General features: G+C 71.1%; 53 protein-coding genes (2 of these 53 running past the window's edge). 19 read left to right on the plus strand and 34 right to left on the minus strand.

From position 1 onward, the window contains the following. The 5 genes from DY262_RS19340 to DY262_RS19360 all read right to left on the minus strand — a co-directional run. Positions 1-665 carry the 5' portion of a DUF3025 domain-containing protein gene (locus DY262_RS19340; RefSeq protein ID WP_116960706.1) on the minus strand. 73 nt of this gene lie to the left of the window's left edge, so only the first 665 of its 738 coding nucleotides appear in the window; the start codon lies at positions 663-665; the stop codon falls past the left edge of the window. A gap of 14 nt (positions 666-679) precedes the next feature. Further along, a complete protein-coding gene (gene pyrC, locus DY262_RS19345; RefSeq protein ID WP_116960707.1) occupies positions 680-1726 on the minus strand; it encodes a dihydroorotase in 1047 nt (348 codons plus the stop codon). A gap of 45 nt (positions 1727-1771) precedes the next feature. Beyond that, a complete protein-coding gene (locus DY262_RS19350; RefSeq protein ID WP_116960708.1) occupies positions 1772-2683 on the minus strand; it encodes an amino acid ABC transporter substrate-binding protein in 912 nt (303 codons plus the stop codon). A gap of 149 nt (positions 2684-2832) precedes the next feature. After that, entirely contained in the window at positions 2833-3747 is a 915-nt protein-coding gene (locus tag DY262_RS19355) for a LysR substrate-binding domain-containing protein (protein ID WP_116960709.1), read from the minus strand. Positions 3748-3807: 60 nt separating this feature from the next. Beyond that, entirely contained in the window at positions 3808-5658 is a 1851-nt protein-coding gene (locus DY262_RS19360; protein ID WP_116960710.1) for an ABCB family ABC transporter ATP-binding protein/permease, read from the minus strand. Positions 5659-5695: 37 nt separating this feature from the next. On the opposite strand from DY262_RS19360, the gene DY262_RS19365 reads away from it, so the two are divergent. Beyond that, entirely contained in the window at positions 5696-6145 is a 450-nt protein-coding gene (locus DY262_RS19365; protein ID WP_116960711.1) for an acyl-CoA thioesterase, read from the plus strand. 16 nt (positions 6146-6161) lie between these two features. Here the strand turns inward: DY262_RS19365 and mepK are convergent, their stop codons facing one another. The 5 genes from mepK to DY262_RS19390 are packed head-to-tail and all read right to left on the minus strand — an operon-like array spanning position 6162 to position 10908. Continuing rightward, a complete protein-coding gene (mepK, locus tag DY262_RS19370) occupies positions 6162-6725 on the minus strand; it encodes a peptidoglycan L,D-endopeptidase MepK (protein ID WP_116960712.1) in 564 nt (187 codons plus the stop codon). Then, positions 6722-8302, minus strand: coding sequence for a L,D-transpeptidase family protein (locus DY262_RS19375; RefSeq protein ID WP_116960713.1), 1581 nt, complete (start codon positions 8300-8302; stop codon positions 6722-6724). Before DY262_RS19375 ends, mepK begins: the two co-directional genes overlap by 4 nt. Positions 8303-8345: 43 nt before the next feature. Continuing rightward, complete coding sequence (locus DY262_RS19380; RefSeq protein WP_116960714.1) at positions 8346-9137, minus strand: crotonase/enoyl-CoA hydratase family protein; 792 nt, start codon at positions 9135-9137, stop codon at positions 8346-8348. After that, complete coding sequence (locus DY262_RS19385) at positions 9134-9514, minus strand: AtuA-related protein (protein WP_116960715.1); 381 nt, start codon at positions 9512-9514, stop codon at positions 9134-9136. The genes DY262_RS19380 and DY262_RS19385 overlap by 4 nt, the downstream gene beginning before the upstream one ends. Then, on the minus strand, positions 9511-10908 hold the full coding sequence (locus DY262_RS19390; protein WP_116960716.1) for an acyclic terpene utilization AtuA family protein: 1398 nt from the start codon (positions 10906-10908) through the stop codon (positions 9511-9513). The genes DY262_RS19385 and DY262_RS19390 overlap by 4 nt, the downstream gene beginning before the upstream one ends. Positions 10909-11076: 168 nt before the next feature. Here DY262_RS19390 and DY262_RS19395 point away from each other — a divergent pair, with 168 nt between their 5' ends. The 7 genes from DY262_RS19395 to DY262_RS19425 all read left to right on the plus strand — a co-directional run bounded on the left by DY262_RS19395 (position 11077) and on the right by DY262_RS19425 (position 19131). Then, positions 11077-11952, plus strand: a complete 876-nt coding sequence (locus DY262_RS19395) for a branched-chain amino acid ABC transporter permease (RefSeq protein ID WP_116960717.1) — start codon at positions 11077-11079, stop codon at positions 11950-11952. A gap of 9 nt (positions 11953-11961) precedes the next feature. Further along, on the plus strand, positions 11962-13038 hold the full coding sequence (locus tag DY262_RS19400; RefSeq protein WP_116960718.1) for a branched-chain amino acid ABC transporter permease: 1077 nt from the start codon (positions 11962-11964) through the stop codon (positions 13036-13038). 112 nt (positions 13039-13150) lie between these two features. Beyond that, complete coding sequence (locus DY262_RS19405) at positions 13151-13981, plus strand: ABC transporter ATP-binding protein (RefSeq protein WP_116960719.1); 831 nt, start codon at positions 13151-13153, stop codon at positions 13979-13981. Beyond that, on the plus strand, positions 13978-14766 hold the full coding sequence (locus tag DY262_RS19410; protein WP_116960720.1) for an ABC transporter ATP-binding protein: 789 nt from the start codon (positions 13978-13980) through the stop codon (positions 14764-14766). Before DY262_RS19405 ends, DY262_RS19410 begins: the two co-directional genes overlap by 4 nt. Before the next feature lie 22 nt (positions 14767-14788). Continuing rightward, on the plus strand, positions 14789-16645 hold the full coding sequence (locus DY262_RS19415) for an AMP-dependent synthetase/ligase (protein ID WP_116960721.1): 1857 nt from the start codon (positions 14789-14791) through the stop codon (positions 16643-16645). A gap of 38 nt (positions 16646-16683) precedes the next feature. After that, on the plus strand, positions 16684-17847 hold the full coding sequence (locus DY262_RS19420; protein WP_116960722.1) for an ABC transporter substrate-binding protein: 1164 nt from the start codon (positions 16684-16686) through the stop codon (positions 17845-17847). A gap of 108 nt (positions 17848-17955) precedes the next feature. Beyond that, positions 17956-19131, plus strand: coding sequence for an ABC transporter substrate-binding protein (locus DY262_RS19425; RefSeq protein ID WP_116960723.1), 1176 nt, complete (start codon positions 17956-17958; stop codon positions 19129-19131). Between the two features lie 107 nt (positions 19132-19238). Here DY262_RS19425 and DY262_RS19430 read toward each other — a convergent pair whose 3' ends face one another. Further along, a complete protein-coding gene (locus tag DY262_RS19430) occupies positions 19239-20636 on the minus strand; it encodes a sensor histidine kinase (protein ID WP_116960724.1) in 1398 nt (465 codons plus the stop codon). A gap of 113 nt (positions 20637-20749) precedes the next feature. On the opposite strand from DY262_RS19430, the gene DY262_RS19435 reads away from it, so the two are divergent. Next, on the plus strand, positions 20750-21154 hold the full coding sequence (locus tag DY262_RS19435; protein ID WP_116960815.1) for a DUF2784 domain-containing protein: 405 nt from the start codon (positions 20750-20752) through the stop codon (positions 21152-21154). On the opposite strand, the gene DY262_RS19440 is transcribed toward DY262_RS19435, so the two are convergent. Then, positions 21135-22115 carry an amidohydrolase family protein gene (locus DY262_RS19440; protein ID WP_070397199.1) on the minus strand — a complete coding sequence of 327 codons (981 nt, stop codon included), beginning with the start codon at positions 22113-22115 and terminating at the stop codon, positions 21135-21137. The genes DY262_RS19435 and DY262_RS19440 overlap by 20 nt on opposite strands. Before the next feature lie 146 nt (positions 22116-22261). Here DY262_RS19440 and DY262_RS19445 point away from each other — a divergent pair, with 146 nt between their 5' ends. Continuing rightward, positions 22262-23239 (plus strand): Bug family tripartite tricarboxylate transporter substrate binding protein, encoded by a 978-nt coding sequence (locus DY262_RS19445; RefSeq protein ID WP_116960725.1) that lies wholly within the window; start codon positions 22262-22264, stop codon positions 23237-23239. Positions 23240-23251: 12 nt separating this feature from the next. On the opposite strand, the gene DY262_RS19450 is transcribed toward DY262_RS19445, so the two are convergent. Continuing rightward, the gene (locus DY262_RS19450) at positions 23252-23491 is read right to left on the minus strand and encodes a hypothetical protein (protein ID WP_116960726.1); all 240 of its coding nucleotides are present in this window, start codon (positions 23489-23491) and stop codon (positions 23252-23254) included. Between the two features lie 319 nt (positions 23492-23810). On the opposite strand from DY262_RS19450, the gene mgtA reads away from it, so the two are divergent. Then, complete coding sequence (mgtA, locus tag DY262_RS19455) at positions 23811-26369, plus strand: magnesium-translocating P-type ATPase (RefSeq protein WP_116960727.1); 2559 nt, start codon at positions 23811-23813, stop codon at positions 26367-26369. Positions 26370-26389: 20 nt separating this feature from the next. On the opposite strand, the gene DY262_RS19460 is transcribed toward mgtA, so the two are convergent. The 13 genes from DY262_RS19460 to DY262_RS19520 form a co-directional block, all read right to left on the minus strand. After that, positions 26390-27958 carry an aldehyde dehydrogenase family protein gene (locus DY262_RS19460; RefSeq protein ID WP_116960728.1) on the minus strand — a complete coding sequence of 523 codons (1569 nt, stop codon included), beginning with the start codon at positions 27956-27958 and terminating at the stop codon, positions 26390-26392. 44 nt (positions 27959-28002) lie between these two features. Then, positions 28003-28491: a thioesterase family protein gene (locus DY262_RS19465; RefSeq protein WP_116960729.1), complete on the minus strand. Its 489-nt coding sequence runs from the start codon at positions 28489-28491 to the stop codon at positions 28003-28005. A 26-nt stretch (positions 28492-28517) separates the two neighbouring features. Beyond that, a complete protein-coding gene (locus DY262_RS19470; RefSeq protein WP_116960730.1) occupies positions 28518-29666 on the minus strand; it encodes an acyl-CoA dehydrogenase family protein in 1149 nt (382 codons plus the stop codon). Further along, a complete protein-coding gene (locus tag DY262_RS19475; protein WP_116960731.1) occupies positions 29663-31591 on the minus strand; it encodes an ATP-binding protein in 1929 nt (642 codons plus the stop codon). Before DY262_RS19475 ends, DY262_RS19470 begins: the two co-directional genes overlap by 4 nt. After that, the gene (locus DY262_RS19480; protein WP_116960732.1) at positions 31588-32388 is read right to left on the minus strand and encodes an enoyl-CoA hydratase/isomerase family protein; all 801 of its coding nucleotides are present in this window, start codon (positions 32386-32388) and stop codon (positions 31588-31590) included. Before DY262_RS19480 ends, DY262_RS19475 begins: the two co-directional genes overlap by 4 nt. Then, on the minus strand, positions 32385-33557 hold the full coding sequence (locus tag DY262_RS19485; RefSeq protein ID WP_116960733.1) for an acyl-CoA dehydrogenase family protein: 1173 nt from the start codon (positions 33555-33557) through the stop codon (positions 32385-32387). The genes DY262_RS19480 and DY262_RS19485 overlap by 4 nt, the downstream gene beginning before the upstream one ends. Before the next feature lie 32 nt (positions 33558-33589). Continuing rightward, a complete protein-coding gene (locus tag DY262_RS19490) occupies positions 33590-35203 on the minus strand; it encodes an acyl-CoA carboxylase subunit beta (RefSeq protein ID WP_116960734.1) in 1614 nt (537 codons plus the stop codon). After that, positions 35200-36168, minus strand: a complete 969-nt coding sequence (locus DY262_RS19495) for an SDR family oxidoreductase (RefSeq protein ID WP_245981108.1) — start codon at positions 36166-36168, stop codon at positions 35200-35202. Before DY262_RS19495 ends, DY262_RS19490 begins: the two co-directional genes overlap by 4 nt. Continuing rightward, entirely contained in the window at positions 36165-36824 is a 660-nt protein-coding gene (locus DY262_RS19500; RefSeq protein WP_116960735.1) for a TetR/AcrR family transcriptional regulator, read from the minus strand. Before DY262_RS19500 ends, DY262_RS19495 begins: the two co-directional genes overlap by 4 nt. A 100-nt stretch (positions 36825-36924) precedes the next feature. Further along, complete coding sequence (egtD, locus tag DY262_RS19505; RefSeq protein ID WP_116960736.1) at positions 36925-37944, minus strand: L-histidine N(alpha)-methyltransferase; 1020 nt, start codon at positions 37942-37944, stop codon at positions 36925-36927. Between the two features lie 31 nt (positions 37945-37975). After that, positions 37976-39172: an ergothioneine biosynthesis protein EgtB gene (egtB, locus tag DY262_RS19510; RefSeq protein WP_116960737.1), complete on the minus strand. Its 1197-nt coding sequence runs from the start codon at positions 39170-39172 to the stop codon at positions 37976-37978. A 2-nt stretch (positions 39173-39174) separates the two neighbouring features. After that, positions 39175-39456, minus strand: a complete 282-nt coding sequence (locus tag DY262_RS19515) for a DUF427 domain-containing protein (protein ID WP_116960738.1) — start codon at positions 39454-39456, stop codon at positions 39175-39177. 138 nt (positions 39457-39594) lie between these two features. Beyond that, positions 39595-40767, minus strand: coding sequence for a flavin-containing monooxygenase (locus tag DY262_RS19520; protein WP_116960739.1), 1173 nt, complete (start codon positions 40765-40767; stop codon positions 39595-39597). 203 nt (positions 40768-40970) lie between these two features. Between DY262_RS19520 and DY262_RS19525 the strand changes: the two genes are divergently transcribed. After that, positions 40971-42032 carry an alpha/beta hydrolase family protein gene (locus DY262_RS19525; RefSeq protein WP_147326277.1) on the plus strand — a complete coding sequence of 354 codons (1062 nt, stop codon included), beginning with the start codon at positions 40971-40973 and terminating at the stop codon, positions 42030-42032. Between the two features lie 20 nt (positions 42033-42052). On the opposite strand, the gene DY262_RS19530 is transcribed toward DY262_RS19525, so the two are convergent. The 5 genes from DY262_RS19530 to DY262_RS19550 all read right to left on the minus strand — a co-directional run bounded on the left by DY262_RS19530 (position 42053) and on the right by DY262_RS19550 (position 45310). Continuing rightward, positions 42053-42598: a phosphatase PAP2 family protein gene (locus DY262_RS19530; protein WP_116960741.1), complete on the minus strand. Its 546-nt coding sequence runs from the start codon at positions 42596-42598 to the stop codon at positions 42053-42055. Between the two features lie 43 nt (positions 42599-42641). Then, positions 42642-43946, minus strand: coding sequence for an RNA polymerase sigma factor (locus tag DY262_RS19535; RefSeq protein WP_116960742.1), 1305 nt, complete (start codon positions 43944-43946; stop codon positions 42642-42644). A 13-nt stretch (positions 43947-43959) separates the two neighbouring features. Further along, entirely contained in the window at positions 43960-44388 is a 429-nt protein-coding gene (locus DY262_RS19540; protein ID WP_116960743.1) for a VOC family protein, read from the minus strand. A gap of 41 nt (positions 44389-44429) precedes the next feature. Next, positions 44430-44846, minus strand: a complete 417-nt coding sequence (locus DY262_RS19545) for a YciI family protein (RefSeq protein ID WP_116960744.1) — start codon at positions 44844-44846, stop codon at positions 44430-44432. 98 nt (positions 44847-44944) lie between these two features. Next, a complete protein-coding gene (locus tag DY262_RS19550; RefSeq protein ID WP_116960745.1) occupies positions 44945-45310 on the minus strand; it encodes a YciI family protein in 366 nt (121 codons plus the stop codon). 55 nt (positions 45311-45365) lie between these two features. On the opposite strand from DY262_RS19550, the gene DY262_RS19555 reads away from it, so the two are divergent. Then, a complete protein-coding gene (locus DY262_RS19555) occupies positions 45366-45650 on the plus strand; it encodes a cupin domain-containing protein (RefSeq protein ID WP_116960746.1) in 285 nt (94 codons plus the stop codon). Here the strand turns inward: DY262_RS19555 and DY262_RS19560 are convergent. Together DY262_RS19560 and DY262_RS19565 are read right to left on the minus strand one after the other, a co-directional pair. Continuing rightward, positions 45647-46849, minus strand: coding sequence for a tetratricopeptide repeat protein (locus DY262_RS19560; protein WP_116960747.1), 1203 nt, complete (start codon positions 46847-46849; stop codon positions 45647-45649). The two genes, DY262_RS19555 and DY262_RS19560, sit on opposite strands and share 4 nt — an antisense overlap. A 7-nt stretch (positions 46850-46856) precedes the next feature. Next, positions 46857-47621: an enoyl-CoA hydratase gene (locus tag DY262_RS19565; RefSeq protein ID WP_116960748.1), complete on the minus strand. Its 765-nt coding sequence runs from the start codon at positions 47619-47621 to the stop codon at positions 46857-46859. A gap of 106 nt (positions 47622-47727) precedes the next feature. Between DY262_RS19565 and DY262_RS19570 the strand changes: the two genes are divergently transcribed. Next, positions 47728-50007: a patatin-like phospholipase family protein gene (locus tag DY262_RS19570; protein ID WP_116960749.1), complete on the plus strand. Its 2280-nt coding sequence runs from the start codon at positions 47728-47730 to the stop codon at positions 50005-50007. Positions 50008-50040: 33 nt separating this feature from the next. Here the strand turns inward: DY262_RS19570 and DY262_RS19575 are convergent, their stop codons facing one another. Further along, complete coding sequence (locus DY262_RS19575; protein WP_116960750.1) at positions 50041-50847, minus strand: acyl-CoA thioesterase; 807 nt, start codon at positions 50845-50847, stop codon at positions 50041-50043. 192 nt (positions 50848-51039) lie between these two features. Here DY262_RS19575 and DY262_RS19580 point away from each other — a divergent pair, with 192 nt between their 5' ends. From DY262_RS19580 to DY262_RS19600, 5 genes are all read left to right on the plus strand, one after another. Further along, a complete protein-coding gene (locus DY262_RS19580; protein ID WP_116960751.1) occupies positions 51040-51825 on the plus strand; it encodes an ABC transporter ATP-binding protein in 786 nt (261 codons plus the stop codon). An 87-nt stretch (positions 51826-51912) separates the two neighbouring features. Next, entirely contained in the window at positions 51913-52617 is a 705-nt protein-coding gene (locus DY262_RS19585; RefSeq protein ID WP_116960752.1) for an ABC transporter ATP-binding protein, read from the plus strand. A 59-nt stretch (positions 52618-52676) separates the two neighbouring features. Further along, positions 52677-53888, plus strand: coding sequence for an ABC transporter substrate-binding protein (locus DY262_RS19590; protein WP_116960753.1), 1212 nt, complete (start codon positions 52677-52679; stop codon positions 53886-53888). A gap of 19 nt (positions 53889-53907) precedes the next feature. After that, positions 53908-54795, plus strand: a complete 888-nt coding sequence (locus tag DY262_RS19595; protein ID WP_116960754.1) for a branched-chain amino acid ABC transporter permease — start codon at positions 53908-53910, stop codon at positions 54793-54795. An 8-nt stretch (positions 54796-54803) separates the two neighbouring features. Next, positions 54804-55243: the 5' end (the start) of a branched-chain amino acid ABC transporter permease gene (locus DY262_RS19600; protein WP_116960817.1), read on the plus strand. It continues 541 nt past the right edge of the window; the window shows 440 of its 981 coding nt (coding positions 1-440); it begins with the start codon at positions 54804-54806; its stop codon lies beyond the right edge, outside the window.

The following is a 55243-nucleotide window of genomic DNA, read 5'->3' on the forward strand; positions in this document are numbered from 1 at the left end:
CCCGGCACGCCCAGCACGGGCAGCGGCGTGAAGGGTTTGGCGCGCAGCCGCGCGGCATCCAGTTGCGTGGCCAGCCAGGCGTCCCAGGCCGCCAGGTCATCGCCCAGCGACTCGGGCACGGGCAGCGCGAACACGTGCGCGGTGATGGATTTGTAGGGTTGGGCCAATTTTTCCAGCAGCGCGTGGCCGAAGGGCAGCAGCCGCGCGCACGCCCAAGCCCCCCGCTGCGCGACGAACAGCTCGGCCCAGTCGCGCGCCCGCAGCGCCCGCCACAGCGGCTCGGGGGCCCGCAGCAAGGCCGCGTTCTCGTCAAACAAGGTGATGGCGTCGCGCAGCGGCCCGCGCACCGCGCCCACGCCGTCGGCCGCGATGGCCTGCGCCTGCAGGCGGTTGAGCTGGCGCTTGCTGTCGGGGAAGCGGTGCCAGATCAGCCCATTGAACAGGTCGTGAAGGTTCTCGCGCGTGGGCACGCTGGCCGTGGCGGCGATGAAGGCCTCGTAGGCCTGGCCGTCGGGCAAGGCCGATTGGGACACGGCGCGCAGCGGCCCCGGCGCGTGCCGGTTCAGGGCCTCGGGCAAGGGCAGGCCCTGCGCCTGTGCGGCCTGCACCGCGCGGCCCGCCTCGGCCACGCCGGCGAACCACGGGGCCGACCAGTGAATGGCCATGCCGTCGCCAGCGCTCAGGCCAGCAGCCGCCAGCGCAGCGCCTCGCCCGCACGCAGGGGCTTGAGCTCGGCCTCGCCGAAGGCATAGGACTCGGGCGGCGTCCAGGTCTCGCGCCGCAGCGTGACCGTGCCGGTGTTGCGCGGCAGGCCATAGAAATCGGGACCGTGGAAGCTGGCGAAGCCCTCGAGCTTGTCCAGGGCGCCCGCGGCTTCGAAGGCTTCGGCGTACAGCTCCATGGCCGCGTGCGCCGTGTAGCAGCCCGCGCAGCCCACCGCGTGCTCCTTCAGGTGCGCGGGGTGCGGCGCGCTGTCGGTGCCCAGGAAGAAGCGGTCGCTGCCGCTGGTGGCGGCCTGCACCAGGGCCACGCGGTGCGTCTCGCGCTTGAGCACGGGCAGGCAGTAGTAGTGCGGGCGGATACCGCCCAGGAAGATGGCGTTGCGGTTGTAGAGCAGGTGGTGCGCGGTAATGGTGGCCGCCGTGTGCGGGCCCGCACCCGCCACGTACTGCGCGGCTTCCTTGGTGGTGATGTGCTCCATCACGATCTTCAGCACGGGGAAGTCGCGGCGCAGGGGAATCAGCACCTGGTCGATGAACACCGCCTCGCGGTCGAACAGGTCGATGTCGGCGGACGTGACCTCGCCATGCACCAGCAGCTTGAGGCCTTCGCGCTGCATGGCCTCCAGGGTCTTGTGGGTCTTGCGGATGTCGGTCACGCCCGCGTCGCTGTTGGTGGTGGCGCCGGCCGGGTACAGCTTGAGCGCCACGACGCCGGCCGCCCGGGCGCGCGCGATTTCCTCGGGCGGCAGGTTGTCGGTGAGGTAGAGCGTCATCAGCGGCTCGAAGGCCACGCCGGTGGGCACGGCCGCCAGGATGCGCTCGCGGTAGGCCTGCGCCTGCGCCGCCGTGGTCACCGGCGGCTTGAGGTTGGGCATGATGATCGCGCGGCCGAACTGGGCGGCGGTGTGGGGCACCACGGCCTGCAGGGCGGCGCCATCGCGCACGTGCAGGTGCCAGTCGTCGGGGCGGGTGAGGGTCAGGGAGTCGGGGGTGGCGGCGCTCATGGTCCCGCGATTGTCGCAGCCACCACGGGATGGTTTCGGCCGGCCTCAGGGCACCTGGTCGGTGGGGTACTTCCAGAAGTCGCGCAGCAGGTAGCTGATGGGCAGGTTCAACGGCTGGCCGTTCGGCGGGATCGGCTGCTCGAACCACCGCTGGTAGATGGCGTGGATCTCGCGGCTGAAGATCAGGCGGCGCATTTCGTCGTCGATGATTTTCTTGAACGCCGGATCGCCCTTGGGCAGCATGATGGCCAGCGGCTCGGTGGTGATGAAGCGGCCCACCACCTTGAGCGCCTTCGGGTCGGACCGGGTGGACGCCAGTCCATAGAGCAGCACGTCGTCCATCACGAAGGCCTGCGCCTCGCCGCGCTCCACCATCTGCACGGCTTTCTCGTGGTCCTCGGTCTCGACGATCTCGAAGCGCAGGCCCCGTTCGGCCTGGATGCGCCGCACCGCGGCCAGCGGCGTGGTGTTGCGGGTGACGGCCACGCGCTTGACCTCGGGCTGGTCGATGCGGTCGATGCCGCTGTTCACTTTGACCAGCATGCGCGCGCCGGTGATGAAGTGGGGAATGGTGAAGGCCACCTTCTCGCGCCGTTCGGCGTTGTTGGTGGTGGAACCGCATTCCAGCTGGGCCCTGCCGGTCTCGATCATCTCGATGCGGTTGGCCGGGGTGAGCTGCAGGTACTCGATCGGCAAGGCCGGCAGCGCCAGCCGGGCCTGCACCGCGGCGGCCAGGCGGCGGCAGACGTCCACCGCGTAGCCAATGGGCCGCTTGTCTGGCCCCAGGTACGAGAACGGCACCGAGGACTCGCGGTGGCCGATCACGATGTGCCCCTGCGCGCGGATCTGCTCGATCACGGGGCCCGAATCGCTGGCCGACGCGGGCCCGGCCCACACCAGGAAGACCAGCGCGGCCAGCGCCGCGCGCCGGGCAAACAACAGGGGAAACTGGGGCATGGCGGGCGTCCTCACGGTGTGTCCTGCGTCCACGAAGGGCGGGACGATACGTCGCGCTGGCGGGCCGACCGCTACCGCAAATGCGGTATTTCTTCAAAGGAACGCGCCAACGGAAGCGCCGCCCCGATCGGCGGCGCCCGTCAGAGGCCTCAGCCGAGCAGGTCGCTCAGCCGGTTCCAGAAACCGATGGCGGCCCGCTTGCCCTTGCTGGTGTCCATGGGGCGCGTGCGGTACAGGCGGATGTCCAGCGTCAGCGTGAGGCCGTCGGCCGCCGGCACCAGGCGCCGGCCCGCCACCTCGTTGCGCACCGCGCTGGCGGGCAGGAAGGCGATGCCATGCCCTTCGACGGCCATGGCCTTCAGGCCCTCGGCCATGTCGGTTTCGTAGACGCGCTCGAGCTGGCTGGCCAGCGAGGTGTCCTTGAGCAGGTGCTCGACCGCGCGGCCCAGGTACGCCCCGGGCGCATAGCCCAGGAAGGGCTGGGCCTGGCCGCCGGGCGAGGGCAGCGCGTACAGCGCCCCCCCCTGGGCGTTGGGCCGGCTGTAGGGCGCCAGCACCTCGGTGCCCAGGGGCAGCATCTCGTAGCGCGAGGTGTCCAGCTGGATGGGGTGCGCCGCGTGGTGGTACGCGATCAACAGGTCGCAGCTGCCCTCCACCAGGCGCATGACGGCGTCGTGCACATTGAGCGCGATCAGCCGGCTTTTGACCGGGCCGACCGTCTCGCGCAGGCCGGACAGCCATTGCGGGAAGAACGTGAAGGCCAGGGTGTGCGGCACGGCGAACTCGATGACGTCCTGCGCCGCCGCCGTGTGCGCTCGCAGCATGGCGCGGGTGGTGTTGAGCGTCTGCAGCAGGTCCAGCGCCTGCTCGTACAGGGTCTGCCCGGCCGGCGTGAGCCGCGTGGGGTAGGAGGAGCGATCGACGAGGTCGGTGCCGGCCCAGGCCTCCAGCGACTGGATGCGGCGGGAAAACGCCGGCTGGGTGACGTGCCGCAGCTGGGCCGAACGGCTGAAGCTGCGGGTCTCGGCAAGACTGACGAAGTCTTCCAGCCACTTGGTTTCCATGGCGCGCGATTATGGTCGTGTGGCGGGCCGACACCCGCTGGGGTTTTCTCGATCCGGGGCTCAGTCGTTGCCGGCTTGCTGCAGCGCCCACATGCGGGCGTAGGCGCCGCCCCGCGCCACCAGGTCGGCGTGGCGCCCGCGTTCGACGATCCGGCCGTTCTCCAGCACCAGGATTTCGTGGGCGTCGACCACCGTGGACAGCCGGTGCGCGATGACGAGCGCGGTTTTGTGGCGCGCGGCCTGGCGCAGTTCCGCCTGGATCGCCCGCTCGTTGGCCGAGTCCAGCGCGCTGGTCGCCTCGTCGAAGATCATGATCGGCGGGTTCTTCAGCAGGGTGCGGGCGATCGCCACGCGCTGCTTCTCGCCGCCCGACAGCTTGAGCCCGCGCTCACCCACCATGGTGCGCCAGCCCTGGGGCAAGCGCTCGATGAAGCCGCGGATGTGCGCCGCCTCGGCCGCCGCCACCGCCGCCTCGTGCCCCGCCTCGGGCCGGCCGTAGAGGATGTTGTATTCGATGGTGTCGTTGAAGAGCACCGTGTCCTGCGGGACGATGCCGATGGCCTCGCGCACGCTGGACTGCGTGACCTCGGCGATGTCCTGGCCGTTGATCGTGATGCGACCTTCCCCATTGGCCCGGTTGCTGGTGTCGTAGAAGCGGTAGAGCAGGCGCGCCAGCGTACTTTTGCCCGAACCCGAGGGCCCCACCACCGCCACTGTCTTGCCGGCCGGGATGTCGAAGCTCAGGCCGTGCAGGATCTCGCGCGCGGGCTCGTAGGAGAAATGCACGTTCTCGAAACGCACGGTGGGCGGCCCGTCGAGCACGAGCGGCTTCGCGCCGGGCGCGTCCGCCACCTCGCGCTCCTTCTCGAGCAGCGAGAACATCTTCTCCAGGTCGGTCAGGCTCTGCTTGATCTCGCGGTAGAGCACACCCAGGAAACCCAGCGGGATGTAGAGCTGGATCATGAAGGCGTTGATCATGACGAGGTCGCCCAGCGTGAGCTTGCCGGCCACCACGCCGTTCGTGGCGCGCCACAGCATGAACACCAGCGCCACCGCAATGACCAGCTGCTGTCCCGCGTTCAGCAGCGACAGCGTGCGCTGGCTCACCAGGCGCGCGCGGCGCAGCTTCTGCAGGGCCTCGTCGTAGCGCGTGGCCTCGTAATGTTCGTTGTTGAAGTACTTGACCGTTTCGTAGTTCAGCAGCGAATCGATGGCGCGCGTCTGGCCGGCCGATTCCAGTTCGTTCATGCGGCGGCGGAACTGGGTGCGCCACTCGGTCACCACCACGGTGAAGCCGACGTACAGCACCAGGGCCGCCAGCGTGATCCACACGTAGCCCATGTCGAACTGCGTACCCAGCAGCGTGAGCACCAGCGTCACCTCGATCAGCGTGGGCACGATGCTGTAGAGCGAGTACGAGATCAGCGATTGCACGCCGCGCGTGCCGCGCTCGATGTCGCGCGTCATGCCGCCGGTCTGGCGCTCCAGGTGGAAGCGCAGGCTCAGGCTGTGCAGGTGGCCGAACACCTGCAGCGCGATGTGGCGCGTGGCGCCCTCGGTGGCCTTGGCGAAGACGAGTTCGCGCAACTCGGTGAACAGGCTGGTGCACAGGCGCAGGCCGCCGTAGGCCAGCAGCAGGCCGAGCGGCACCACCAGCAGCGCCTGGGCGCTGCCCGGCGGGATGTTCATGGCGTCCACCAGCTGCTTGAGCAGCACCGGCACGCCCACGTTGGCGAGCTTGGCCGCCACCATGAAGGCCAGCGCGGCGATCACGCGCCATTTGTATTGCCACAGGTAGGGCAGCAGGCGCCGCAGGGTGGCCCAGTCGGAGCGGCGGGCGGGCGCCGTGGCGGACTCGCCGGGCGCGGACGGCAAGGCCACACGGCCTCGGGTGGGGGTATCGGGACGCATGCAAGACAATCGTGGGAGTCAGCCGGAGATTGTGCCCATGCCCACCGATTCAAGCCCCGCCCACGCGCCTTTGCCCTCTTTGCCCTCGGACCACCGCGAACTGGTGCTCAAGGTGATCCCCATGCCGGCGGACTGCAACGCCAACGGCGACATCTTCGGCGGCTGGGTCATGGCCCAGGTCGACCTGGCCGGCGCCGTGCTGCCGGCGCGCTTCGTGCGCGGGCGCATGGCCACGGTGGCGGTGAACCAGTTCATCTTCAAGCAGCCGGTGCGCGTGGGCGACATCCTCAGCTTCTACTCGCAGGTCACGCGTATCGGGCGCACGTCCATCACCGTGATGGTGGAGGTGTTCGCCGAGCGCATTTCCTCGCAAGGCCAGTACCTGAAGGTGACCGAGGCCAGCCTGACCTACGTCGCCATCGACCTGGAGGGCCGGCCCCGGCCGATTCCCGCCGACGCCAAGTCGGCCTGGACGGCGCCGGCCTGAGCGCGGGCGGGGGCGCTCAGCCGCCCCAGCGGCGCACGCGCCCGGTGTCGATGTGCACGAACTGTTCGCGCGGGTAGAAACCCACGCCGCCGGCCTGCAGCGACAGCGCGGCATCGCGCAGGTCGGCCAGCGGCACGCCGGGCAGGCGCACGTCGATGGCGCGCCCGTCCATGTGCAGGCTGCGGGTGGCCACACCGCCGCCCCGCGTGGCCTTGAGGTGTGCGTTGGTGAGCGGCGAGCGGTAGCCCGATACCACCTGGTACGGCCGCTCGGTGCCCAGCACCCGGCGCAGGGCGTGCAGCACGTCGTGCAGGCCAGGGTCGATGTGGCCGACGTCGCCCGAGTAGTGGTCGCGCAGGAAATGGTCGAGTCGGCCCAGGGCCTCGGGGAGGTAGCCGTCGCCGCTGGCGTAGACCAGGTCGATCCGCTCGTGCGTGTGCAGGTGGTCGAAGGCCAGCGCGCGCTGGGGCGCGGCCCACACGTGCCGGGGCAAGGCGAGCAGCGGTGCGGCCACCGCGGCGCCCAGGCCCTGGCGCAGGAAACGGCGGCGAGAGGCGGGGAACAAAGGACGGTCGTTCATCGGGAGGGTTGCGGTTGGGGCCGGGGCCGGGCGTCGAGGGCGGCCTGCAGCCGCGCGTCGTGACCATACACGTCGGCGAAGAAGTGGGGACGGCCCTGCTTGACGAGCACCGTGCCGTAGGCGATGAGCACCGGCAGCGGGTCGCGCAGGGCGACGTGGGTGGACGTGCCGGCGGCCATCTGCTCGCGGATGCGCGCTTCGTCCCAGCCGGGCATGCCCGCCATCACGAAGCGCGCCAGCGCCACCGGGTCCTCCACGCGGATGCAGCCATGGCTGAAATCGCGCCGTTCGCGCGCGAACAGGCCGACCGAGGGCGTGTGGTGAAGGTAGATGTTGTCGCGGTTGGGGAAGACGAACTTGATGTCGCCCAGCGCATTGGCCGGTCCGGGGCGCTGGCGGATGCGCAGCCGGCCGGCCAGCACGGCGTCGAGCTTGGCCGGGCTCAGCACCGTGTCCACCGCGCCGTCGCCGCCGACGAACTCAAAGCCCTGGCTCGCCCAATGGCCCGGGTCGCGGCGCAGGCGCGGCACCGTCTCCTGGCGCGCAATCGATGGCGGCACGTTCCAGTAGGGGCTGAACTCGATGCTGCGCAGGCGTTCGTCGAACAGCGGGGTTTCATGGCCCACGGCCTTGCCCACGATCACGCGCATGCTCAGGCGCACCTCGATGCGGCCGTCCACCACTTCGTAGGCGCGCAGCATGTACTCGGGAATGTTGACCACGATCATGCGCGGCCCCTGCAGCAGGGGCGTCCAGCGCAGGCGCTCCAGGGTCAGCGCCGTCTGGCGCGCGCGCGCCGCTGGCGGCACCTCCAGCGCCGCCAGCGTGGCGGCGCCGACCACGCCATCGTCCGTCAGGCCATGGCGCCGCTGGAAGGCCCGCAGGGCCTCGAGCGCGGCGCCATCGAGGCGGTCGGGGGGCGGCGCGCCGCCGGTCAGGTCACCCAGCAGCGCCAGGCGCTCGGCCATCGCGGGCAAACCCGCCCAGTGGCCGCCCGGTTCGAGCTTCGGCGAGCGCGCGCCCGCCGGCCGCGGCAAGGGCGGCAGGCGCCGCGACCAGGCGGAGTGGCCGGCCAGCGCGTCCATGTCGCGCAGGACCTTCTGCAGCTGGCCATAGATCGGCAGCGGGGGAACCGCCGCCCGCACCGCCGCGTCGAGCCGTCCCTGGGCCAGGGCGTCGGCCAGCGCCTTCGCCGGGTCGAAGGCCCTCGGCGCCACGCTGAAGCGCTGGTGCACGGCGTGGGGATCGACGCGGCCAAAGGCCAGGTCGTGCAGGAAGCGTCGCATGGCGGCGCCCAGCTCGGTGGCGAAGCGGGCGCCGGCCGCCCCGTCCGGGCGGGCCAGCGCCTCGCCCAGCTGCCGCTGGAGCGCCTGGACCTGGTAATCGCCCGGATCGAGGCCGTTCGCCCCTGCGCCGGCCAACAGGGCCAGCGCCTGGCGGGCCAGCGGCTCGTTCCAGGCCTGGCCGCTGCCGGCCTCGACCCAGGTGGCGGCCGCGGCGGGGCCCGGCCACCAGGGCAAGGCGCCCAGGGCGAGCAGCCAGTGGCGGCGGCGCCAGGAAAACGGAGCCAGGTGCATGGCGGCATTGTCCCCGACCGGGCGGCCGCCCCCGGGCCACGGGTCAGAACCGGCCGTGGCGCCCCTCGCCCGCCGCGAAGCGCTGCGCGCCTTCCAGCGCGTCGGGGATGCGCGCCTGGCCGCGCCGCCATTCCTGCTGCAGGGCCTCGCCCAGGGACAGGTCCCACTGCGCGTAGGCGCTCTCGCGGTCCGCGAGCATCGTGGCCTGTGGGAAGCCCGCGAGCTGGCGCGCCAGCGCGATGGCCGCCTCGCGCGCCTGCCCGCTCGGCACCACCCGGTTGGCCAGGCCGATGCGCAAGGCCTCGTCGGCCTCGACCTTGCGGCCGGTCAGGATCAGGTCCATGGCGTGGCCCATGCCGATCAGGCGCGGCAGGCGCACGGTGCCGCCATCGATGAGCGGCACGCCAAAGCGGCGGCAGTAGACGCCGAAGTAGGCGTCGGCCTCCATCACGCGCAGGTCGCACCACAGCGCCAGCTCCAGGCCACCGGCCACGGCCGCGCCGGCCACGGCGGCGATCACGGGCTTGGACAGGCGCAGGCGCGAAGGCCCCATGGGGCCGAGGGCGCGCGCATCGGCGCTGTCGAAGTCCAGATCGGCCAGCGCCCCGCCTCCGCCGGCCTGCGCGGCGCGGGCGCCGAACTGCAGGTCCCAGCCGGCGCAGAAGTGGCCGTGCGCGCCGTGAAAGACCGCGACCCGTGCCGCGGCATCGTCCTCGAAGGCCAGGAAGGCCGCGTGCAGTTCGCGCGCGGTGGCGCTGTCCACCGCGTTGCGCACCTCGGGGCGGTCCAGGGTGACGACGCGGATGCCGTCGAGGGTTTCGATGCGCACCGTCATGAGGCCTCCCACCAGCCCACGCGCGGCTGCTGCAGGGCGGCCTCCAGTTCGGCCGCCCCCACCTCGATCTCCAGCCGCAGCAGCGCCGCCGCCATGGCCTTGCCCAGGTTGTCCAGGCGCAGGTTGCGGGCGCCGCCGCCCTGCAGCGCCCCCTTCAGCACGAACTTGAGCGCCAGGATGTTGGGCAGCGCCCAGGCGTCCACCTCGCCCGGCAGCCAAGGCGCGAAGTGCACGCGCACGCGCTCGGCGGTGACCTCCCGCGCCAGCAGGGCGTAGCCCGCCGGGTTCCAGGCGAACAGCCCAAAGTCCACCCAATCGGCCTTGTCGCCGCTGCGCGCGTGGGCGATGCGCGCGAGCGGAATGCGGACCCGGTTCATGCGGCCTCTCCCATGAACTCCACCTGCACACCCGCCTCCACCTCGCCCCGGTCCACCAGCGTGGGCCAGATGCCCAGCAGCTCGCTCACGTTGTGCAGCCCCGTGAAGCCGCAGGTGTAGGCGGGGCCGCTGAGGCCCATCCACGGGAACAGGCGCCCGAAGCCCTCGGCCGCGGCCTTCTCGGGCGTGCGCAGCACCAGCCGCGTCCAGATTTCGTTGAGCTGGTTGAGCGCGTCCACCGCCGGCAGCGGCGCCAGCGGCCCATGGGCGGAGTTCAGGCCGGGGTACTCCACGTACAGCTCGTCGTGCGGCACGCGCCGCTCCTTCAGCTGGGCGCGGATGGTCGCCTGCGCCTGCTGCGACTTGTCCCAGGCATCGGGCCAGGAAAAGCCCCAGGTCACCTCGGCCTTGTAGCCGTCGCGGAAACCCGCCACCACCTTCAGCCGCTCGCTGGACGCGCGGCCGCGCGCGCCGGTCAGCCGCACGCGGTCCTGCCCGAGGTCTTCCAGGTGGATGCCGCCCATGTCCAGCACCACGTCGGGGCTGTGGTAAGCGTGCGGGTCGTGCACCTCGTACAGCAGCTGCTGGCGCACGGTGTCGAAATTCACCCGCCCGCCGGTGCCCGGCGCCTTGGTGATGAGCGCGCTGCCATCGGCCCAGACCTCGGCGATGGGGTAGCCGATGTGCGCCAGATCGGGGATGGACTGCCAATGCCCCTGCGCGCCGAAGTTGCCGCCGCTGCCCTGCCCCGAGCACTCCAGCAGGTGGCCCACGGTGAGACCTTGCGCCAGGCGGTCGAGCGCTTCGCCCTCGCGCGCGCCGTCCAGGCGCCAGCCGTGCGCGTGCGCGATCGGGCCCAGGAACAGCGCCGCGTCCGCCACCCGGCCGGTGATGACGATCTGCGCGCCCCCGTCCAGCGCGCGCACGATGGGCGCGGCGCCCAGGTAGGCGTTGGCGAACACCAGCCGCTCGCGCACCGCCGCCACCGGCGCGCCGGTGAACAGGTGCTCGAAGGCGCCGCCGGCCGGGTCGGCCAGGCGAGGCAGCACGTCGTCGCCACTGACCACCGCCACGCGCGCCTTCAGGCCCTTGGCGGCGAAGGCGGCCAGCACCGCCTGCGCCGCGCCCCGCGGGTTCAGGCCGCCGGCGTTGCAGACGAAGCGCACGCCCTGGCGCTGCATCAGCGGCCACAGGCGCAGCAGCAGCGGCACCACGTCTCGCGCGTAGCCCAGTCCGGGGTCGCGCTGGCGGTCCTTCTGCAGGATGGCGAGCGTGAGTTCGGCCAGGTGGTCGCTGGCGATGAACTGCACGCCGCCGCGTTCGATGCTCGCGGCAATGGGCTCCCAGGCGTCGCCGTAGAAGCCCAGGCCGGCGCCGATGCGGATGGAATTCATGGGCACCGATGGTGCTGGCGCCTGCGCGACTGCCGATGGGGGAGAACCCCTAGCGGCAGTCCCGGGGAGGACAGCTATAAATCTTCGACCCCTGCGGTGCGGCCCGCTCCCAAGCTTGCAGCAAGCTGCGCACCAGCCCCGGGGCAATACAAGACAGGAGACGGTTCCGTGCAACTGCTGCAACTGCTGATCAGCGGGGCGGCCCAGGGATGCATCTACGGCCTCATCGCGCTGGGCTTCGTGCTCATCTACAAGGCGACCGAGACCGTGAGCTTCGCGCAGGGCGACCTCATGATGGTGGGCGCCTTCGGCGGCCTGCTCACCATGACGCTGCTGGGTTTCCCGTTCTGGCTGTCCGTCGTCGCCGCCGTCGTGGGCATGGGCCTGTTCGGCATCGTGCTCGAGCGCCTGGTCATCCGCCCCATCCTGGGACAGCCCGCCTTCTCCATCGTCATGCTCACCATCGGCGTGGGCTACCTGCTGCGCGGGCTCATCACCATGATCCCGAACATCGGCACCGAGACACACACCCTGCCGGTGCCCTACGCGGGCCAGGTGCTCAAGCTGGGTGCGCTGGTCATCTCGGCCGAGCAGATCGTGGTGATCGGCGCCACCGCCCTGCTGTGCGCGCTGCTGTTCGCCATGTTCCGCTACAGCAAGCTGGGGGTCGCCATGCAGGCCTCGTCGCAGAACCAGCTGGCGGCCTACTACATGGGCATTCCGGTCAAGCGCCTCAATGGCCTGGTGTGGGGCCTGGCGGCGGGCGTGGCGGCCATCGCGGGCCTGCTGCTGGCGCCCATCACCTTCGTGCACGCCAACATGGGCTTCATCGGCCTCAAGGCCTTCCCGGCGGCGGTGGTGGGCGGCTTCGGCAGCCTGCCCGGCGCCATCGTGGGCGGGCTCATCATCGGCATCGTCGAGGCCATCGCGGGCTTCTACCTGCCCGAGGGTTTCAAGGACATCGCGCCTTACATCGTGGTGCTGATCATGCTGGTGCTCAAGCCCAACGGGCTGTTCGGCGAGAAGCTGCGCAAGAAAGTCTGAGGCCGAACGATGCGATTCCTCTTCAAGACGAACTACGACCAGGACATCCGGCTCGCCAAGCACGGCGGCCACGTGTTCTGGTACGGCCTGCTGTGCCTGTTCCTGCTGGCCGCGCCCTGGGTGATCGACGAGTACTGGCTGGCGCAGCTCACCTTCGTGCTGATCTACGGCATCGTGGGCCTGGGGCTGATGCTGCTGGCCGGCTTCACCGGTCTGTTCTCGCTCGGTCACGCGGCCTTCCTGGGCGTGGGCGCGTACACGCAGGCCGCACTGGTCAACGCGGGCGTGCCCTTCCCCATCGCCCTGGCCTGCGCCGGCCTGCTGGCGGCGGCGGTGGGCGTGGTGGTGGGCCTGCCGGCGCTGCGCGTCAAGGGCATCTACCTGGGCATGGCCACGCTGGCCTTCGGCTTCATCGTGGAAGAAGGCATCGCGCGCTGGGAGTCGGTCACCGGCGGCAACAAGGGCCTCATGGTCAACCCGCCCCAGCTCTTCGACTGGGCGCTCGACTCCACCAACGAGTTCTACTTCCTCTGTCTGGTGGTGTGCGTGCTCAGCACCCTGGCCATCGTGAACCTGATGCGCTCGTCCACCGGCCGCGCCTTCGTCGCGATCCGCGACTCGGAAATCTCGGCCCAGAGCATGGGCATCCACCTGGCGCGCTACAAGACCCTGTCCTTCGCGCTGTCGGCCGCGCTGGCGGGCCTGGGCGGCGCGCTCTATGCGCACAAGATCCAGTTCCTGTCGCCCGAGCAGTTCTCCATCATCCAGTCGATCGACCTGCTGCTCATGGTGGTGATCGGCGGGCTGGGCTCCATCCACGGCGCCTTTCTCGGCGCCATCTTCCTCATCGTCATGCCGCAGCTCATCGCTCTGGGCAAGGACATCCTGCCCGAGGCCATCGGCCAGTCCGCGGGCCTGCAGGGCGCGGTGTACGGCGCGGTGCTGATCGCCTTCGTGTTGTTCGAGCCGATGGGACTGTACGGGCGCTGGCTCAAGGTGCGCGCCTACTTCCAGCTCTTCCCGTTCTACCGCCAGGGCATGTTCAAGCGGCAGAAGTCGTTCCAGAAATCGGAGAGATTGAGATGACCCCCCGCGTCGCTTCGCGCCACCCCCCAAGGGGGGCCATGCCTGCGGCCTGGCAAAGCCCGTTCCGCGGCATGTCTGGACAGGGTTCCCTTCGAGCCGGAATGGCCAGCGTATGAACGACACCGACACCCTGCTGTCCGCGAAGAACCTCAGCGTGCGCTTCGGCGGCGTGCTGGCGGTCAACAACGTCAGCTTCGACGTGAAGAAGGGCGAGGTCTTCACCCTGATCGGCCCCAACGGCGCGGGCAAGACCACGGTGTTCAACCTCATCAGCCGCATCTACACGCCCACCACCGGCAGCATCGATTACGCCGGCCCCGCCGGCCCGGTGCGCCTGACGGACCAGGCGCCGCACAGCATCGCCCGCCTGGGCATCGCGCGCACCTTCCAGAACATCGAGCTGTTCGAGCACGCCACCGTGCTGCAGAACCTGCTGATCGGGCGCCACACGCACCGCCGCACCGGCCTGTGGAGCGAGATCTTCTTCACCGGCAAGACCCGCGCGGCCGAGGTCGAGGCGCGCGAGAAAGCCGAACAGGTGATCGACCTGCTGGACCTGCAGCACCACCGCGAGAGCCTGGTGGCCGGCCTGCCCTACGGCGTGCGCAAGGTGGTGGAGCTGGCGCGCGCCCTGTGCACCGAGCCGCGTCTGCTGCTGCTGGACGAGCCCTCCTCCGGCCTGAACGTGGAAGAGACCGAGGACATGGCCTTCTGGATCACCGACATCAAGAACGAGCTCGGCATCACGGTGCTGATGGTCGAGCACGACATGAGCCTGGTGTCCAAGGTGTCCGACCGCGTGCTGGCCATGAGCATGGGCACGGAACTCACCACCGGCACGCCGGCCGAGGTGCAGAGCCACCCGGGCGTGATCGAGGCCTACCTGGGCAGCGTGGACGACGTGTCCAGCCTGCGCCGCGAGAACCACAAGGTGATGCCATGAGCGTGCCCACCAGCGACGCGCCGGTCCTCAAGCTGTCCAACGTGGAGAGCGCCTACGGGCCCATCAAGGCCATCCGCGGTGTGAGCCTGCAGGTGCGCCGCGGCGAAATCGCCACCGTGCTGGGCAGCAACGGCGCGGGCAAGACCACCATCCTCAAGACCATCAGCGGCATCATCGACCCGCGCAAGGGCACGGTGGAGTTCAAGGGCCAGGACATCACCGCGCGAGACCCGGCGCTGATCGTGCAGCAGGGCCTGCTGCACGTGCCGGAGGGGCGCGAGGTCTTCCCGCTGCTGAGCGTGCGGGACAACCTGCTGATGGGCGCCTACACCCGCAAGGACCGCGACGGCGTGGCGCGCGACATGGAAATGGTCTTCGGCTACTTCCCCATCCTGAAGGAGCGCGCCGCGCAGGACGCCGGCCTGCTCTCGGGCGGCCAGCAGCAGATGCTGGCCATCAGCCGCGCGCTGATGGCCACCCCCGACCTGGTGCTGCTCGACGAGCCCAGCCTGGGCCTGTCGCCCAAGCTCACCAAGGAGATCTTCGAGATCGTGGTGCGCATCAACCGCGAGCGCGGCACCACCATCCTGCTGGTGGAGCAGAACGCCAACATGGCGCTCAACGCCTCCGACTACGGCTACGTGCTGGAGAACGGGCGCATCGTGATGGAAGACACCTGCGCCCATCTGCGCGAGAAGGACGACATCAAGGAGTTCTACCTCGGCATGAAAGAAGCCGGCGTGCGCGCCGACCGCCGCTGGAAGAAGAAGAAGAACTGGCGCTGAGCGGCGACGAAGGGGACACGACATGAGCTACCTCTGGGACCTCTCCCACATCCAGCCCCAGACGGCAAGCGTGCTGGACGGCGACACCATTCCCGCCATGTTCTGGAACGCCGTGCGCGCGCGCGGCCCGAACGTGTGGATGCGCCAGAAGGACCTGGGCCTGTGGCGCAGCTGGACCTGGACGCAGACCGGCCAGGCCGTGCGCGAGATCGCCCACGGCCTCATGGCCCTGGGCTTCGCGCCCAGGGAAACCGCGTCCATCCTGTCCAACACCACCATCGAGTGGGTGCTGGCCGACCTGGCCGTGCTGAGCGCGGGCGGCGTGGCCAACGGCATCTACCCCACGGACGCGCCCGAGCAGGTGCACTACCTGTGCGAGGACTCGCGCACCACCGTGCTGTTCGTGGAGGACGAGGAGCAGCTCGACAAGGCCCTGGCCGTGCGCGCCCAGCTGCCGCTGCTGCGCAAGATCGTGGTGGTCGACATGGAAGGCCTGCGCGACTTCCACGACGAGCAGGTGATCAGCCTGGACGCCCTGCGCGCCCTGGGCCGCGAAGACCTGGCGCAGCACCCGCAGATGCTGGAACAGCGCGTGGCCAGCGTGGGTCCGGACGACCTCGCCATCCTGGTCTACACCTCGGGCACCACGGGCAAGCCCAAGGGCGCCATGCACTCGCACAAGGGCCTCGTCTACACCGTGCGCGGCTACAACGCCATCCTGCCGCGCTACGACAGCGACGAGTGCATGTGCTTCCTGCCGCTGTGCCACATCGCCGAGCGCATGGGCGGCGAGTACTTCTCGCTCTACACGGGCGCGCGTCTGAACTTCGTCGAGAACCCCGAGACCGTGCCCGAGAACGTGCGCGAGATCGCGCCCACGGTCTTCACCGCGGTGCCGCGCGTGTGGGAGAAGTTCTACTCCGGCGTGATGATCGCCCTGAAGGAAGCGAGCCGACTGCAGCAGGCCGCCTACGCCTGGGCCATCGGCGTCGGCCAGCGCGTGGCCGATCACGTGCTCAAGGGCGAGGCCGTGCCAGGCGGCCTCAAGCTGCGCTTCCGGCTCGCGCGCCTGCTGGTGCTCGACAACGTGCGCAAGCTCATCGGCATCCACCGCTCGCGCTTCCTCGTCACGGGCGCGGCGCCCATCTCGCCCGACCTGGTGCGCTGGTACCTCGCGCTGGGCGTGCCCATGCTCGAGGTCTGGGGCATGACGGAGACCTGCGGCGCCTCCACCGGCGTGCCGGCGCAACGCATCAAGCCCGGCAGCATCGGCCCGGCGGCGCAGTACAACGAGGTCCGGCTCGACGCCACCACCGGCGAGATCCTGGTGCGCGGGCCCAACGTCTTCATGGGCTACCTCAACCTGCCCGAGAAAACCGCCGAGGCCATCGACGCCGAGGGCTGGCTGCACACCGGCGACGTGGGCGTGGTGGACGAGGAGGGCTTCTTCCGCATCACCGACCGCATGAAGGACATCATCATCACGGCCGGCGGCAAGAACATCACGCCCAGCGAGATCGAGAACGAACTGAAGTTCTCGCCCTACGTCACCGACGCGGTCGTCATCGGCGACCAGCGACCCTACCTCACGGTGATCATCATGATCGACCAGGAGAACGTCGAGAAGTTCGCGCAGGACAACGACGTGCCCTTCTCCAACTACGCCAGCCTCACGCGCACGGCCGAGGTGCAGCAGCTCATCCAGGGTCTCATCGACGCCACCAACCGCAAGTTCGCGCGCGTCGAGCAGATCAAGAAGTTCTGGCTGCTCGACACCCAGCTCACCGCCGAGGACGAAGAGCTCACGCCGACCATGAAGCTCAAACGCAAGCTCGTGCAGAAGAAGTACGCCGAGCAGATCGAGGCCATGTACCACTGACGCCGCCCCGCGCGGCACCACCCGAGGAGACCCGCGCCGTGAAGACCCGCTACACCCTGACCGCTTTCGCGCTGGCGCTGTCGGCCAGCGCCGCCCTGGCCCAGTCGCAGGGCGTGAGCAAGGACGAGATCGTCCTCGGCTCCATCCAGGACCTCTCCGGCCCGCTGGCCGGCTTCGGCAAGTCCGTGCGGCTGGGCATGGTGCTGCGGGTGGACGAGATCAACGAGCAGGGCGGCATCAACGGCCGCAAGATCCGGCTGCTCGTCGAGGACTCCAAGTACGACCCGCGCAACGCCGTGCTCGCGGCGCAGAAGCTGGTCAACCAGGACAAGATCTTCGCCATGGTGGCCCACATCGGCACGGCGCAGAACATGGCCGCCATGCCGGTGCAGTTCCAGAAGAACGTCATCAACTTCCTGCCCGTGACGGCCGCGCGCGAGATGTATGAGCCCTTCCACCGGCTTAAGTTCGCCAACATCGGCCCGTACTACGAGCAGATGCGCACCTTCCTGCCCCGCATGGTGCAGGAGAAGAAGCCCAAGGCGGTCTGCGCCATCTACCAGGACGACGAGTTCGGCCTGGAGGTGCTGCGCGGCGCGGAAGAAGGTCTCAAGGCGGTCAATCTGCAGATGGTCGAGAAGACCTCGTTCAAGCGCGGTGCCACCGACTTTTCCTCGCAGGTGGCGAAGATGAAGTCCGCCAATTGCGACTTCATCGTGCTCGGCACCATCATCCGCGAGACCATCGGCACCATCGCCACGGCGCGCAAGCTGGACTACAACCCCACCTTCTTCGGCTCGCAGGCGGCCTACACCGACCTCATCCACAAGCTCGGCGGCCCGGCCATGAACGGCCTGTACGCCACCATGACGACCCAGCACCCCTACCTGGACGAGGCCTCCCAGCCCATCCGCTTCTGGGCCAACAAGTACAAGACCAAGTTCAACGAGGACCCCAACGTCTTCTCGGTCTATGGCTACAACGCCATCGATATCTTCGCCCGCGCCGCGGGCAAGGCCGGCGCCAACCTCAACACCGACAGCTTCGTCAAGACCATGGACAGCCTGAGCGTGCCGACCGACATCTTCGGCTCGCCGCCGCTCAGCTTCAGCCCGCAGCGGCGCTACGGCAGCATGGCGATGCGCCTGTCGCAGATCCAGGACGGCCGCTGGAAGGTGGTCTCGGACTATGTGAACAACTGAGTGCGCTCGCCTCGGGCCGGTGCGGCGGGAAGGGTTTTTCCGCATCACCGCCCCGGTCAAAGACCCCATCATCCCCGCAGAAACGACAACCCACCGGAGACGACAGCGATGAAAACGACACTGAGTCTGATCGGCGCGGCCATCGCGCTGAGCACCGGCGCCGCCATGGCGCAATCACAGGGCGTGAGCAAGAACGAGATCGTTCTCGGCTCCATCCAGGACCTCTCCGGTCCCATCGCCGGCTTCGGCAAGCAGGTGCGCCTGGGCATGATGCTGCGGGTGGACGAGGCCAACGAGCAGGGCGGCGTCAACGGCCGCAAGATCAAGCTCATCGTCGAGGACTCCAAGTACGACCCGCGCAACGCCGTGCTCGCGGCGCAGAAGCTGGTCAACCAGGACAAGATCTTCGCCATGGTGGGCCACATCGGCACGGCGCAGAACATGGCCGCCATGCCGGTGCAGTTCCAGAAGAACGTCATCAACTTCTTCCCCGTGACGGCCGCGCGCGAGATGTACGAGCCCTTCCACAAGCTCAAGTACAGCTTTGCCGCCACCTACTACGACCAGATGCGCGTCGCGGTGCCCAAGCTGGCCAAGGAGAAGAACGCCAAGAAGGTCTGCACCATGTACCAGGACGACGAGTTCGGCCTGGAGGTCAAGCGCGGCGCGGAAGACGGCCTCAAGGCCAACGGCATGTCGCTCGCGGCGGAAACCACCTACAAGCGCGGCGCCACCGACTTCGCCTCGCAGATGCAGAAGCTGGCCTCGGAGCAGTGCGACATGGTGGTGCTGGGCACCATCATCCGCGAGACCATCGGCGCCATCGCCACCGCCAAGCGCCTGGGCTTCAACCCCACCTTCATCGGCTCCAGCGCGGCCTACACCGACCTCATCCACAAGCTCGGCGGCCCGGCCATGAACGGCCTGTACGCCACCATGACGGTGCAGCACCCCTATCTGGATGCCGCCTCGCAGCCCATCCGCTTCTGGGCCAACAAGTACCAGACCAAGTTCAATGAGGAGCCCACGGTGTTCTCCGTCTACGGGTACCTGGCCATCGACGCCTTCATCCGCGCCGCCACCAAGGCCGGCCCCAACCTCAGCACCGACAGCTTCATCAAGGCCATGGACACCATGACCATTCCGCCCGACATCTTCGGCAGCGCCGAGCAGACCTTCAGCCCCACCAAGCGCCTGGGCAGCAACGCCACCCGCATCTCGATGCTGGACAACAACCGCTGGAAGGTGGTCACGGAGTACATCAACACCACCACCGGCAAGTGAGGTCCGCCTGACGGTTTCCTGAGCATTCGCGCCGCCCGCTCGACGGGCCATGCGCGGCAGCCGCCGGTGTCGCAAGCCCCGGTGGCTTTTTTTTGCCGGGGCCGCGCTCAGGCGGTGGGCAGCGTCCACCAGAAGCGCGCGCCCTCGCCCACCCGGCCGCAGGCGCCCACTTCGCCACCGTGCTGCTGCACCACGCGGCGCACCACCGTCAGGCCCAGGCCGGTGCCGGGCACCGCCTCGCCGGCCAGGCGGCTGAAAGGCTTGAACAGCTCGCTGGCGCGCGCCTCGTCGAACCCCGGGCCGTTGTCGCTGACGGCGAAACGCCAGGCCTGGTCCTCGCGCTGCGCGCCCACCTCCACCGCCAGCCCGGGCCGGCCCTGCCCGTACTTGAGCGCGTTGCCCACCAGGTTGGTCACCACATGCGCCATCAGCCCGCGGTCCACCACCACCACGGGCAGCGGCCCCACGCGCACCGCGTGGCGCGCGCTCGGGTATTCCATGGCCAGCTGCTCCACGCATTCGCGCACCAGCTCGCCGAAGTCCACCTGCGCCTTCTGCAGCGCCTGCTGCTCCACGCGCGCCAGGTCCAGCAGGTCGCTCACCATGCGGCTGGCGCGCAGGGACTCATGGCCCAGCTTGCGCACCAGGGGCAGGGCCTGGGCCGGCTGGCCTTCTTCGATGGCCTCGCGCGCCATCTCGCTCAGGCCGTGGATGTTGCGCAGCGGGCCGCGAAGGTCGTGCGAGACCATGCCCGAGAAGGCGCGCAGGCCCTGGTTGATCGCCTCCAGCTGGGCCGTGCGCTCGTGCACCGTGCGGTCCAGGCCGTCGGCCAGGCGCTGCATCGCGGCCTCGGCCTGTTCGCTGCGGCGCAGCTCGCTCGCCAGCCGGCGCGCGTCGCGTTGCAGGATCAGCGTCAGCACGAAGAAGTACACCAGCACGATGGGCAGCGGCGTGATCTCCCGAAACGTCCGCACGTCCAGGCCCACGCGGATGGCCAGCAACAGCAGCAGCGGCTGCACCAGCAGCGCCGCCGCCAGCGCGAACTGCCCGCTCCAGCGGTCGTGCCACCAGCGCCACAGCAGCCACAGCGAGGCCGCCACGAGCACCCCCGACGAGGCCAGCGGACCGCGGAAGGGGTTGTCGCCCAGCACCCTCACCAGCGCCACCACCCAGACCAGGCCGAGCGCACTCAGCCAGGCAAAACGCCACCCCTGGTGGCGGGCGCCGGGCGTGAGGTAGGTGTGCAGCCCCACCAGCAGGGCGGTCAGCGCGAACACCACCACCGCGGCGGCCGGGCCGCCGATGCCCTCGGCCCGCACGCCGAAATGCAGCTGGGCCACCCGAAAGCCGAGCTGCGCGAGACCGAACAGCACGGCCGAGCCCGCCAGCCAGCGCACGTAGGGCCAAGAGGCCCGGTTGGCGTAGGCGATGAAGATCACACCCAGCAAGGCGACCATCGCCCCGGTCATGAACCGCAGGTCGCCAAAGAGTGAAAGCCAGCCCATGCTCGCTCCGAAACCGCAACGCCGCGAGTGTGACAGACGGATACATATCCGCCAGCGGGTTGTCACCGAACGGGCGGCGCGAGCGGCCGCCGGTGCATCGCACAATGCCCGGCATGTCCCCCGACACCGCCCTCCGGCTCGCCGACGCCCTGCTCGCGCTGCACCTGGGGGTGGTGCTGTTCGTGGTGGGCCTGCTGCCCCTGGTGCTGCTGGGCGGCGCCCTGGGCTGGCGCTGGGTGCGCCACGCCGGCCTGCGCGCCGCGCACCTGGGGCTGATGCTCTTCATCGCGGCCCAGGCCTGGCTGGGCCGGCTGTGCCCCCTCACCGTCTGGGAACAGGACCTGCGGCGATCGGCCGGCGAGACCGGTCACCGCGAGAGCTTCATCGGGTACTGGCTCTCGCGGCTGCTCTACTGGGACGCGCCGTGGTGGGTGTTCGTGGCCGCCTACACGGCCTTCGCGGCCTTGGTGGGGCTGGCGTGGTGGTGGGTGCGGCCGCTCAGAGGCCGAACACCCTGAGCGCGTTGCCCCCGCGCACCGCCTCGCGCTGGTCGGCCGCCAGGGTGTCGATCTTGCCCAGCGCGCCCTTCACGTCGTGCACCTGGTGCGGCCAGTCGGTGCCCAGCATGACCTGCGAGGCGCCCACGATGGACACCAGGTACTGCAGCGAGCGCGGGTCGTAGGTGATGCTGTCGTAGTAAATGTGGCGCAGGTAGTCGGTCGGCTTGCGCTGCATGCGCCGGCGCTGGGGGATCTCCACCTCGTCGCCCTTCTCGAAGCGGCCCACCAGGTAGGGCAGCGTGCCGCCGCCGTGCGAGGCGATGAGCTTCATGTTCGGGAAACGGTCGAAGAAGCCGTCGAAGATCATGCGCGTGAAGGCCAGCGTGGTGTCGAACATGAAGCCCACGGACCAGCTCAGGTCGTACTTCGTCATGTCCATCAGGTCCACGCCCGGCGGGTCGGTGGGGTGCACCAGCACCGGCAGGCCGCGCCGGTCGATGGCGGCCCACACGGGCTCGAAGAATGGGTCGGTGAGGCTGCGGCCCGAGATGTTGGCCAGCACCATCACGCCCACCGCGCCGTTGGCGCAGGAGCGCTCCAGCTCCTGCACGGCGCGCTCGGGGTATTCCCAGGGCAGCGAGGTGAACCAGCGGATGCGGTCCGGGTACTGCGCCTGGGCGCGCGCCATGGCGTCGTTCGACTCCACCGCCGCCTGGCGGCTGGTGGCCTCGTCGCCCCAGTACACGTTGGGGCAGGTCAGCGAGACGATGGAGATGTCGATGCCCGCCGCGTCCATCTGCCGGATGCGCAGCGCGTAGTCGAAGTGCCCGGGCTGCGGAATGGCCACCGGCGTGTCGCCGCGGAAGATCTCGTCCTGCCCGTCGGGGCGGCGCTGGATGTTGTAGGCCCCGCCCTTGGCCTTGAGCAGCTCCAGCCAGGCAGGCGTGTACATGTGCGTGTGAACGTCGATGACGGGCATGTGATGTCTCCGGTGTTGTCCTTGTTTGTCGCGCGCCCACGCCGTCGCGCGGGACCGTTAGCAAGCATACCTTTTCGGGAAAACACGCATGCGTCCATCGGGTGCGCCCTCCCAGAATCGGTGCTCCATACAACGAGGAGACACGCATGCAACGCCGACACTTCCATGCCCTGGCGGGCGCTGGCCTGCTGGCCGCCGCCCAACTGGGCCTGCCAGGCCTGGCCCAGGCGCAAGACAGCGGCACGCTGCGCGTGTGGGTGGGCTTTCCACCCGGGGGATCGGTGGACACGGTGGCGCGCATCGTGGCCGAGAAGATGCGGGGCACGCTCAACCAGAACGTGATCGTGGAGAACAAGCCCGGCGCGGGCGGGCGGCTGGCGCTGGGCGAGCTGCGGCGCATCGCGCCGGACGGCAACACCATCATCCTGGCGCCCAGCGGGGCGCTGGTGATCTCGCCCTACCTGTACCCCAACGTGGGCTACGACCCCATCAAGGACTTCAGCCCCATCGCGCGCGCCACGGTGTTCGACTTCGCCGTGACGGCCGGCCCGGGCGCGCCGCAGGGCAAGCTGAAAGACGTGCTCGACTGGATGAAGGCCAACCCCGCCAAGGCGAGCTACGGCACCTCCGGCGCCGGCACGGTGCCGCACTTCGCGGGCCTGCTCATCGGCCAGGCCACGGGCATTCCCCTGACGCACGTGGCCTACCGCGGCGGCGCGCCGGCCGCGCAGGACCTGCTGGGCGGGCAGATTCCGCTGATGGTGGACACGGCGTCCGAGACCATCGAACACCACCGCGCGGGCCGCCTGCGCATCCTGGCCGTGACGGGCGAACAGCGCTCGGCCGCGCTGCCCGAGGTGCCCACGCTGAAAGAGCAAGGCATCCCGCTGGCGGCGGACGCCTTCTTCGCCTACTTCGGCCCGGCCGGCATGAACCCGCAGGCGGCGGACCGCATCAGCAAGGCCGTCGCGGTGGCGCTGGCGGACCCGGGCATCCAGGAGAAGATCCGCGGCTACGGCCTGGTGCCCAGCCACGCCGGGCCGGCCGAGACGGGCGCCATGGTGGTGGAGCACCTCAAGCGCTGGGAAGCGCCGGTCAAGGCCTCGGGCTTCAAGCCGGAGTGAGGCGCTACCCGCTCAGGGCTGGCGCCCGTACTGGCTGAGGCGCCGCGTCCGTTGTTGGCGCGCCTGGCGCCGCGCCTCGGCCTGCGCCGACCGCGCCCCGCGCCGCAGCAGCTCGGCCGCGACGCGGGCATCGGGGTCCTCGGCCAGACGGGCCGTCAGCAGGCGGCTGAAGAAATCGGTGATGCCCATCCGCAGGCGGGCCTGGGCATCGTCCTGGCTTGGCGGCCGGCTCACGCCGGGCTTCATGAACAAGGCCTTGTCCTCCTTCGTCGAGGCGTCGGGCGGGACAGGCCGGGCGGCGCGCGCCGGCGCCGGCACGGAGCGTGTCGTCGAGGACGGGGCGGGAGCAACGCGGCGGGCGGCTGAAGCGGTCATGCGGTGGCAGGGGCAGCGGGCGCCCTGGCGGGCACCGGAGAACGGCCATGAGTGGTGGATCGCTCACCCTGGTTTCCACCATCGGCCGTCTGGCCGGGGCCGCGCGGCCCCGGCTTGAGCCAGCGCAAGGTGCCCAATGCCCGGCCACGCCACCATCGCTGGGCCCGCTCCACCCTGGCCGTGGCGCGCGCGCCGCATGGACACCCCCCGACACCCCGCCCCCCCCGCGCGCGCGCCGGACGCCGGCGCCCCCGACTGGAGCCTGCCCGAGGCCGAACTGCTGGCCCGCCACGCCAGCGGCCCCCAGGGCCTGGGCCAGGCCGAGGCCCTGGCCCGCCTGCAGCGGCACGGCCCCAACGCCGTGGCCGAGCAGGCCGCCGCCACGGCGTGGCGCTTGGTGCTGCGCCAGTTCGCCAGCCCGCTGGTGCTCATCCTCGTCGCGGGCGCCCTGGTGTCAGCCGCGCTCAAGAGCTGGGCCGAAGCCACCACCATTCTCGCCATCGTGCTGTGCAGCGCGGGCCTCGGCTGGTGGCAGGAGTGGCGGGCCTCGGACGCGGTGTCGCGCCTGCGCCAGCGGCTGGCGCTCAACGCGCGCGTGCGGCGCGATGGCGCCTGGCGCCCGCTGCCCGCGCGCGAACTGGTGCCGGGCGACCTGATCGAGCTGAGCGCGGGCAAGCTGGTGCCGGCCGACGGCGTGGTGCTGCAGACGCGCGACTTCCTCGTCACCGAGGCCAGCCTGACGGGCGAGTCCTTCCCGGTGGAAAAACGCCCCGGCCCCGTGGCGGCCGACGCGCCGCTGCGCGAGCGCAGCAACAGCGTGTTCCTGGGCAGCTCGGTGCGCAGCGGCACCGCCACCGTGCTGATCACCCGCACCGGCGCGGCCACGGTGTTCGGCGAACTCGCGGCCGAGCTGAAGCAACGCCCGCCGCAAACCCGTTTCGCGCAGGGCGTGCGCCGCTTCGGCGACATGCTGCTGCGCCTGATGCTGGCGGTGGTGCTGGCGGTGCTGGTGGTCAACCAGTGGCTGGGCCGCCCCCTGATCGATTCGCTGATGTTCTCCGTGGCGCTGGCGGTGGGCCTGTCGCCCGAGCTGCTGCCCGCCATCGTCAGCGTGATGCTGGCGCGCGCCACGCGGGCCATGGCCGCCCAGGGTGTGCTGGTGCGCCGGCTCGAGGCCATCGAAGACCTGGGCGGCATGAACGTGCTGTGCACCGACAAGACCGGCACCCTCACGCAGGGCGTGATGACGCTGGACGCCGCGGTGGACGCCGACGGCCGACCCGACGCCGGCGTGCTGCGCTGGGCGCACCTGAACGCGGCCTTCGAGAGCGGCATCGAGAACCCCCTGGACCAGGCCCTGGTGGCCGCGGGCGAGCGCGCGGGCCTGACGCTCGAGGGCTGGCGCAAGGTGGACGAAATTCCCTACGACTTCGTGCGCAAGCGCCTCACCATCGTGGCGCAGCGCGGCGCCGAAGGCGAACGCCTGCTGGTGACCAAGGGCGCGGTGCCACAGACCCTGGCGGTGTGCAATCGCGTGCGCCAGGCCGGCGGCGAGGCCCCGCTGGACGCGGCGCGGCGCACCCGCATCGACGACCACATGCGCGAACTCGGCGGCCAGGGGCTGCGCGTGCTGGCGGTGGCCACCCGCGCGGTGCGGGCCGACCGGGTGGGGCTGGCCGACGAAGCCGGCCTGTGCCTGGAAGGCTTCCTGGCCTTCACCGACCCGCCCAAGCCCGGCGCGGCGCAGGCTGTGCGCGCGCTGCGCGCGCACAAGGTGCGCGTGAAGATGGTCACCGGCGACAGCCGCCACGTCGCCGCGCATGTGGCCCGGCAGGTGGGCCTGGACCCCTCGGCCTTGCTCACCGGCGCGGAGATCGCCGCCATGCGCGACGAAGCGCTGTGGCACCACGCGCCGCGCACCGACCTGTTCGTCGAGGTCGATCCCTCGCAGAAGGAGCGCATCGTGCGCGCGCTGCAGCGCACGCGGCACGCCGTCGGCTACCTGGGCGACGGCATCAACGACGCGCCCGCTCTGCTGGCGGCCGACGTCGGCCTGTCGGTGGACCAGGCGGTCGACGTGGCGCGCGAAAGCGCCGACGTGGTGCTGCTCAAGCCCGACCTCGACGTGCTGTGCCGCGGCGTGGAGGAAGGCCGGCGCACCTTCGCCAACACGCTCAAGTACATCGCGCTGAGCATCAGCGCGAACTTCGGCAACATGGTCAGCATGGCCATCGCGGCGCCCTTCCTGCCCTTCCTGCCGCTCACGCCCACCCAGATCCTGCTGAACAACTTCCTGTCGGACCTGCCCTCCATGGCCCTGTCCACGGACCGCGTGGACGCCGGGGTGCTGGGGCGACCGCTGCGCTGGGACCTGCGCGGCCTGCGGCGCTTCATGATGGGCTTTGGCCTGATCAGCTCGCTGTTCGACCTGCTCTGCTTCGCCTGGCTGCTGTGGGTGCTGCGCGCCGACGAAGCGGTGTTCCGCACGGCCTGGTTCCAGGTGTCGCTGCTGACCGAACTCGCCGCGGTGCTGGTGCTGCGCACGCAGGGACCGGTGTGGCGCAGCCGCCCGGGCGAACTGCTGTCGGGCGCGCTGATCGCGATGGCCGCGCTGGCCCTGGCCCTGCCCTACAGCGGTCCTGCGGCCGCGCTGCTGGGCTTCGTGCCACTGGGCTGGGCGGCCACCGCCGTGGTGCTGGCGCTGGTGCTGGGCTACGCGGCGGCCATCGAAGCGGCCAAGCGCTGGACGCGCTGAGGCCCGGCGTGCCGCGGCGCTCAGGGCTCGATGCGCGTCTGCGACTGCTCCCGCATGTACTGCGGCAGGTAATGGAACGACGCCAGTGCCTTGCCCGTGCTCCCCGAGCCCTTCCATCCCCCGAACGGCTGGTAGCCCGGCCAGGCGCCCGTGGTCGCGCCCAGCGGGCGGTTGACGTAGGTCACGCCGGCCTCGATGTGGTCGAGGAACCAGGCCACCTCGTCCTCCGCGCCGAAGAAGCCCGCCGTGAGGCCGAAGTCGCTGGCGTTCGCCTCGGCCATGGCCTGCTCGGCGCCGTCCACGCGGCCCAGCATCACCAGCGGCGCGAACATTTCCTTTCGCCACAACGGGTGGTCCAGCGGCGCCTCGGCCACCAGCGGCGCGCAGTAGAAGCCCGCGTCGGCATCGGCCGGCAGCGGGCCCGCCGCGACGATGCGCGCGCCGCCACCGTCCAGCTGGCGCCGGCAGTCGGCGTGCCGCAGCTGGGCCGCGCGCGTGGCCACGGGACCGGTCCAACTGGACTCGAGCTGCGGCTCGCCCACGGCGATCGCGCCCACCGCCGCGCGCAGGCGCTCGATCAGCGCATCGGCCACCGAGCGGTCCACGTATACGCGCGACAGCGCCGAGCACTTCTGCCCCGACATGCCGAAGGCCGAGCGCACGATGCCCTGGGCCGCCGCGTCCAGGTTGGCGCGCGCGGTGACGATGGCCGCGTTCTTGCCACCCATCTCGGCGATGCAGGGACGCGGCCAGCGCCGGTTCACCTGCGCGCGCAGGATGCGCATGCCCACCTCGTAGGAGCCGGTGAAGGTCACGCCGCCGATGCCGTCGTGCTGGATGAGCGCCTCGCCCACGGTCGCGCCATCGCCCACCAGGCAGTTGAAGGCGCCGTCGGGCAGGCCCGCGTCTTTCAGGCACTGCGCCAGCAGCAGGCCGGACCAGGGCGTTTCCACCGATCCCTTGAGCACCACCGTGTTGCCCGTGACCAGCGCCGCCGCCGTGGGCCCGCCCGCCAGCGCGAAGGGAAAGTTGAACGGCGCGACCACGGCCCACACGCCGTAGGGCTTCATCACGCTGCGGTTGCGGCTCTTCATGTGGGGCAGCGGGTCGTCGGGCAGGGCATGGTCGTAGCCGTCGTTTTCCTCCATCTGCCGCGCGTAGATGTCGAAGAAGGCGCTGACCTCGGCCACCTCGCCCAGGGCCTCCATGCGGGTCTTGCCCACCTCCAGCGAAACGATGGCCGCCATCTCGTAGAGGCGTTCGTCCACCAGGCGCGCGGCGCGGCGCAGCAGGGCCACGCGCTCGCGCCAGGGGGTGCGGCGCCAGGCGGGCAGCGCGCGCCGCGCCGCGGCCACGGCCAGTTCCACGTCGTCCACCGAGGCCTGCGCGAAACGGCCCAGCCGTTCGCTCTGGCGCGCGGGGTTGTGCTTGTCCAGCGCCGCCGCGCGCGCGACGAAGGCGCCGTCGATGAACAGGCCGTGCGCCTGGCCCAGCCGCTGGCGCACGCGCGCCAGCGCGGCGTCGAAACGCTCGTGCAGCGCGCGTGGCGGCGCAAACATCGTGGAATAGGTCAGTTGAAAATCGCTCATTCCAGGCTCTCCTCCTCGAAGCGTCCGCGCCGCGGGCGCGCGGCTCAGGACACGATGTACGCCGCCGACCCCACCGCCAGCAGCGTGCCGTCGGCGCCGTGGAACGCCATGCGCGTGCTGGCCACGCGCGAGCCCAGGCGCAGCGTTTCGGCGCCGATGCCAAAGCGCGCGCTGCCCACGGCCGGGCGCAGGTAGTCCACGCGCAGGTCGATGGTGCCCAGCTTGGAGAAGCGGTGCATGCGCTGCTCCACGCTGTCGTCCATGTGGCGCGCGGCCATGGCCGCCAGCACGGCCAGGCCGCCCATGGAATCCATGGCGGCGCTGATGACCCCGCCGTGCAGGCGGTGGTGCGCGTAGTGGCCGATCAGTTCGGGCCGCAGGTCGAGGTGGCCGCTCACGCGCTCGGGACGCACCTCGTCGATCTTGAGGCCAATGTGCTGGTTGAAGACGATCTTCTGCTCGAAGAGCTCGACGATGGCCTGCACGAACTCGGGTTCGAACGGCACGGCGGAGGGGGTGTTGGCGGTGCTCATGGTGTCTTCCTGAACGTCCTGCCGGCTCAGGCGCCGAACTGCCGCGCCGCCAGGTCTTTCATGATCTCCTCGGCGCCGCCGCCGATCATCATGACCTTCACCTCGCGGTAGAGGCGCTCGCTGGCGGTGCCGCGCATGTAGCCCATGCCGCCCAGTATCTGCACGGCCGCGTCGGCGTTGGCCTGCATGGCCTGGGTGCTGTGGTTCTTGAGCAGGCAGACGTGGCCCACCCAGTCGGGGCCCTCATCGCCCGCGTCGACGCGATCGCCCAGCGCGTCCAGCCAGGCCTGGGTGGAGGCGATTCGCATGCGCATGTCCATGAGCTTGTGGCGGATCGCCTGGCGCTCGATCAGCGCGTCGCCGAAGGTCTTTCGCTCGCGCGCCCAGGCCAGGGCCTCGTCGTGGCAGGCCTCGGCGAAACCCAGGGCCAGCGCGCTCATGGCCAGGCGCTCGCCGTTGAAGTTGCCCATGATGTAGCGAAAGCCCTTGTGCTCCTCGCCGATCAGGTACCGCGCCGGCACGCGCACGCCGTCGAAGCGCAGGTGGCCGGTGTCGCTGCAGTGCCAGCCCATCTTGTGCAGCGGCGTGCGGCCGAGGCCTTGGGCGTCGCAGGGCACGGCGATCAGGCTGATGCCGCCGGCGCCCTTGTTGTTCGGGTCGGTTCGAACCGCCAGGGTGATCCAGTCGCAGCGCACGCCGGAGGTGATGAAGACCTTCTCGCCATCGATGACGTAGTCGCCGCCCTCGCGGCGCGCGCTGGTGCGCAGGCTGGCCACATCGCTGCCCGCGCCGGGCTCCGTGATGCCCAGCGCGGCGATCCGCTCGCCACGCAAGACCGGCGGCACGATCTCGGCCTGCAGCTCGGGCGCGCCATGCTTGAGCACCGGTGGCAGGCCGATGTTGTGGCTGAACAGGCTGGCCAGCAGGCCGCCGCTGGCGGTGCGCCGCGCCAGCAGCTGCGACACCGCGTTGCGCGCGCGCCAGGGCGCGGGCGTGCCGCCGAGCGCCTCGGGGTAGCCCAGGCCCAGCAGGCCGACACGCGCGGCCTCGCGGTAGAGCCCGCGCGGGAACGTGGCCTGGGCGTCCCAGTCGTTCACGTGCGGCACCAGCGCGTCGCGCGCGAAGCGGTCCACCGTGTCGAGCAGGGCCTGGGTGTCGGCGGCGTCCCAGTTCATGCCGCTGCCTCTGCCGCAAAGCTCACGAGCAGTTGCCCCGGCGCCACCTGCTGGCCCGCCGACACCGACACGGCCTGCACCGTGGCGTCGCGCGGCGCGGCGATCAGGTGCTCGATCTTCATGCTCTCGATGGCGAACAGCGCCTCGCCCTTGGCCACGCGCGCGCCGGGCCGGGCGTGCACGGCCACGAGCTTGCCGTTGAAAGGCGCGCGCAGCTCGCCCACCGCGCCAGCGGCGCCGGCCCGGGTCCGCGCGCGGTGGCTCAGGTCGCTGAGCGCCAGCGTGTGCGGACCCACCTGCACCTGCCACTGGCCGTCGCCCAGCGCCACGGCGGTGGTGGCGTGGCGCACGCCGTCGATGGCGACGCCCTGGGCCTGCAGAAGGGCCTCGTGCGTGCGATCACCCAGCGAGACGCTCAGGCGGCCATGGCCGTGTTCCAGCACGGCGATGTCCAGCACCGTGTCGCCGTGCCGCCAGCGCAGCGGGCGCGCGAACGGGCACGGCAGCGCGCCGGACGCGGACCGATCCGCGCAGGCCGCGCCCAGCACCCCGGCGAGCACCACCTCGGCCGGCGGCAGCAAGGCGCCGCGGATGGCCTCGCCCTGCTCCGCCAGGAAGGGGATCAGCGCCTCGCCCGCGCCGAACACCGGGTGGCGAAGGCAGGCCGCCAGGAAGGCGCGGTTGGTGGGCAGGCCCAGGAGCACGGTCGCGTCCAGCGCGTGCGCGAGGCGCTCGATGGCCTGCGCGCGCGTGGGCGCGTGGGCCACGAGCTTGCCCAGCAGGGCGTCGTAGTGCGGCGTCACTTCCATGCCGGTTTCGATGGCGTGGTCGAAGCGATGGCCCTCGCCCGGCGGGGGTTCGGCGAAGGCGCGCACGGTGCCGGTGTGGGGCGCGAAGCGCTCGTCCTCGGCGCACAGGCGCACCTCGATGGCATGGCCTTGCAGGCGCACCTGGTCCTGAGCCAGCGGCAGCGGCTCGCCGCGCGCCACGCGGATCTGCCACTCCACCAGGTCCAGGCCGGTGAGCATCTCCGTCACCGGGTGCTCCACCTGCAGTCGGGTGTTCATCTCCATCAGGAAGAACCGGTCGCCGTCCAGCAGGAACTCCACCGTGCCCGCTCCCACGTAGCCCGCCGCCTGCGCCAGCGCCACGGCGGCCTCGCCCAGGCGCTCGCGCAGTGGCGGCGTGACCGCCGGGCTCGGCGCTTCCTCGACGATCTTCTGGTGGCGCCGCTGCACCGAGCAGTCGCGCTCGCCCAGGTGGATGCAGCGCCCCTGCGCGTCGGCGAAGACCTGCACCTCCACGTGGCGCGGGCGCCGCACGGCCGACTCGATCAGCAGATCCGCGCTGCCGAAACCGGCCAGCGCCTCGGCGCGCGCGCTGGCCAGCGCGGCGGGCAGCTGCGCGGCCTCGGCGACGAGGCGCATGCCGCGCCCGCCGCCGCCCGCCACGGCCTTCGCCATCACCGGGTAGCCGATGCGCCCGGCCTCGGCGGCGAAGGTCTCGTCGCGCTGGTCCGCGCCGAAGTAGCCCGGCAGCACCGGCACGCCATGCGCTTGCGCCAGGGCCTTGGCGGCCGACTTGCTGCCCAGCGCACGGATGGCCCCGGGCGGCGGGCCCACCCAAGTGAGTCCGGCGTCGATCACGGCCTGCGCGAAGTCGGCGTTCTCGCTGAGGAAGCCGTAGCCGGGGTGCAGCGCGTCGGCGCCGGTGGCGCGCGCGGCGGCGATGAGGCGATCGATGCGCAGGTAGGAATCGGCCGAACCAGCCCCGCCGAGCGCGAAGGCGGCGCCGGCCTCGCGCACGTGCGGCGCGCGCGCGTCGGGGTCGCTGAACACCGCCACGGTGGCGATGCCCATGCGGTGCGCGGTGCGGATCACGCGGCGCGCGATCTCGCCGCGGTTGGCGATGAGCAGGCGCTTCATGTGTCCCTGCCCTTCGCCCAGGGAGCGGGCTGCTTGCTGGCGAACGCGGCCAGGCCGGCGGCGGCCTCGGGGCCGCGCAGCGCGTTCGCGAAGGCGATGGCGGCCTCGTCGCGCAGATCGGGCAGGTGCTGGTGCAGGCGGTGCAGCAGCTGCTTGGTGGCCGCCAGCGCGCCGGGCGCGGCGCGGCCCAGGGCCTTGGCGGCGTAGGCCACGGCGGCGTCCAGCGCGTCGTCGGCCACCACGGTATTCACCAGGCCCACGGCCTGCGCCTCGCGCGCGGTCCAGCGCGTGCCACTCAGGAGGCACTGGCGCGCGGTGGCGTCGCCCAGGCGCCGCCACACGAAGGGCGCGATCTGCGCCGGCGGCAGGCCCAGCGTGACCTCGGGCGTGGCGAAGGCCGATCGCTCGGTGGCGATCACCACGTCGGCGCAGCACACCAGGCCGAAGCCACCGCCCATGGCCGGGCCGTCGACGGCGCACATCAGCCATTGCGGCAAGCCGATCAGCGCGTGCAGCAGGTCGCCGAAGCCGCGGTTCAAGGCGACCAGGGGATCGGCCTCGCCGGGAGGCAGGGCCTGGCCAATGGCGCTGGCAAAGCCGCCCAGGCTGCCGCCCGCGCAGAAGGCGCCGTCCGCGCCCGCCAGCACCACGCCACGCAAGGAAGCGTCGGCCTTGGCGCGCAGGCAGGCCTCGAACAGGGCCAGCACCATCGCGTCGCTCAGCGCATTGCGCGTGGCGGGCTCGTTCAGCGTCCAGCGCTCGATGGCGCCGTCGCGGTGGATCAGCAGCGCGCTCATCGCTGCGGCCGTTTGGCGATGCCCATGATCTTGCTCAGGATGCCCAGCATCACCTCGTCGGCCCCGCCACCGATGGAGGCCAGGCGCCCGTCGCGGTACATGCGCGAGACCTTGTTCTCCAGCGTGAAGCCCATGCCGCCCCAGAACTGCAGGCAGGTGTCGGGCACCTGGCGGTTGAGCCGGCCGGCCTTGAGCTTGGCCATGGTGGCCCACTCGGTCACGTCCTCGCCGGCCACGTAGCGGTCGCACGAGAGGTAGGTGAGCGCGCGCAGGGCCTCCACCTCAGTCTTGAGCTCGGCCAGCTTGAACTGCACCCACTGCTGGTCGGCCAGCTGGGCACCGAAGAGCTGGCGCTCCTGCGCCCACTCGATGGTCCATTCGATGCAGTTGTTCAGGCTCTGCAGGGTGCTGGCCGCGCACCACAGGCGCTCTTCCTGGAACTGCTGCATCTGGTAGACGAAGCCCGCGCCCTCCTGGCCGATGCGGTAACGCTGCGGCACGCGCACCTCGTCGAAGTACAGCAGACCGGTGTCGCTGCTGTGCATACCGATCTTGCGGATCTTCTTGCCGACCTCGAAGCCTTTGACGGTCTTGCCGTTCTCGCGCAGCGGCACCATGACCAGGCTCTTGTTCTTGTGCGCCGGGCCGTCGCTGGTGTTGACCAGCAGGCAGATCCAGTCGGCCTGCAGGCTGTTGGTGATCCACATCTTCTGGCCGCTGATGACGTAGTCGTCGCCGTCCTTGCGGGCCGTTGTCTTGATGGCGGCCACGTCGCTGCCGGCGCCCGGCTCGCTCACGCCGATGGCGCCCACCGCCTCGCCGCGGATCGCGGGCGCCAGGAACTGCGCCTTCAGTTCCTCGCTGCCGAAGCGCGCCAGCGCGGGCGTGGCCATGTCGGTTTGCACACCGATGGCCATGGGCACGCCGCCGCAGTGGATGTGGCCCAGGGACTCGGCCATGGCCACGCTGTAGCTGTAGTCCAGGCCTGCGCCGCCATGCGCCTCGGGCTTGGTCAGGCCCAGCAGGCCCAGCTGCCCCAGGCCCTTGAAGACCTCGTGCGCGGGAAACATCTCGGCCGCTTCCCACTCGTCCACGTGGGGGTTGATGTGGTCGTCGATGAAACGCTTGAGCGTTTTCTGTATTTCGCGGTGCTCGTGCGTGAACTGCATGGGGTTCTCCTCTGGGTGGGCGCGTGGCGGGTCTACATGCGCGCCACGCCGAACGGCAAGGGGCGCGGGTGGCGCAATCCGGCCTCGGCGCAGGTGTCCAGGCAGAAGACCAGCACGGCGCGCGTGTCGCGCGGGTCGATCACGCCGTCGTCCAGCAGCAGGCCGCTGGTGTGGAAGGCGTCGGCCTGGCTCTCGAAGACCTGCACGATCTGCTCGAACTGCTGCCGCATCTGCGCCGGGTCGGGCGCGATGCCTTTGCGCGCCAGCCCGGCCTCGGCCACGATCTGCATGGTGCGCGCGGCCTGCTCACCGCCCATCACGGCCGTGCGCGCATTGGGCCAGCTGAACAGGAAACGCGGCCCGAAGCCGCGCCCGCACATGCCGTAGTTGCCGGCGCCGAAAGAGGCGCCGCACTGGATGGTGATCTGCGGCACGGTGGCGCCCGTCACCGCCTGGATCATCTTGCTGCCGTGCTTGATCATGCCGCCCTGCTCGCTGTCCTTGCCCACCATGTAGCCGGTGGTGTTCTGCAGGTAGATGAGGGGGTGGCCCAGCTGGCACATCCACTGGATGAAGTGCGTGGCCTTGTTGGCGCTGGCCACATCGATGGGCCCGTTGTTGCTGACGAGGCCCACCGCGTGGCCGCCGATGCGCGCCTGCGCGCACACCGTGGCCGCGCCGTAGAGCGGCTTGAACTCCAGCAGGTCGGAGCCATCGGCCAGGCGGGCCATCACCTCGCGCATGTCCACGGGCTCACGGTGGTGCGTGGGCATGAGGCTGAGCAGGTCGTCGCTGGACAGCAGCGGCTCGGCCACCACCGGCGCGGCCGGGCGCGCGACGCTGTCGCGCAACTGCTCGACGATGCGCCGGGCCAGCCCCAGCGCCTCGCGGTCGTCCTCCGCCAGGTACTCGCCCAGGCCCGACACGCCGGTGTGCATCTCGGCGCCGCCCAGTTCCTCCTCGGTGGCCACCTCGCCCGTGGCGGCCATGAGCAGAGGCGGCCCCGCCAGGAAGGCGCGCGAACGCCCGCGCACCATCACCACGATGTCCGACAGCCCCGGCATGTAGGCCCCGCCCGCCGTGCCCGAGCCGTGCTGCACCGTGATCACCGGCAGCCCCGCGGCCGAGTGCCGCGCCAGGTTGCGGAACAGCGAGCCGCCGTGCACGAAGCCCTCGACCTTGTATTTGGTGAGGTTGGCGCCCGCGCTCTCCACCAGGTGAACGAAGGGCAGCTTGTTCTCCAGCGCGATGTCCTGCACCCGCAGGATTTTTTCCAGCCCGCGGGGCTGGATGGCGCCGGCCTCGATGCCCGAGTCGCTGGCCACCACCATGCAGCGCACGCCGCTGACGAAACCGATGCCCGCGAGCACGCCGCCGCCGGCCACCGACTTCGCGGGGTCCTTGGTGTCCTGCAGAAAGCCCGCGAGCGAGCACAGCGGCAGCCAGGGCGCGCCCGGGTCCAGCAGCAGCGCAATGCGCTCGCGCGGCAGCAGCTGGCCGCGCTTGTCGAACACGGGCTTGGCCTGGGCCGAGGCGCTGGCGGCGCGCTGCTCGAGCGCGCGCAGCTGCGCAATGCGCTCGAGCATGGCCGCCCGGCGCACTTGCGCGGCTTCGGTGTGGGGGTTGAAGCGGGACGCGAAGCTCATGGCTGGAACACCTGGGGCACGGCGTAGCGGTGAAAGCCATCGAAGGGCTTCACGGCGTCGCGCGACTGCGCCTCGGCCGGCGCCGCGACCTGGCCCCAGCCCAGGCGCACCTGGGGCCGCGCGCCGTCCACGCGCAGCACGCTGCCGCTGATGAAGCTGGCGGCTGGCGACAGCAGGAAGGCGATGGCCGCGCTGGTTTCGGCCTCGTTGCCGAAGCGGCCCAGGGGCACCGTTTCGCGCATCTCGCGCAGCATGGGGCCGGCCTCGGGCGGGTAGTGGTCCATGCCGCTGGAGGCGATGTAGCCCGGCGCCACCGCGTTCACGCGCACGCCGCTGCGGGCCCATTCCAGCGCGGCCGTCTCGGTGAAGCTCACCATGCCGGCGCGCGCCGCGCCGCTGTGGCCCATGCCGGGCATGCTGCCCCACATGTCGGCCACGATGTTGACGATGGCGCCGCCATGCGCCTGTAGGCTTTGCAGGTAGCACTCGCGCGCCACCAGGAAGCCGCCCATGAGGTTGGTGTCCAGCACGGCCTGCCAGCCCTTGGCGCCGATCTTTTCCAACGGGCTGATGTACTGGCCGCCCGCGTTGTTCACCAGCCCGTGCAGGCGGCCCTGCGTGGCCACGATGTCCGCCACCAGGGCGCGCACCGTGTCTTCCTGGCGGATGTCGCCAGCGTGGCAGCTCGCGCGCCCGCCATCGGCCGCGATCTCCTCGGCCACGGCCCGCAGCTTCTCGGGTCTGCGGCCCACCAGGGCCACGTGCGCGCCCAGCGCGGCCAGTTCGTGCGCGGTGCAGCGGCCGATGCCCGAGCCACCGCCCGTGACCACGATGACCTGGCCCGCGAACAGGCCGGGTCGGAAGACGGAGCGGTAGCGATCCGGCGCCGGGCCGCCTCCGGCCGGCTCGGCCGCCTCGGGGGACAGCGACCCGCGCAGCGGCGGCGTGTGGGGGCCTGGGTTCATTCCATGTCCTTGACGAAGAGTTGCAGCGCGGCCTCGGTGAGGCCATCCAGCGTGGTCGGTCCCTCCGGGTCGTACCACTGCGCGGTCCAGTTGAGCGCGCCGAAGATCAGCAGCCGCGCCAGCGCGGTGTCGCCCCGCAGCGCGCCTTCGCGCCGCAGGGCCTGCAGCACCGGTACCCACACGGCCTCGTACTCGGCCATCAGCTCGCTCACCACCCGCTTGGGCTGCGGCGCGAGCCAGCGCCACTCGTACAGCATCACGGGGATGTGGTCACTCTCGGGGCCCAGCAGGTTGTCGAAGTGGCCGCGCACCAGCACGCGCAGGCACTCGCTGGCCGACAGCGGCCCGGGCGCGGCGGCCACGGCCGCGTCCATGCGCTCGCGCTGGTGCCGCAGGGCACGCTGCATGCCCTCTTCCATCACGGCGGCGAGCAGGGCTTCCTTGTTCTCGAAATGGTAGAAGGGCGAGCCCGAGCGCATGCCCACGGCGGCGGCGATGTCGCGCGTGCTGGTGGCCGCGAAGCCCTGCTGGCGGAACAGGCGCGCGGCCGCGCGCAGCAGGGCCTGGCGGCGGTTGCCGTCGTCGCGCTCATCGGCGGTCTTGCGGGGGCGTCCGCGGCTGCGGCGCTCGGGCGCGGGGGTGGCCTGGGCATCCATGGCGCGCCACGTTAGCAGCGCCGTTCATTTATAGCAAGCGGGTGCTTGGTGAAAATACCAATGCCCGCTGTCGAGCCGGCGACAGCGGCGGCGCGGCGCCTCAGCCCGTGGCGCGGCAGGCCACGAGGGCGTAGGGCAAGGCCGGGTCCTCGAACCAGGCCCGCAGCTCGAAGCCGGTGTCGGCGGCCATGGCCTCCACGCCCGCGCGCTCGTACTTCTGCGACTGCTCGGTGTAGATGAACTCGCCGGCACCGAAGTGAAACTCGCGCCGCAGCAGCGCGCTGCGCACGGTCTGGCGCGCCTGGCTCACCAGGAAGCTGCGCGCCACCCCCTGCAGCGGGCAGTAGCTCGCGTAGTGGCGGAAGCGGTCGAGATCGAAGTCCATGCCCAGCTCGCGGTTGAGGCGGCGCAGCAGGTTCAGGTTGAAGGCGGCCGTCACGCCCTCGGGGTCGTCGTAGGCGGCCAGCACGGTGTGGGGGTCCTTGCGCAGGTCCAGGCCGAGCAGCAGGCTGTCGCCCCGGCGCAGGTGGGCGCGCACGCGGCGCAGGAAGCGCCGGGCTTCCTCGTCGGTGAAGTTGCCGAGGTTGCTGCCCAGGAACAGCGCCACCTGGCGGCGCCGCGCGCTGGGAATGGGCCAGGTCTGGAAGTAGTCGCCGCACAGCGGGTGCACCGCCAGCGCGGGCAACTGGCGCGCCATGCGCGCGCTCAGCTGGTCCAGCGCCTGGGCGGAGATGTCCATGGGGCGGTAGACCAGTTCGGCGCCGGCCTTGAGCCAGGCACGGCACAGCGCCAGCGTCTTGCGCCCGTCGCCGCTGCCGAGCTCGAGCATTTCGATCGGCGAGCCGCCGGTGTCCAGCGCGTCCAGCAGGTCCCTGGCGTGGCGGCGCAGCATGGCGGCCTCCACCCGCGTGGGGTAGTAGCTGGGCAGGCGCATGATGCGTTCGAACAGGCGCGAGCCGCGGTCGTCATAGAAGTACTTGGACGACAGCCGCTTGGGACTGCCCGACAGGCCAGCCAGCGCGTCGGCGGCCAGGCCGCGCGGCGCGGCGGCACCGGCTTCGGGTGGCGCCGTGTCGCGCGCGGGTGGGAGGGCGGATGCTGGGTCGCGGCTTCGGGTCATTCTGCAAACCTTGCTCGGTGCGCGCCGGTGCTCATGGCCGGGCCAGGCGGATGCCGGTGTATTGCCAGCGCAGCGGCGGCTGAAAGAAGTTGCGGTACGTCAGGCGTTGATGCCCGGGCGGCGTGGCAAACGACGCGCCCCGCAGCACCTGCTGGTTCACCATGAACTTGCCGTTGTACTCGCCCACCGAGCCTTCGGCGCGCCGAAAGCCCGGGTAAGGCGCGTAGGCGCTGGCGGTCCACTCCCAGCGCTCGCCCCAGGCCATGCCCCGGCCAGCGGCGGCCTCCCATTCGAACTCGGTGGGCAGGCGCGCGCCGGCCCAGTCGGCGTAGGCGCTGGCCTCGTACCAGCTCACGTGCGTCACCGGCGCGTGCGGTGGCAGCGGCGCGGGGCCGGCCAGGGTCTGGTGCCACCAGGCGCCGCCCTCGCCGCGGAACCAATACATCGGCGCCGCGATGGCGTTCTGGCGCAGCCAGTCCCAGCCGTCGGCGTGCCAGTGGCGCGGGTCCTGGTAGCCGCCGGCGTCGATGAAGGCCGTGTATTCGGCGTTGCTGACCAGCCGGTCGCCGAGCGCGAAGGGCGTGAGCAGCCGTTCGTGGCGCCCGCCCTCGTTGTCGAAGGCGAAACCGTCGCCCGCGTGCCCGATGGCGACCACGCCGCCGGGCTGCTCGATCCATCCCATCGCGGCGGCTTGCGGTGCGTGTTCGCCGGCCAGGCCCACCGCGGCGGTGTCGGCGCTGGCGTAGGCGGGGCGCAGGGGGTTGTGACCCAGGATGGCCTTGATGTCGGTGAGCAGCAGTTCCTGGTGCTGCTGCTCATGCTGCAGGCCCAGCGCCAGGCGGTCCAGCCACCGGGCCGGTGGCTGCGTGGCCAGCCAGGCTTGCACGGCCGCGTCCACGTGCGCGCGGTAGGCCAGCACCTCGGCCACGGTCGGCCGGCTCAGGTGACCGCGCTGCGCGCGCGGCACGCGCTCGCCCTCGCCCTCGTAGTAGCTGTTGAAGAGGTAACCGTAGGCCGGATGGAACGGCGCGTAGCCCGGCGAGGCGTGCGCGAGCAGCATGGCCTCGAAGAACCAGGTGGTGTGCGCCAGGTGCCACTTGGGCGGACTCACGTCCACCACGGGCTGGACGACGTGGTCCTCGATGGCCAGCGGCGCGCACAGCGCTTCGCTGCGGGCGCGCACCTCGGCGTAGCGCGCGGCGGTGTCGGCGGTGGCGTCGCGCCGCATGCTCAGTCCACCACCTGCACGCCGCGCCAGAAGGCCACGCGGTCGCGCACCATGTCGGCCTCGGGCTTGGGGTCGGGGTAGAACCAGGCGGCGTCGCGGTTGAGTTCGCCGTCGACGAGCAGGCTGTGGTAGCTGGCCTGGCCCTTCCAGGGGCAGTAGGTGTGGTGGTTGCTGTGCTGCAGGTACTCGCGGCGCAACGCGCTCGCAGGGAAGTAGGCATTGCCCTCGACGAGCACGATGTCGTCGCTTTCGGCAATCACCGTGCCGTTCCAGATCGCCTTCATGGGCGCTCCTCGGGTGTGTTGGGATGGGGATGTGTCGCATCCTGGGCGCATTTCTTACGCGATGCAAGTTCGCACCGCTAACCAAAGGGCCATCGGCGCGCACGCCACCCGCGCCCCCGGCGCCTGTGGCAGGGTGGCTCAGGCGGGGACCGCGTCGAGCGCGATGCGCCCCGCCACCCGCTCGGCCTGCATCGCGATCGTGCGCAGCAGCCCGCCCGGCTGGCGGATGTCGTAGCCCACGAAGTGCAACCCCGCCAACGCGCCTTCGCCGTGCAGCACCGTGGGCAGGCCGCGTTCGTCCAGCGGCAGCGGGTGGTTCGGGAACAGCCCCTGCACCAGGGGCTGGTAGCCGGTGGCGAGCACGATGCTGTCGAAGCCCTGTCCCCGTCCGTCGGTGAAGCGAACGCCGCCGCGCATGAGCGTGGCGATGCCGGGGTAGACGGTGATCTCGCCGCGCCGGATGCGCGCGAGGGTGCCGACGTCGATCACCGGCGTCTTGCCCTCGCGACGCAACTGGCGCAGCGGCGAGGCGGCCGGCGTGCGCAGGCCCCAGCGCGACAGGTCGCCCACGGTGAGCCGGCGCAGCAGCGTGGCGCAGGCGTCGCCGATGGGCTCGGGCAGGCGGGCCAGCGCGATGCTGGAGAGCTGCGTGGGCCGGCCCAGCACGTCGCGCTTGACGATGTTGACCGGCGAGCGCACCGACAGCGCCACCGCCACGCCCTGCTCGGCCAGGTCCAGCGCAATCTCCGCGCCCGTGTTGCCCATGCCCACCACCAGCACACACTGGTCCTTGAACGGCTGGGCGTTGCGGTAATCGTGGCTGTGCAGCACGCGGCCGGTGAAGGCGTCCTGCCCCGGCAGCACCGGCATGCGCGGCTCGCGGTTGGCGCCGGTGGCCAGCACCAGCTGCGCGGCCTCCAGGACCCGGCCGCCAGCGGTGTGCACGCGCCAGCGCGCGCCAGGGTCGGTGGCGGCGCCGGCGGTGATGCGCACCACCGTCTGCCCGCCCAGGGGTTCGATGCGGTGGTGGCGGGCGTAGGCCTCCAGGTAGTCCACCACGCCCTGGCGCGGCACGTAGCGCGGCGCCCCGTCGGGGAACGGCAGGCCCGGCAAGGCCGAGTGCGACTTGACCGTGTGCAGGTGCAGCCGCTCGTAGTGCTCGCGCCAGGACGAGCCCAGCTGCGCGGCCTCGTCGATGACCGTGGCGTCGCGCCCCAGCAGGCGCAGGCCGCCGGCCACCGCCAGGCCCGCGGGCCCGGCGCCGACGATGAGGACGGTGTGGCGATCGCGGGGAGCGGCGGACTCGGTCATGGTGAACGCGAGTGTGAGGGCGCGCGGAGTCGCGCGCCATCGGTGTTCGCCCGTGGCGGCCACCCCGAAGGATCGCGCACGACCCTCCACCACCTGGGGGAGCTGTCTGTACCCCACCCGTGTATCGCCGCCGCCGCGCACACCCTATCGTGCGCAGCCCGGCGCTGGCCGGCCCCGCTTCGCCCACCCATATGGAGAAACGCATGGCATCCCCTCTTGAATGTGCCCAGCTCGCATGGGCCGTCGGCATCGGTCCCATGGCCGGGGGGGCCCACCGCCCCGCCCTGCTGCCGGGCTGGAAGGCCTTGCAAGCGCCGCGCCTGGCGGCGCAGGCCGAGCAAGCCCTGCGCGGCGGCGGCTTCGGCGCCAGGGCGTACCTCAACCCGTCCACGGGGGACATGGTGATGGCCTACCGAGGCCGGGACTTGTTGTCGGCGCTGCCGGCCCCTGCTCGGCAGGACCTGCCCGAGCTGTTGCTGGCGCTGAGCCTGGTGCTCGGCACCCAGGGGGTCGAGATCGGCACCGAGCAGCGGCGCCAGGCCGTGGCGCACTGCCTCGCGGTGGTGGAGTCGGCCCAGCGGCAGGGACAGGACCCGGGCCGCCTGGTCTTCACCGGTCACGGCATGGGCGCGGCCCTGGCCGCCAGCATGGCCGTCTGGCTGGAGCGCCCCGCCACGCTGTTCGCCGCCGCCCCCTTCACGGTGGTCGGCGAGGGCCTGGGCCACCACGACACCCTCAACCATGTGTCGGTGCACGGCGAACTCATGGGCTACGCGCGCCGCGCCATGCCCTTTGCGGTGAGCGCCCAGCGCGACCGAGTGATCGAGGCGGGTCAGGCGCCGGTGCGGCAGGCCCTCGCCCTGCACCGCATGGACCTGCACCTGGCGCTGCTCCTGGACGAGCGCCTGCCCGCCCTCATGCAACGCCTGCCAGAACTGCTGCCCGCGCTGTGCGGCGGTTCACCCGACCCGGCGCACGATCTGATCGGCCCCCTGATCGAGGACCAGCTGCGCCAGGGCGCGGGCGCCCCCAGCGCCCTTCGGCGCTTCATCGACGATGTCGAGAAGCTGCCCCTGCTGGGCGCGTTCGACACGCAGCCCGGCGGGCGCCAGGCGCTGATCGCGCTGCTGGCCATCCTGCATGGGTCGCCTGCCGGCCGAGGCGCCCGTCCGTCACCGTGGCCGGCGGACGAGGCGCCGCCAGGGCCAGCGGGCGGGACCCCACACCAGCGCCGCCCCGGCGTCGGGGTCGGGGAGCCGGCCTGAGAGCGGGCCTGTGCGGGCCATCACGCCGGCAGCGCCAGTCCGAAGGCCAGGCCACTGGCCAGGCCCAGGACCAGGCCCGCGAGCACGTCGAGCGGGAAGTGGGCGCCGGTGTGCACGCGCGCCCAGCCGGTGCCCAGGGCCACGGCCGCCATGGCGGCGATCAGCGCCCCGCTGCCGGTGTGCGGCAGCAGCACGCCCAGCACGGCGCCCATCACCAGGGCATGGCTGCTCGGGAAGCCCGCGCGGCCGCCGTGGCCCAGGTGGTTGGCGCACAGGCCCAAGGCAAAGGGCCGCTGCGCCTGCCAGCGGCGCGCCAGGCGCTTGCCCGCCCGCTGCACCAGGCCGGCCCAGGCCAGGCACAGCAGGGCCAGCCCTGGCCCCAGCGGGTGCCGCAGCGACACCAGCCCCACGAGCGCCAGCAAGGGCAGCCAGCTCCAGCGAGCGACCCATCGCGCCAGCGCCAGCGCGGCGGCCGGGCCGCGCCCCGCGCCGAGGCGGCGGAACAGCCAGATGTCGGCCCGCAGCCAGGGGCTGGCGGGCGCAAAGGGAAGCGTCTGGTCGGCCATCCGCGCACTGTGCGGCGCGCAGATGACGGGCGCGTGAAGCGCTTCAGGCGCGGTCGGCGCGCGGCGGGTGCGCCGGGGTGTCGCGCAGCGCTTCGGCGCGCTCGCGCATCAGGGCCTGGTCGGCCTCGTTCTGGGTGAGGCTGGCGGCGCGCTCGAAGGCCTCGCGCGCTTCCGCCCGGCGACCCAGCTGTTGCAGCAGGTCGCCGCAGACGGCGCTGAGCCAGGGGTAGCGCGCCAGCGCGGGCTCGTGCAGCAGCGGTGCGAGCACGGCCAGGCCAGCGGCCGGGCCGGCGTGGCGCGACACCGCCACCGCGCGGTTGAGCTCCACCACGGGCGAGGGCGCCAGGCGCGCCAGCTCGGCGTACAGCGCGGCCATGCGCGCCCAGTCGGTGGACTCCACCGAGGCGGCGCTCGCATGGCAGGCGGCGATGGCCGCCTGCAACTGGTAGGGACCGGGCGATTCGGTGATGAGGTCGGCGCGCGACAGCGCGTCCAGCCCGCGGCGGATGAGCAGGCGGTCCCAGCGCGCGCGGTCCTGCTGCTCCAGCAGCACGGGGCGGCCCTGCGCATCGGTGCGCGCGGCGCTGCGCGAGGCCTGGATCTCCAGCAGCGCCTGCAGGCCCAGCGCTTCGGGCTCGCGCGGCATCAGATCGGCCAGCACGCGCGCTAGGCGCAGCGCCTCATCGCACAGCGCGGGGCGCATCCAGTCGCTGCCGCGCGTGGCCGTGTAGCCCTCGTTGAAGATGAGGTAGATGACCTCCAGCACCGAGCCCAGGCGCTCGGCCAGCGCGGGGCCGTGCGGCAGCTCGAAGGGCACGCCCGCGTCGCGCAGGGTGCGCTGCGCGCGCACGATGCGCTGCGCCACGGTGGACTCGGTCTGCAGCACGGCGCGCGCGATCTCGTGTGTGCTCAGGCCGCCCAGCAGCTTGAGCGTGAGCGCCACGCGTGCATCGGCCGAGAGCACGGGGTGGCAGGCGGTGAAGACCAGGCGCAGCAGGTCGTCGCCGATCGGGTCGCGGCGCGCGGCGTCCACCAGCTCGGCCACGTCGGGCGCGCGGTCGGCCTGCAAGGCCACCAGGTCGGCGGCGATGTCGGCCTCGTGCCCCTCGCGCGTGGCGCGCTGGCGCAGGTGGTCGAGCGCGCGGTTGAGCGCGGTGCGCATCAGCCAGGCCCCGGGCTTGTCGGGGATGCCGTCCTTCGGCCAATGCTCCAGGGCCGCCACCAGCGCGTCCTGCGCGATGTCCTCGGCCACGCCGAGGTCGCGCACGCGGCGCATGACAGCGGCCACCACCTGGGCGGACTCCAGTCGCCAGGTGGCGGCGATGCGCTGGTGGACGGCACTGTGCATCGGTCGACGCGCCTCAGGCCTGCTGCGGCTGCTGGGCCTGTTGCGCGAACGCCGCCTCGTCCATGTAGAACACCTCCCACTGGTGACCGTCCGGGTCGGCGAAGCCGTGCTGGTACATGAAGCCGTGGTCCTTGGCCGGGTTGGGCGTGCTGCCGCCGGCGGCCAGGGCCTTGGCGACGAAGGATTCGACCTCGGCGCGGTTCTCGCACGACAGCGCGTTGAGCACGGCCGTGGCCTTGGCCGGTTCGGCCACCGGCAGGTGGGTGAAGGTCTGGAAGTAGGGGCGCACCAGCAGCATCACGTAGACGTGCTCGCTGATGACGATGCAGGCGCCCTGGTCGTTGCTGAACTGCGGGTTGAGCGTGAAGCCCAGGCCGGTGTAGAAGGCGCGGGCGCGCGGCAGGTCGGCGACGGGCAGGTTGACGAAGATCTGGCGGGACATGGGGAACTCCTGAGGCGGGGTGGATGGCAGGAAAAGTCGGATCAGGCTTGCAGCATCTGGCGGAAGGCCTCCACGCTGGGACCGTCGGCCTGGATTTCGTCGAGCTCGATGAGCTGGCGCACCTCGACCACGGCGGGCTTGCCCTCGCCCACCGGGTTGGGAAAGCGGCGCGACCACTCGATGGCCTCGTCGCGGCTGCGCACCTGGATCAGGGTGTAGCCGGCGATGAGCTCCTTGGCTTCGGCGAAGGGGCCGTCGACGATGCGCGGCGCGCCGGAACCGTGCTGTACCCGCCAGCCCTTGCGGCTGGGGTGCAGGCCCGAGGCGTCGAGCAGCACGCCGGCCCGGGCCAGCTCCTCGTGGAAGCGCAGCATGGCGTCGAACACGGCGGGGTCGGGGCTGGGCGTGGTCTCGGCCTCGAACTCGGGGATGGAGCGCACGATGATCATGAATCGCATGGGACTCTCCTGGACGGCGCGGGCAACCGTTTCGCCCGCTTCACCCCCACGACGGTTCGTCGCCCCGGGTTTCGACGGGGTCGATCTAGGTAAAAACCCTAGGACCGACTCTCATCGAAGCAGGGCGCCAGGCCGCGCACCTCGACCGTGGCCCACTCGGCCGCCGGGCACTGGCGGGCCAGTTCGATGGCCTCCTCGCGCGTCACGCCGTCGAGCAGCAAGAAGCCGCCCACCATTTCCTTGGCTTCGGCAAAGGGGCCGTCGAGCCGGCGCGCCGCACCGGGCGCCTGGCTCACGCGCACCGCGTCGCCCAGGCCGGCGAGCGACTCCACCGCCCTGAGCTTGCCCTGCGCGCGCAACGCGTCGCCGAAGGCCTGCATACGGGCATAAACCTCGCGGCCCTGCGCCTCGGTGCGCTCGGCGCGCTGGCCGGCGGGCTCGATGATCAACAACATGTAGGACACGGCGCGGGCACTCCCAAGTGGCAAAGCGCGCATCCTAGACGGACAATGCGCCGCCATGAACACCCTGCCGTTCGATGCGTTCCGTGACCAGGCCCTGGCCGAGGGCTTCGATGAGGTATTGGCGCGCCGCTGGGCGCCGAACACGGTGCTCGACACCCACACCCACCCGTTCTCGGTGAAAGCGGTCGTCGCCGAGGGCGAGATGTGGCTCTCCTGCGGCGAAGACACGCAGCACCTGCGGGCGGGTGCGCCTTTCTCCCTGGACCGCGAGGTGCCGCACGCCGAGCGCTACGGCGAGGCCGGCGCGGTGGTCTGGGTGGCGCGGCGCCGCGCAGGCTAGGCGGCGCGGCGCAGCCAGGCGTACCAGCCCATCACGGGCCGGCCCTGCTCGTGCCGTATCGGCCCGGCCTCGATGGCCTGCACCGCAAAACCGTGGGCGGCGGCCAGGCGCTCGATCCGTTCGCGCGAATGCGCGTAGCGCAGGCTGGGCCGCAGCTGCAGGTCGCGTCCGGGATCGGCCTGCTCGACGCTGAAGGCGAAGCGGCCGCCACTGGCCAGGCGTGCGGCGGCGGCGGCGAAGACCGCGTCGAGCGGCCCCACGTAGATGAACACGTCGGCGGCGACGATGAGATCGGCCGGGACCTGGCTGGCGTGCAGGAAGCCGAGCAGGTCGCCGTGCACCACCCCGCGGTAGGCGCCGCTGGCGCGGGCGCGTTCCACCATGGCGTGCGACACGTCCACGCCCTCCACGGCGTCGGCGATCGGTGCGATCAAGCGGCCGCACAGGCCGGTGCCGCACCCCAGGTCCAGCACCAGGCCGATCCGCCGGCCCTCGGCCAGCAGCGGCTTGAGCAGGGTCTCGGGCGCGGCGTACCGCAACTGCGCGAGCAGGTGGTCCTGAAAGTCGTCCGCGTACTGGTCGAACAGCGCGCCCGCGTACACCGGCGGCGGGGGCGGCGGATCGCGCAGGTCCTGCACCGAAGCGAGGTAGTGCCGGTGCAGCGCGGGCTCGGCGCCGTGCTGCAGGGCCTGTTCGTAGGAGCGCGCGGCCTCCTTGAGCTGACCGCTCTCGCGCAGCAGGTGGCCGCGCTGACTCCAGACTTCGGGCTCGCGCGGGTCGATCTCCAGCGCGTCGTCGAGCGCCTGCAGGGCCTCGCGCCAGCGCTCCTGGCGCAGCTCGCAATGCGACAGCGCGAGGTACAGGCTCGGCAGGAGGGCGCCAAGCCCGATGGCCTGGCGCAGCGCGTGCGCCGCACCAGCCCACTGGTTCAGCGCTTCGCGGCTGAGGCCCAGGGCCGCCCAGGCGTCGCGGTGCGTCGGGTCGGCGAGCAGCGCGGCGTCCAGGCGCTCGATGGCGGCGTCCCATTGGCCCAGCCGGCACAGCGTGACGCCCAGGTTGGCCAGCACCGAAGGCCGGCCCGGCACGAGCGCCTGCGCCGCCTCGTAGTCGGCGCGCGCGGCGTCCAGGCGGCCGGCTTCGAAGTGCGCGTTGCCGGCAAAAAAATGCGCCTTCGCGCGCTCAGTGGTGTCGTCGGACATGGGGCGCTCAGAGCTGGGAGAAGTCCGGCTTGCGGCGCTCCATGAACGCCCCGAAGGCCTCCTTCGCCGCCGGTTCGCGCAGCATGCGGCCGAAGCTCTCGCCCTCTTCGGCGATGGTGCGCAGCACGCGCTCTTCCTGGCCCTTCTTCATGAGCCGCTTGGTCTCGATCAGCGAGCTCAGCGGCTTGGCCGCGAGCTTCTTCGCCACCGACTGCGCGTAGCCGTTCGCTTCGGTGGGCGGCAGCACGCGGTTGACCAGGCCCACCTCCAGCGCGGCCTCGGCCATGAAGGGCTCGCCCAGCAGCAAGGCCTCGGCCGCGCGGTGGTAACCCAGCATCTGCGGCACCAGCAGGCTGCTGGCGGCCTCGGGGCACAGGCCCAGGTTGACGAAGGGCATGGAGAAGGCGGCGTTGTCGCCCGCGTAAACCAGGTCGCAATGGAACAGCAGCGTGGTGCCCACGCCCACCGCCGGGCCGCAGACCGCCGCCAACAGCGGCTTGGGGAAGGTGGCGATGCCCTGGAGGAAACGGAACACCGGCGAGTCCAGCCCGGCCGGCGGGTTGTTCAGGAAGTCGCCGATGTCGTTGCCGGCGGAGAACACGGTCTCGTGACCCTGCAGCAGCACCACGCGCACGCCAGGGTCGTCCACCGCCGAGGCCAGGGCCTCGGCCATGGCGCCGTACATGGCCGAAGTGAAGGAGTTCTTCTTGTCGACGCGGTTGAAGGTGATGGTGCGGATGCCGGCTTCGGTGTGGACGAGGATGTCGCTCATGGTCGTTGGCGGGGAAGGGTTGGAAACAGCAGCCGGGCAAGTTAACACGAAGGCCACCGGGTGGCCCACCTAAACTTCGGCGTTTCCCCCGCCCGTGCCCCCCGCCATGTCGACCCGCCTGCTGCTGATCTGCCTTGCCGCGTGCCTTGCACTGCCCTTGGCCGCGCAGACCCCGCCCACGTCCGCGCCCGCGGCCGATCCCCTGCCCCCGCAGCCCCGGCCGCGCGTGGCGCTGGTGCTCTCGGGCGGCGGCGCGCGCGGCTTCGCGCACGTGGGCGTGATCAAGGCGCTGGAGGCCGCGCGCGTGCCGGTGGACCTGATCGTCGGCACCTCCATGGGCGCCATCATCGGCGGCCTGTACGCCAGCGGCATGACCGGCGAACAGCTCGAGCGCGAGATCCTGACCGTGGAATGGAGCGGCCTCTTCAATACGCGCCAGCCGCGCCAGGTGCTCTCGCAGCGCCGCAAGGAAGAGGACTTCGAGCTCTCGCCCGTGTTGCTGGTGGGCTTTCGCGACGGCGAATTCCGCCTGCCCACGGGCGCGGTGTCCTCACGCTCGCTGGAAATGCTGCTGCGCCGCTACACCCTGCCCACGCGCCACCTGAGCAGCTTCGACGCCCTGCCCACGCGTTTCCGCGCCGTGGCCACCGACATGGAGACCGGCCAGGAGGTGGTGATGGACCGCGGCGACCTGGCCGCCGCGCTGCGCGGCAGCATGTCGGTGCCGGGCGTGTTCTCCCCGCTCGGCATGGACGGCCGCATCCTGGGCGACGGCGGGCTGGTGAACAACCTGCCGGTGAACGTGGCGCGCGCGCTCGGCGCCGAGGTGGTCATCGCCGTCAACATCGGCACGCCGCTGGCCGGGCGCGAGACCCTGGGCTCGCTGGTGGGCATCACCACGCAGATGGTGAACATCCTGACCGAGCAGAACGTGAAGGCCAGCATCGCCCTGCTCACGCCGCGCGACCTGCTGCTCACGCCGCCGCTGGGCACGCTCAGCTCGTCCGACTTCGACCAGGCCAAGGAACTGGTGCGCCTGGGCAACGAGTACGGGCGCACCGTGAGCGCGGCGCTGGAGCGCTTCTCGGTCGGCGAGCGCGAGTACGCCGCCTGGACCGGGGCGCGGCGCACACAGGCCGAGCTCAATGCCACGCGCGTGGGCACCATTGCGGGCATCCGCTTCGAGGGCGTGGACGAGACGCGCGCGCAGCGCCTGGGCGTGGGCCTGGAGCACCTGAAGGGCCAGCGCGCCGACGTGCAGCTGATCGAGAACGACATGGAGGCCCTGGCCGCCACCGGCGACTACGAGCGCGTGGACTACCGCCTGGTGCGCAACCCCGACAGCGGCGGCGAAGACCTGGTGGTGGGACTGCGCGAGAACAGCTGGGGGCCGAACTACCTGCGCGTGGGCCTGGACCTGCGCACCGACTTCCGCGGCGAAGGCGCGTTCAACCTGCGCATCAGCCACAACCGCCACTGGCTCACGCCCAGCGGCACCGAGTGGCGCAACCGCGTGCAGCTGGGCGAGACCCTGGGCCTGTACTCCGAGATCTACCAGCCGCTGGACCCGCTGGCCAACACCTTCGTGTCGGCCTATGGCGACCTGAGCGTGCGCAAGGTCGACCTCTACGGCGAGCAAAACCGCCCGCTGGCGCGCATCCAGCGCGAGTCGCTGCGCGTGGGCGCGGACATCGGCTGGCCGATCGGGCGCCAGGGTTCGGTGGGCGACATGCGCCTGGGCGTGGTGGCCAGTTCGCGGCGTTCGTCGCTGGAGCTGGTTCAGCCGGGCTTGAACCTGCAGCCCGACGTGCTGGACGTGCACTGGCGCGAAGCCGGCCTGCGCGCGGCCGTGATGGCCGACCAGCTCGACTATGCGAACTTCCCGTCGCGCGGCTACCGGGCCTTCGGCGAGGTGGTGGTGGGCAAGCGCCATGTGCGCGGCGGCGAGCGCAGCAGCTTCGCGCGGCTCGAGGGCTCGTACACCGGCGTGCGCAGTGTCGGCGAGCACACCTTCAACCTGGGCCTGCGCTTCGCGCACGCCAACAACATCCCCATCGGGGCGATCGACGAATACTCGCTGGGCGGGTTCCAGAACCTGTCGGGCTTCCGCTCGGGACAGGTGGCCGGCAACTACCTGGCCTTCGGCCGCCTCACCTACTACCGCCGCCTGCCCTGGAACATCGGCATCGCGCGCGCGATGTTCGCGGGCGGCTCCATCGAGGCGGGCAACGCCTGGCTGGACCGGCGCGACGTGTCCTTTCGCCACCTGCTCGCCGGCGGCAGCCTGTTCGTGGGGGCGGACACGGGGATCGGCCCCCTCTACCTGAGCGTGGTGAGCGCGCCCAAGGGGTTCACGGGGCTGTACCTGTTCCTCGGCCGGCCCTGAACGCCCGCGGCCCCGGGCCGCCGGCGAAGCGCCTCACTCCTTGAAGTACACCACCTGGTGGGTGGTGGCCAGCAGCGCCCCCGCCTGGCTCCACACCTGCGCGCGCTGATCGAAGTAGCCATTGCGAAAGGCGCTGGCCTGCGCCTGGCCCAGCAGCCAGCCCTCGCCCACCGCCGCCAGCTCGGTGGCCCTGGCGTGGAAGTACACCGTCATCGACACCGTGCCCGCCGGCACGCGCGTGGCGCGGCGCAGCCACACGCGCGGGTAGAAGACGTCGCACAGCGCCACGAGGGCCGGGAAGTCCAGCGGGCGCGGCGGCTCGTCGCGCATCCACACCGTGGTGCGGCTGGACTCGCCCGTGCCGTCCCACACGCGCGGCATCGCACCTTCGGGAAAGCGCAGGTCGTAGCGCTTGACCCATTCCACCGGCGCCATCATCGAGGGCTTGCCCAGCGCCGCAGGCGACAGCACCGGCGGCAAGGGCTCTTCCTGCGCGCCCCAGGTGTCGCGCCGCACCGCGGTGAGCGCGGTGGCGCTCAGCACGGTCTCGCCGCCCTGCTCGATGCTCACCGCCCAGTGCTGCGTGGAGCGGTTGGTGCGCACCGTCTGCGCCTCCACCTCGAAAGCGCCGTCGTTCAGCGCGGCGCAGAAGTTGACGGTGAGCGCCACCGGCTCGCCCAGGCGATCGGGGTGCAGCAGGAGGGCGTTGAGCGCGGTGGCCGCCGTGATGCCGCCGAAGGGGCCGACCATGTTCGCCCAGGCCGGATCGGTGCGGCCGCTGTAACGGCCATCGGCCCTGGTGTCGAGGGCAATGGCCCGGTCAAAAAGGTGCGAATTCATCCGCGGCAGTGTGCACCAGCGGCGTGCACCCGCCCCCCGACTGTCCGCCGACCGACAGTCCGGCTGTTGCCTGCGCGACAAGCGCGTGACGGGCGGCGGGCGTTCCGCCGAAATCCATAGCAGCGCCACCGCGCCGCGTGGGGTTTCCCCTCATTCTTGATATGGGTCGCTTGCTCACAATGCCCCTCCTACATGGCACCGAACACCCCCAACGACTGCATTCTCGAAGCGCGCGGACTGGTGAAGGAGTTCAAGGGCTTCGTCGCCGTGAACGACGTGAACCTGCGCGTGCGGCGCGGCCAGATCCACGCGCTCATCGGACCCAACGGCGCGGGCAAGACCACGGTCTTCAACCTGCTCACCAAGTTCCTCATCCCCACGCGCGGGCAGATCCTCTACAACGGCGAGGACATCACACCGCAAAAGCCCGCCCAGGTGGCGCGCCGGGGCATGGTGCGCTCGTTCCAGATCTCGGCCACCTTCCCGCACCTGAGCGTGCGCGAGAACGTGCGCATCGGCCTGCAGCGCGCCACCGGCCAGTCCTTCCACTTCTGGAAGAGCAAGAAGGTGCTCGACCGGCTCGACGAGCGCGCGATGGCCCTGCTCGACACCGTGGGCCTGTCCGAGTTCGCCGACTGGGTCACTGTGGAGCTGTCCTATGGACGCAAGCGCGCGCTGGAGATCGCCACCACGCTGGCCACCGAGCCCGAGCTGATGCTGCTCGACGAGCCCACGCAGGGCATGGGCCACGAGGACGTGGAGCGAGTGACGCAACTCATCAAGAAGGTGTCGGCCAACCGCACGGTGCTGATGGTGGAGCACAACATGAACGTGGTGTCGAGCATCGCCGACACCATCAGCGTGCTGCAGCGCGGCCAGGTGATCGCCGAGGGCGACTACGCCACCGTGTCGGCCAACCCGCAGGTGCTGGAGGCCTACATGGGCAGCGCCGACGCGCAGCTGCAGGGGGCGCATTGACATGGGCCCCCACGCTCATCACTTCGTGTATTCGCTGCCCCCCGAGGGGGCGCTGGCCTCCCTTGGGGCGGCCCGGCGGGAGGCCTGATGTCCGAAGAACTGCTCAGCCTCAGCGGCGTGAACGCCTGGTATGGCGAGTCGCACATCCTGCACGGCGTCGACCTGCAAGTGAACCGCGGCGAGGTCGTGACCCTGCTGGGCCGCAACGGCGCCGGCCGCACCACCACGCTCAAGGCCATCATGGGCATGGTGGGCAAGCGCACCGGCTCCATTCGGCTCTTCGGGCAGGAGACGGTGAACATGCCGACGCACCAGGTGGCGCGCCTGGGCCTGGGCTACTGCCCCGAGGAGCGCGGCATCTTCGCCAGCCTGAGCTGCGAGGAGAACCTGCTGCTGCCGCCCGTGGTGGCCGATGGCGGCATGCCGCTCGACGAACTCTACGAACTGTTCCCCAACCTCAAGGAGCGCCGCCACAGCCCGGGCACGCGCCTGTCGGGCGGCGAACAGCAGATGCTCGCGGTGGCGCGCATCCTGCGCACCGGCGCCAAGCTGCTGCTGCTCGACGAAATTTCCGAAGGCCTGGCGCCGGTCATCGTGCAGACGCTGGCGCGCACCATCCGCACACTGCGCGAGCGCGGCTTCACCATCGTGATGGTCGAGCAGAACTTCCGTTTCGCGGCGCCGCTGGCCGACCGCTTCTACGTCATGGAACATGGCCGCATCGTGGAGAGCTTCGGCGCCGCCGATCTCGACGCGAAGATGGGCATGTTGCACGAGTACCTCGGCGTCTGATACCGATCGCCAGGGTTTGGATCTTTCCACGTTCACACACCGATGAAGGAGACGACGACATGAAGACGACGAAGAAGTTGCTGGCCACCGCGGCGGCGGCCATGCTGGCGGCGGGGGCCGCGCACGCGCAGATCTCCGATGGCGTGATCAAGATCGGCGTGATGAACGACATGTCGGGCCTGTACGCCGACATCGGCGGCCCCGGCTCGGTGCTCGCCGCGCGCATGGCGGTCGAGGACTTCGCGCCCGAGAAGAAGGGCATGAAGGTCGAGGTCGTCTCGGCCGACCACCAGAACAAGCCCGACGTGGGCTCCACCGTGGCCCGCACCTGGTACGACGTGGACAAGGTGGACGCCATCTTCGATGTGCCCACCTCATCCGTGGCGCTGGCCATCAACCAGATCACCAAGGAAAAGGGCAAGGCCTTCATCAACACCGGCGCGGCGACCTCCGACCTGACCGGCAAGCAGTGCAGCCCCAACACCGTGCACTGGCTGTACGACACCTGGATGCTGGCCAACGGCACCGGCGGGGCGATCGTGAAAACCGGCGGCGACACCTGGTTCTTCCTGACCGCCGACTACGCCTTCGGCCATGCGCTGGAGCGCGACACCGAGGCCGTGGTGCTCAAGAACGGCGGCAAGGTGCTGGGCAAGGTGCGCACGCCCTTCCCGGGCAGCGACTTCAGCTCCTTCCTGCTGCAGGCCCAGGCCTCCAAGGCCAAGATCATCGGCCTGGCCAACGCCGGCGGCGACACCATCAACAGCATCAAGCAGGCGGCCGAATTCGGCATCACCAAGGGTGGCCAGAACCTGGCCGGCCTGCTGGTGTTCCTGCCCGACGTGCACGGCCTGGGCCTGGCCACCGCGCAGGGCCTGATCTTCACCGAGACCTTCTACTGGGACCTGAACGACCAGACCCGCGCCTGGAGCAAGCGCTTCGCCGAGCGCAACGGCGGCAAGTACCCCAGCTCCGACCACGCGGGCGTGTACGCCTCGGTGCTGCACTACCTGAAGGCGGTGGAGGCCGGCAAGACCGACGACGGCACCAAGGTGGTGGCCAAGATGAAGGAGATGCCGACCGACGATCCGCTGTTCGGCAAGGGCACGATCCGCGCCGACGGCCGCAAGATCCACCCGGCCTACCTGTTCGAGGTCAAGAAACCCTCGGAGTCGAAAGGCCCCTACGACTACTACAAGGTCCGCGCCACCATCCCCGCCGAGCAGGCCTTCCGTCCCCTCAAGGACGGCGAGTGCTCGCTCGTGAAGTAAGCACCGGAGCGTTCTGAGCATGACCGAGATCTTCGGCGTCCCCACCGCGGCCCTGTTCGGGCAATTGCTGATCGGGCTGATCAACGGCTCGTTCTATGCCCTGCTGTCGCTGGGGCTGGCCGTGATCTTCGGTCTGCTCAACATCATCAACTTCACGCACGGCGCCCAGTACATGATGGGCGCCTTCGTGGCCTGGCTGCTGCTCAACAAGCTGGGCATCGGCTACTGGTGGTCGCTGCTGATCGCGCCTGTCGTGGTCGGGGCCACCGGGGTGCTGATCGAGCGCTTCATGCTCAAGCGGCTCTACCAGCTCGACCACCTCTACGGTCTGCTGCTGACCTTCGGCATCGCGCTCATCATTCAGGGCCTGTTCCGCCACGAGTACGGCTCCTCGGGGCAACCCTATGCGATCCCGCCGCAGCTCATGGGCGCGCAAAACCTGGGCTTCATGTTCCTGCCCAACTACCGCGGCTGGGTCGTGGGCGCCTCGCTGATCGTCTGCCTGAGCACCTGGTTCGTCATCGAGCGCACCAAGCTCGGCGCCTACCTGCGCGCGGCCACCGAGAACCCCACGCTGGTACAGGGCTTTGGCGTGAACGTGCCGCGCATGATCACGCTCACCTATGGCTTCGGCGTGGGCCTGGCCGCCTTGGCCGGTGTCATGGCCGCCCCCATCTACCAGGTGAGCCCGCAGATGGGCTCGGACCTGATCATCGTGGTGTTCGCGGTGGTGGTGATCGGCGGCATGGGCTCCATCATGGGCGCCATCCTCACGGGCTTCGGCCTGGGCATCATCGAAGGCCTCACCAAGGTCTTCTACCCCGAGGCCTCCAGCACGGTGATCTTCGTCATCATGGCCATCGTGCTGCTGATCCGGCCCGCGGGGCTGTTCGGAACCCAGAAGTGAGCGCCGCCATGAGCACCTCGACCACCACCATCGCCCACGCGGGCAGCGCCCACAAGGCCCCCGCCGGCACCTCGTCCCTGGTCATCGCCTTCGCCATCATGGCCGCGTTCTTCCTGATCGCGCCGGCGATCGTGTACCCGGTGTTCCTGATGAAGGTGATGTGCTTCGCGCTCTTCGCCTGCGCCTTCAACCTGCTCATCGGCTTCAGCGGCCTGCTGTCCTTCGGCCACGCCATGTTCCTCGGCGGAGCCGGCTACGCCTCGGCGCACGCCGCCAAGGTCTGGGGCTTCACGCCGGAGCTGGCCATCCTCTTCGGCACCTGCTGCGCGGTGCTGCTCGGCGTGGTGGTGGGCGCGCTGGCCATCCGCCGCCAGGGCATCTATTTCGCCATGATCACCCTCGCGCTGGCGCAGATGGTGTTCTTCTTCAGCCTGCAGGCCCGGTTCAC

The organism is Hydrogenophaga borbori (assembly GCF_003417535.1).
In the GTDB taxonomy this organism is placed as follows: Bacteria; Pseudomonadota; Gammaproteobacteria; order Burkholderiales; family Burkholderiaceae_C; genus Hydrogenophaga; species Hydrogenophaga borbori.

Bases quoted from the DNA above. Each gene is read 5' to 3' on its own strand.
- DY262_RS19380 (WP_116960714.1), bottom strand. From the start codon at position 9,137: ATGACGGTGCGCATCGAAACCCTCGACGGCATCCGCGTCGTCACCCTG.
- DY262_RS19355 (WP_116960709.1), bottom strand. From the start codon at position 3,747: ATGGAAACCAAGTGGCTGGAAGACTTCGTCAGTCTTGCCGAGACCCGC.
- DY262_RS19445 (WP_116960725.1), top strand. From the start codon at position 22,262: ATGCAACGCCGACACTTCCATGCCCTGGCGGGCGCTGGCCTGCTGGCC.
- DY262_RS19495 (WP_245981108.1), bottom strand. From the start codon at position 36,168: ATGAACCCAGGCCCCCACACGCCGCCGCTGCGCGGGTCGCTGTCCCCC.
- DY262_RS19555 (WP_116960746.1), top strand. From the start codon at position 45,366: ATGAACACCCTGCCGTTCGATGCGTTCCGTGACCAGGCCCTGGCCGAG.
- DY262_RS19560 (WP_116960747.1), bottom strand. From the start codon at position 46,849: ATGTCCGACGACACCACTGAGCGCGCGAAGGCGCATTTTTTTGCCGGC.
- DY262_RS19430 (WP_116960724.1), bottom strand. From the start codon at position 20,636: ATGGGCTGGCTTTCACTCTTTGGCGACCTGCGGTTCATGACCGGGGCG.
- DY262_RS19400 (WP_116960718.1), top strand. From the start codon at position 11,962: ATGCGATTCCTCTTCAAGACGAACTACGACCAGGACATCCGGCTCGCC.
- DY262_RS19490 (WP_116960734.1), bottom strand. From the start codon at position 35,203: ATGAGCTTCGCGTCCCGCTTCAACCCCCACACCGAAGCCGCGCAAGTG.
- DY262_RS19410 (WP_116960720.1), top strand. From the start codon at position 13,978: ATGAGCGTGCCCACCAGCGACGCGCCGGTCCTCAAGCTGTCCAACGTG.
- mgtA (WP_116960727.1), top strand. From the start codon at position 23,811: ATGGACACCCCCCGACACCCCGCCCCCCCCGCGCGCGCGCCGGACGCC.
- DY262_RS19545 (WP_116960744.1), bottom strand. From the start codon at position 44,846: ATGCGATTCATGATCATCGTGCGCTCCATCCCCGAGTTCGAGGCCGAG.
- DY262_RS19580 (WP_116960751.1), top strand. From the start codon at position 51,040: ATGGCACCGAACACCCCCAACGACTGCATTCTCGAAGCGCGCGGACTG.
- DY262_RS19440 (WP_070397199.1), bottom strand. From the start codon at position 22,115: ATGCCCGTCATCGACGTTCACACGCACATGTACACGCCTGCCTGGCTG.
- DY262_RS19535 (WP_116960742.1), bottom strand. From the start codon at position 43,946: ATGCACAGTGCCGTCCACCAGCGCATCGCCGCCACCTGGCGACTGGAG.
- pyrC (WP_116960707.1), bottom strand. From the start codon at position 1,726: ATGAGCGCCGCCACCCCCGACTCCCTGACCCTCACCCGCCCCGACGAC.
- DY262_RS19365 (WP_116960711.1), top strand. From the start codon at position 5,696: ATGCCCACCGATTCAAGCCCCGCCCACGCGCCTTTGCCCTCTTTGCCC.
- DY262_RS19565 (WP_116960748.1), bottom strand. From the start codon at position 47,621: ATGAGCGACATCCTCGTCCACACCGAAGCCGGCATCCGCACCATCACC.
- mepK (WP_116960712.1), bottom strand. From the start codon at position 6,725: ATGAACGACCGTCCTTTGTTCCCCGCCTCTCGCCGCCGTTTCCTGCGC.
- DY262_RS19515 (WP_116960738.1), bottom strand. From the start codon at position 39,456: ATGAAGGCGATCTGGAACGGCACGGTGATTGCCGAAAGCGACGACATC.
- DY262_RS19470 (WP_116960730.1), bottom strand. From the start codon at position 29,666: ATGAACTGGGACGCCGCCGACACCCAGGCCCTGCTCGACACGGTGGAC.
- DY262_RS19540 (WP_116960743.1), bottom strand. From the start codon at position 44,388: ATGTCCCGCCAGATCTTCGTCAACCTGCCCGTCGCCGACCTGCCGCGC.
- DY262_RS19425 (WP_116960723.1), top strand. From the start codon at position 17,956: ATGAAAACGACACTGAGTCTGATCGGCGCGGCCATCGCGCTGAGCACC.
- DY262_RS19465 (WP_116960729.1), bottom strand. From the start codon at position 28,491: ATGAGCACCGCCAACACCCCCTCCGCCGTGCCGTTCGAACCCGAGTTC.
- DY262_RS19500 (WP_116960735.1), bottom strand. From the start codon at position 36,824: ATGGATGCCCAGGCCACCCCCGCGCCCGAGCGCCGCAGCCGCGGACGC.
- DY262_RS19595 (WP_116960754.1), top strand. From the start codon at position 53,908: ATGACCGAGATCTTCGGCGTCCCCACCGCGGCCCTGTTCGGGCAATTG.
- DY262_RS19480 (WP_116960732.1), bottom strand. From the start codon at position 32,388: ATGAGCGCGCTGCTGATCCACCGCGACGGCGCCATCGAGCGCTGGACG.
- DY262_RS19485 (WP_116960733.1), bottom strand. From the start codon at position 33,557: ATGCAGTTCACGCACGAGCACCGCGAAATACAGAAAACGCTCAAGCGT.
- DY262_RS19590 (WP_116960753.1), top strand. From the start codon at position 52,677: ATGAAGACGACGAAGAAGTTGCTGGCCACCGCGGCGGCGGCCATGCTG.
- DY262_RS19585 (WP_116960752.1), top strand. From the start codon at position 51,913: ATGTCCGAAGAACTGCTCAGCCTCAGCGGCGTGAACGCCTGGTATGGC.
- DY262_RS19415 (WP_116960721.1), top strand. From the start codon at position 14,789: ATGAGCTACCTCTGGGACCTCTCCCACATCCAGCCCCAGACGGCAAGC.
- DY262_RS19525 (WP_147326277.1), top strand. From the start codon at position 40,971: ATGGCATCCCCTCTTGAATGTGCCCAGCTCGCATGGGCCGTCGGCATC.
- egtB (WP_116960737.1), bottom strand. From the start codon at position 39,172: ATGCGGCGCGACGCCACCGCCGACACCGCCGCGCGCTACGCCGAGGTG.
- DY262_RS19350 (WP_116960708.1), bottom strand. From the start codon at position 2,683: ATGCCCCAGTTTCCCCTGTTGTTTGCCCGGCGCGCGGCGCTGGCCGCG.
- egtD (WP_116960736.1), bottom strand. From the start codon at position 37,944: ATGACCCGAAGCCGCGACCCAGCATCCGCCCTCCCACCCGCGCGCGAC.
- DY262_RS19390 (WP_116960716.1), bottom strand. From the start codon at position 10,908: ATGAATTCCATCCGCATCGGCGCCGGCCTGGGCTTCTACGGCGACGCC.
- DY262_RS19405 (WP_116960719.1), top strand. From the start codon at position 13,151: ATGAACGACACCGACACCCTGCTGTCCGCGAAGAACCTCAGCGTGCGC.
- DY262_RS19385 (WP_116960715.1), bottom strand. From the start codon at position 9,514: ATGAACCGGGTCCGCATTCCGCTCGCGCGCATCGCCCACGCGCGCAGC.
- DY262_RS19575 (WP_116960750.1), bottom strand. From the start codon at position 50,847: ATGAATTCGCACCTTTTTGACCGGGCCATTGCCCTCGACACCAGGGCC.
- DY262_RS19530 (WP_116960741.1), bottom strand. From the start codon at position 42,598: ATGGCCGACCAGACGCTTCCCTTTGCGCCCGCCAGCCCCTGGCTGCGG.
- DY262_RS19460 (WP_116960728.1), bottom strand. From the start codon at position 27,958: ATGAGCGATTTTCAACTGACCTATTCCACGATGTTTGCGCCGCCACGC.
- DY262_RS19570 (WP_116960749.1), top strand. From the start codon at position 47,728: ATGTCGACCCGCCTGCTGCTGATCTGCCTTGCCGCGTGCCTTGCACTG.
- DY262_RS19360 (WP_116960710.1), bottom strand. From the start codon at position 5,658: ATGCGTCCCGATACCCCCACCCGAGGCCGTGTGGCCTTGCCGTCCGCG.
- DY262_RS19520 (WP_116960739.1), bottom strand. From the start codon at position 40,767: ATGACCGAGTCCGCCGCTCCCCGCGATCGCCACACCGTCCTCATCGTC.
- DY262_RS19375 (WP_116960713.1), bottom strand. From the start codon at position 8,302: ATGCACCTGGCTCCGTTTTCCTGGCGCCGCCGCCACTGGCTGCTCGCC.
- DY262_RS19435 (WP_116960815.1), top strand. From the start codon at position 20,750: ATGTCCCCCGACACCGCCCTCCGGCTCGCCGACGCCCTGCTCGCGCTG.
- DY262_RS19475 (WP_116960731.1), bottom strand. From the start codon at position 31,591: ATGAAGCGCCTGCTCATCGCCAACCGCGGCGAGATCGCGCGCCGCGTG.